Source organism: Martelella mediterranea (assembly GCF_004342225.1).
GTDB classification, from domain to species: Bacteria; Pseudomonadota; Alphaproteobacteria; order Rhizobiales; family Rhizobiaceae; genus Martelella; species Martelella mediterranea_B.
The window spans coordinates 57,672-115,342 of sequence record NZ_SMAR01000009.1 but is presented as its reverse complement, the minus strand read 5'-3'; the positions used below and the strand labels follow the sequence as shown (position 1 = coordinate 115,342).

Below are 57,671 nucleotides of genomic sequence, written 5' to 3'. Positions count from 1 at the left end.
AGCCGGCTTACCGGATTCTTTGGCCTGCTCAAGGAAAACAGCACGTTCGCGATCAGCAACAGCTGAGTCCACCTCTTCCGCGCGCACGGCCAGTGGGCTCGTTGCAGCAACGTGCATGGCAACCTGACGGCCAATGGCCTTCAGAGCTTCCTTGTCACCGTCCGATTCCAGAGCGACGAGAACACCCAGCTTGCCGAGACCTTCAGCAGCAGCGTTATGAATGTAGGATGCAACAACGCCGTTACCGACAGAAAGCTTGGCTGCGCGACGCAGCGTCATGTTTTCACCAATCGTGCCGATGGCATCCTTGATGCTGTCTTCAACGCTTTTTCCGGTCTTCGGATAGTTTGCAGCCGCGATTTTCTCGACCGATCCGTCTGTCGAAAGAGCAACTTCGGCAATACCGGAAACCAGCTCCTGGAACGCATCATTGCGGGCAACAAAGTCGGTTTCGGAGTTAACTTCAACGACAACAGCTTCATTGCCGGAGTCAGCAATGCCGATCAGGCCTTCAGCGGCTGTGCGGCCGGACTTCTTGTCGGCTTTAGCAATACCCTTGGCACGCAGCCAGTCGATTGCGGCTTCCATGTCGCCATCGGTCTCAGCCAGTGCCTTTTTGCAATCCATCATGCCTGCGCCGCTCATTTCGCGCAGTTCTTTAACCATTGCAGCCGTGATCGTGCTCATAACTTGCCTCTTATCCATTTTGATGGCGACGCCCGTCCCCGGTCGCGTCGGTTTGGGCAACAAACTGTACCCGTAAGTATGACAGAGTGATGAAAAAACCAACTGCCGCTAAAGCCGCGACACAGTCTACTTCATCTATCAATCCAAAAGAACAACCTCGCCTTTGCGACAGGTTGCCAAAGTGGAAGCGCGCTGAACGCGATTCCCAAAACTTGAATTCCCGAAAGTAAGAGCCAGACCAGGTCCAGCTCTTAAATCGCCAGCTTTACTCAGCCGGCTTGTCGGAGCTTGCTTCTTCAGCAGCAGGTGCTTCTTCATCAAGAGCCGGCTCAGCCGGGCTCTCGGAGATCGCACCAAGATCGATACCTGCAGCGCTCTGCTGACGTGCAATACCATCAATGGCAGCACGCGAAATCAGATCGCAGTAAAGTGCGATTGCGCGCGATGCATCGTCATTGCCGGGGATCGGATAATCGACTTCATCCGGATCGCAGTTCGAATCGACGATCGCAACGACCGGGATACCCAGACGGCGCGCTTCTTCGATTGCGATCTTTTCCTTGTTCGTGTCGATAATCACAATCAGGTCCGGAACGCCGCCCATATCGCGAATACCGCCGAGTGCACGGTGAAGCTTTTCACGTTCACGATCAAGGTTCAGGCGCTCTTTCTTGGTAAAGCCCTGCGCTTCATTGGCAAGGATTTCATCAAGCTTGCGAAGACGCTGGATCGAGTTCGAAATCGTACGCCAGTTGGTCAGCATACCGCCAAGCCAGCGCGCGTTAACGTAATACTGCGCCGAACGTTCAGCCGTATCGGCAACAATTTCAGAAGCCTGACGCTTCGTGCCAACCATCAGAACGCGACCATTGCGGGCAACAGTGTCGGAAACGACCTGCAGAGCGCGCTGCAGCATCGGAACAGTCTGAGCCAGATCAATGATGTGGATGTTGTTGCGGTCGCCAAAGATGTAAGGCTTCATCTTCGGGTTCCAGCGGTGGGTCTGGTGACCAAAATGCACGCCTGCTTCGAGCAGCTGGCGCATGGTAAAGTCGGGCAATGCCATGCCTTTTCTCCTTTTCCGGTTGAACCTCCGCAGACCGTAGAACAGGGACCCAAAGATACCTGACACCGGCGGAACGATCCGGATTTCTCCCGGAACACCCCAAAGTCTGCGTGTGGAATGCGGCGGCGATACCCTGTTTCAGCAGCAAATGCAAGCACCGTCGCGTCTAAACGCGAAAAAGCTCCGCTGAATAGCGCCCTAATTGGTGCAATCACTCACATTGAGAAAATCGAGTGTCTGTAGTGCCCCTGCAATCCGGAAATCACCAAAATCCATCAGAATGTCATGACTGACACCCTGCGAGGAAAGCGTCATTGACACCGAATAATCGGGAAGCTGGTCGCCCGCATGATCTCCAATGGGGTAATAGGCTGTCGTAATCGGCCAACGCGCTGCCCCAGGCTCAGATAAATCGTCTTCTGAGGCAAGCTCTTTTCCAATCACGGTCAGCGCCAACATCACGGAAGTGTCCGAGCCATCGAATGAATTGGCCTGATAGACGCGCTTCCCCGACTGCGCGGCAGCAATCACATGCGCCATATATTCAGTTGGAAACTCGGCATTTTGCAGCGCTAGCGCCTGCTCTTCAGAACCTGAATTATCAATCGTCAACGAGAGATCGCTGTCAGCGGTGCGCATGGCTTCACCCTGGGTTTCAGTCTGAAGCTCATAGTTTGAGAACAAAACATTTGAAAAAGAGAAACTTTCAGAGGATGGAGCCTCGAGCGTAGACGTTGTCTGGTCGGTTATGACGGAGCCATCCTCCTTACCGATATCGGTAACCATGCGCATCTCGGTTTCATACCCTGCGCATGCCCCTCCGGTGAACTCGTACACGAAACGCCCATCCAGCGATTCCACACCCGACTGCGCCGAAGCCCATTCAAGCGACAGGTCGTAAATAGCCCGGTGTGGCTTCAGTTTTTCCAGCACGGTACCAGACGCCAGTTCTGTAGCAGATACAGGCAAAACTGACGTCAGCAAAATAAGACTCGTCAACGTCGCCTTTCGCATGAACAACTCCCCCTTGGCATACGCGGCTGATGGTATAGAAAAGCCGGTGTTATGCCAATTCCATTCATCGACTTCTTTCCTGAGGATTTTTCATCATGTCTGCTGAAATAACCGCCCGCCTGGAAGCCCTTTCTATTACTCTGCCGGAAGCATCGGCTCCGGCTGCAAATTATGTGTCCTACACGATTTCCGGCAATCTGCTTTACATCTCCGGCCAGTTGCCAATGGAAGGCGGCAAGCTCATCGCGACCGGACATCTCGGCGACAGTGTTTCGCTTGAAGACGGCCAGAAGGCCGCGCGTGCTTGCGCCATCAATATCATTGCTCAGGCCAAAGCCGCTCTTGGCGGTGATCTCAGCCGAGTGCGCCAGGTCCTCAGAATCAATGGCTTTGTTTCTTCAACACCCGACTTCACAAATCAGCACCTTGTTATCAACGGAGCGTCCGATCTGCTGGCCGAAGTTTTCCAGGAAGCAGGCAAACACAGCCGCGCAGCCGTCGGCATGGCAGCCCTGCCAATGGGGGCAGCCGTTGAAATCGATGCCATTCTGGAGATCGCATAATGCCGGCACCAGCATGGCTGACAGCAACCCCGATTGCACACCGGGGCTTTCACGACCAGAATAAAATGGTCTGGGAAAATACGATCCCCGCCTTCGAACGGGCCATTGAAGCTGGCTTCGCGATAGAATGCGATGTTCGCCTTTCCAAAGATGGCGTTCCATTTGTATTTCACGACGACGATCTCAAGCGACTTTGTGGCCGTGACGGTGAAATAGAAACACTTTCTGCAGAAGAGATTGATACGATTACCGTGGGTGACAGCGGCGCAGTCATTCCGCGCTTTTCCGACGTCCTGAAGACCTGCAAGGGCATCGTTCCGCTGGTCGTCGAGCTTAAGCGCGGCGCTGAGCAGGATTCGCGCTTTGTCCCCACTGTCGCAGCCGCAGTTCGCGGCTATGAAGGACCGCTGGCGCTCATGAGCTTCGACGCCGAAATCATGCGGGATCTCACGCGCGAGAAACTTCCCTTCCCGCTTGGGCTGACAGCGCTTGGCGATCACGAAGAAGACTTCACGCGTCATCGCGACGCGCTTGCAGCCGGCCTTGATTTCATCTCATATTATTACGAACATCTTGATAATGATTTCATCGCCGGACTGCGCAAAGATGGCATAGCAATCATCACATGGACCGTTCGCGATCCTGATGCACGGGCAATCAGTGACCGGTATGGGGATCAGATGACATTCGAGGGCTTCGACCCCCGCCAATAGTGCGAGCATAATTTGAGCGATAATCTTCACATCCGCGTCGAAAACAGTTTTACCAGCATCGCCCCGGAAAACTGGGCGCGGCTTGTGCATGCGGGCGGATATAATCCGTTCCTGTCGCACGCTTATCTCTCTGCTCTTGAAGAATCAGGCTCAGCCACCGCCGAAACCGGATGGCTGGGCCACCACCTGCTGCTGGAAAACGATAGTGGCGACCTGATTGGCGCATTGCCATGTTACCTGAAGAATCACAGTCAGGGCGAATATGTCTTTGATTTCGGGTGGGCCGATGCCTTTGAACGCGCTGGTGGCCGCTATTACCCCAAGCTTCAGGCCTCCATCCCGTTCACTCCGGCAACAGGCCCGCACCTTCTTGTTGCAGAAGGTTATGACCGTGAAAGCGTCCAAAAGATTCTGGCAGATGGCCTTATCGCTGTGAACGACCAGCTCGGCGTCTCGTCTGCCCACGTAACCTTCGTTCCGGAAGATGAAGTAACGGTATTTTCCCGAGCCGGTTACCTACACCGGACAGATCAGCAGTTTCATTTCATCAATCACGGCTATGAGAGCCATGCCGCCTTTCTGGAAACGCTGGCCTCCAGAAAACGCAAAGCTCTGAAAAAAGAGCGCAGAACCGCGGTTGAAAACGGCATTGAGATCGACTGGCTGACAGGTTCTGACCTGACAGAGGATGTGTGGGACCAGTTCTTCGCATTTTATATGGACACCGGCTCACGCAAATGGGGGCGGCCCTATCTGACCCGAGCGTTCTACTCCCTGATCGGCGAACGTATGTCCGATGACATTCTGCTGGTTATGGCCAGCCGCGAAGGCCGGTATATCGCAGGTGCAATTAACTTTATCGGTCAGGATACGCTTTTCGGACGACACTGGGGGTGTATCGAAGACCATCGTTTTCTGCATTTCGAAGTCTGCTATCATCAGGCCATCGATTTCGCGATCGCGCGCGGCCTCAAGCGTGTGGAAGCAGGTGCGCAGGGTGAGCACAAGCTGGCACGCGGATATGTGCCGGTTACCACGCATTCAGCCCATTACATTGCGCATGAAGGCCTGCGAAATGCCGTTTCCGACTTCCTCGAAAACGAGCGCGAAGACGTCGAGTATATGAGTGGAATTCTGTCAGACCATACGCCTTTCAAGAAGGCATAAGTAAAATCATTTCAAAAGGATAAAATCTATGCCTGATGTCGTTTATGAAAACGATAATATCTTTGCAAAAATCCTTCGCGGAGAGATCCCTTCTGTCCGTGTTTATGAAGACGATGAGGTCGTCGCGATCATGGATGTGATGCCGCAGGCGCCGGGCCATGTTCTGGTTATTCCGCGCGCGCCGTCACGCAACCTGCTGGATGCTGACCCTGAAGTTCTGGCAAAGACGATGCCTGTCGTTCAGAAACTGGCGAAAGCCGTCAAAAGGGCTTTTGAAGCCGATGGCGTTTTCATCGCGCAGTTTAATGAGCCGGCCGCCGGACAAACCGTGTTCCATCTGCATTTCCACATTATTCCGCGCATGGATGGTGCCGACCTGAAGCGTCACTCTGACAGCATGGAAGACGCCGAAATTCTGCAGGCTCATGCTGATAGGATCAAAGCGGCGCTTTGAATGACTGTAAGCCAGCCGGGCCTTTTATCTTCCAAGAAGGCCTGGCTCCGGTAACTCCATGTCTGAAACGGGAACGAGTGGTACCCTACCAGCATTGAGGCCTGAAGCGCCACCCGAAAGATATGAAGGACCACCGGTTCATGCAGGCCATTCTTGCCGACTTTCATAATCAGACATCGCCCGACCACTGGGTTCTGTTCGCCCGCCTGATCGGGGCGTCTCTCTTCGGCGGTCTGATTGGCCTCGAACGCGAAATGCGCCATCACTCTGCCGGGTTACGCACGCATATCCTTGTCAGCCTCGCAGCAGCACTCTTCGTGATTGTCTCGACACAAGTGCCGGAGCTGATGCCTGATGACAGCAACGTATTACGGGTCGATCCAACACGTGTCATTCAGGCGATCACAGAGGGCGTTGCATTTCTCGCCGCAGGAATCGTTTTCTTTCAGAAAGGCACAGTCAAAGGTCTGACGACCGGGGCTGGCCTCTGGTTTTCCGGCGCAGTTGGCCTCACCATTGGACTTGGCCTTTGGAGCCTTGGGATATTCGGTTCTCTCCTTGGCCTTTTTGTTCTGTTTCTCTTGCAGAAGCTTGAAGCCAAAACGCGCATCAGTCCCCGCAACAAGTCGGGTGAAAAGCCGGATCAAAGTCCCGATGCAGAGTGACCCTCACGCGTTCAAGGTGATGATATCGACGGACGGACCAAGCGTCCGTTCAGCAATCTCCACCAGACTACGCTCATGGGTAAACAGGATCGTCTGGACCTCACTGAGGTTCACCAGCGCCTGAAGACCTGATTCACTGCGAGCGTCATCGAAAGTCTGAAAAATATCATCGACGATCAGCGGTGCAGGCTCGTTTCGGCTGGCATAATCCTGAATAAAGGCCAGCCTGAGCGCCAGATAGAGCTGATCGCGCGTGCCATCACTCAAACCATCGACTGGCACCTCATGACCGCTTTCCCGCTGAGCCGACAAGATCAAGGCATCGTCAGCGCCGTAATGCTGGACGAGGCCTGTAAAAGCGCCACGCGTCAGTGTTTTAAAATGTGCCGCTGCCGCTTCCAGAACAGGGTCCGCACGGCTCTGCCGGTATCGCTCAACCGCTGCTCCCAGAAGCCGGTCTGCCAGCCTCAGCGCCACCCAATCGCGCGCCAGTGCCTGAGCTTCTGTTTCAGCAGATTGCCGATCAAAAGCGGCCTTTTCAGCACTTTCACCGGTTTCCAGTGCCTCTTTCTTCTGACGGCACGCCATACGACGTTCCAGAAGCGTTTCCAGAACAGTTGCATCCTCACGTTCATCTGCTGAAAGAGCTTCGATTTCAAGCCGACAAGCCACCTGATCAAGCTCGCCTGCCATAGCTCTTACGCCGTCTTCATCAGCGCCATCACTGCTTTCTCTGAACCGCCTTCGAGATTCCTGCAGACTTTCCCGCAAATCCGACCGTGCCGAAAGGCGTTCAGGAAGGGTCTGCGCGTCGACACTCTCCGGCAACTTTTTGATTACTTCCGTAAAATCTATTTCAATATTTTCAATATCTTTTTTAGTTTTATTCAAGTCATGCTTCAGAACCGTTTCACGTTCTGTCAAGCCTTGCCTGCGGGTATAGCGCTCTGCATGCCTGGAGATTTCCCTCTCCAGCACTTCAAGTGCGTTCTCCGGCGCCTGTCCGGTCAGATCAGGGACAAGAGCCCCGACAAGCTCAGAAACGCTGGCTTCGAATGCCTCAATCAACGCTTCATCTGTTGAAATCGTCTGCCTCAACGTCTCGCGCTTCTGCACGAGGTCCGGCACTTTGCTCCAGGTCTCAAGCGCTGCTGCAATCGCTGCCAGAGCGGTTTCGCCGGAAAGCCCGGCCTGCTTCAGCCGGGATGCGAGACGAGCAGAGAAGGCTCTATTGTGTTCGCTCAGCCTTTCTATCGTCTTCTCGCAGCGTGAAACATTCTGTGCAGCAGCAGAAAGGCGTGCCTCCTGGTCACGTGCATTTTCCCAACGCTCTGAAAGACGGTCAATCTCAGCCTCAACAAAACGGGCCAGAGCCGCGACTGACATCGTCGGATCTGCCTGTACACCACCGGCTTCTGCGAGACTGAGAAGGCTCTTTTGCAGCGGAAGCCGTTTCTCGCTGAGCACGTCCAGCCGCTTCTTGCTCGCAACCAGATCAGAACGCCTTTCGATCAGGCTCTCAACGCTGCGTCGCCACTCGACCATCTCATCCGGTTCTGCGGGCTTGATCTCAACCTCGGCGAACAATGTCGAAAACGCAGTTTCAGCTTTGTTCAATTCCTCTTTCCGGATAGCAACCATGTTTTCAGCTTCCGCGCACTTCGCTTTAAGTGCTTCGAGGCGTGCCAGACTATCGGTCCGGCGTGCGACAGCTTCAGCTTCCGATAATGCACGATCACTCAGATCATCAGCTTTCGTGAGCGCACTGTGAAAGGCACGATCCCAGCGCTCGGGCCAGCCTTCCAACGGTTGCCCTAAATGGGCTTCAATGCTGGACCACAGAGAATCACGATGATGACGAACGGCCCGAATATCATCGCGGGTTGGAAGCGCTGCACCGTGATCGTCGTCTGCCAGCGCGTTCTCCAACGCCGTCAGATCGTCCTCATATTTCGCACGGGTCGTTTCGGCTTCCTGCAAACGTTGCAAGGCCGCTGAAATCACCTCATGCCCGCGTTTTATCTCCTCCAGCCCTGGGAGCGCGGCGAGCGAAAGGGAAAGCATGTCCCGAATTGGCGGGCGAAGCGCTGCAGCATCGTCGGCAAGCTGCCGCTCGGCGTGATCAATCTCTGCAAGAAGATGTTCTGCATCAGCCTGTGCCGTAATATCCGGACGCAATGCATCGAAACGACGACGAAGCGGCGATGGCTCAATCGGTCTTTCGCCCTTGATCTGCTGCTGCGCCCGTTCCAGTGTTTCCCGGCTTTCCAGCAGCGCTTCACCGGCGAGCTTTTCATCACGGCGAAGCTCGCGCCCCTCTTCCAACAACTCCTGAATAGATGCCCGTAACATTTTGTCCGGGCAGTATTTTTCGAGATCAACCACAGAATCGAACCCCAGTGATTGCGCCTCCACCTGCAGCGCCTGAGTTATCTCACCAAGACGCTTTTTCGACTCCGGCCCCCGTTCTCTGGCCTGCAGGTAAAGCGCTGTTTCCAGCCGCAACCGGGCGACATCGTCACGGCGCTTCAGCAGCATCTCATCGACATGAAGCGCGGCAATGCTCTCCTGCATCGAAGTCAGCTGCTTTTGTTTCTCTGCTTCACTGGCTCGCAACTCTTCGCGCTTCAGACGCAAAGCCTGCATGCGTTCTCCAATTGTGTCATCAAGCCCTTCAAGATCGGAAAAACGTTCAAGTGACAGCGCGTAATGGTCCATTTCTGTCAACAGACCGCGCAATTGCTGAAGCCGCTGAAGATCAGAAATGCGCATCTGGCGTTTTTTCTGGCGCTGCCGCAACGTCTCAAGCGCTTCTTTGATCTCCCGCTCTTCCTTGAGAAGGTTCTTCCAGTCGCTGGCATTCAGTTCATGCTGCCGCTCCGCCTTGCGTGCCGCTTCATGCCGGTCGATCACCTGATAAAAAGAACGGTTTTGCGACTTCCGTGGTGCATAGATCTGGTCGGCCTCGACGGAGAGCGCATCACCAACCGTCTTCAGCCCGGTCAGTCCCGAAGCGGCTGAGAACAGAAGCTGTCCGATTTCACCGCCATCGGCAAGCATGTCGTCAGCGCCCGACCGCAACCGTTCTGAATCAAGGCCGAAAACCCGCTCGAAGACCTGCCGCGTCAATCCACCGATAAACGGCGAAAGCGCATCATCGTTCAGCGGAACATCGCGCTTGGCCTCACCTGCAAGAAGCGTGTTCTTTCGACCTTTGCGCCGGATGAACGAAAGCCCGTCCCCATCGCGTCGCAAAATTTTCGCGCCGACACGCAGGTCCTTTGCCTCGTGCAGAAAATCAAACCGAACATCGCGATCAGGAAAACCGAATAACAGATCGGAAAACGCAGAAAGCGCTGAGGACTTTCCAGCCTCATTGGGCCCATAGATGATGTGCAGACCGGCAGTGGCATCAAATGAAATCGTCTTGTCTGAGAAATGACCGTAACGAATGAGGTCAAGTGAGGAAAAACGCATGATTTCAGGCCGCTCCATCCAGTCCAAGCCGCGTGCGGATGATGGCTTGTGCTTCTTCCAGCACCTCTTTTGCCGTTGCATCCAGCGGAGTCTCGTCTGCTGCAAGGCTTCCCGGCAGACGGCGGGCAATATCGGCAATCAGGGCTTCGGCATCTTCATGCGCTTCCGGTGTTTTGGCAATCTCATCGATTAACCGGGTGATATCCATCATTGCACCGTCGGCCTCTGGCGTTCTTTCTTCAATGGGCTCATGCAAATTGATCACCAGCTTCTCCAGCCAGATGTCGGCGTGAACCCGTTGCAAAGCCGCCTGAACATCATCGTGCCACTGCCTGCGGCTGGCGCGTATACGGCCGGCGGCCGGATGATTGCCCGAAAGCTGCACCCGCAGTGCAGTAACGCGCTGGCTGGCGGTCTCACAAAGCCGTCCCGCAGCCTCTTCAATTGATTGCAGAATATTGCTGTCTTGCATCGTTGGATTAACCACCACATCGACAGCTTCAAAGCGTGCGCAATCGACAATCAAACGTTCATATGAAATGCGCCCCTCATCCACAGTTACCAGAACAGCACCTTTCTCACCGGTCTCCCGGATATTACGGCCCTGCAGATTACCGGGATAAAGCGTCAGAGGTTCACGAAGAACCTCTTCAAAAGCATGCACATGACCCAGCGCCCAATAATCATACCCTCTTGAGCGCAGGTCGTCGGACGTGCATGGTGCATAGGGCGCGTGCGGCGGACGGCCGGACAGAGAGGTATGAAGGACGCCAATATTGAACCAACCCGCTTCAGCTGCCGGATATGATAGAGCCAGATTTTCGCTGACGGAACGTTCGGCAAAGCCCTGCCCGTGCAATGCGACTTTCAGCTTTTCGATCTGAAAGGTCTGAGGGCGCTTCGTTGAAAACTCATGAACACCCTCCGGCATCGCTATCGTACGCGCGACGATACTTTCCGCATCGTGATTGCCGCGAAGCAGATAGACCGGAATGCCAGCGCGCGTCAGCCGGGCGACCTCGCGGTTAAAGAACAACCCCACATGATTATCCCGCCAGGGACCGTCATAAACATCCCCCGCAATGATCATGAAATCGACGGCTTCATCCAACGCACGTTCAATAAGCGCCGAAAAGGCAGCTCTGCCGGCCGCAGCAAACCGCTCGGCAATCTGCGGATCCTTCAAAGCGAGGCCGCTCAAAGGCGATCCCAGATGCAGATCAGCAGCATGAATAAAGCGAAAGCCTGTCACAATTTCTGTTCCCGTGCTTTTCGTGTCCACCTTATAGCGCTAAAAGATGGACGTGTTTCACCGCAAGTCAAAAGCGTCATTCCGGCGCTTTATCCAACCCGCATTTGACCAAATGCAAACGATCATCGGAGGAGACGATGCACTATCACAATTTCGGCCGCACCGGGCGCCCGGTTTCCAATATCGGTTTCGGCGCGTGGCAGATCGGCGGTTCGTGGGGCTCTGTCAGCGAGGAAGACGGGCGTGCCGCTCTCAATGCCGCATTGGACTCCGGCATCAACTTTATCGATACAGCTGATGTCTACGGCGATGGAAGATCTGAAAAGATCATCGCTGACGTTCTGGCAAAACGCGGTGGTGAGAAGCCATTCGTTGCGACCAAAGCGGGCCGTCGCCTCGATCCGCATGTCGCCTCCGGCTACAATCTGGAGAATCTTGAGGGTTTCATCGACCGCAGTCTGAAAAACCTGAAGGTCGAGCGGCTTGATCTCTTGCAGCTTCACTGCCCGCCGACAGAAGCCTTTTATGATCCTGATGTTTTTGCTGCACTTGATACGATCAAGGCGAAAGGCAAAATCGCCGAATATGGCGTCAGTGTCGAAAAGGTCGAAGAAGCGCTGAAGGCTATTGAATATCCCGGCGTTGCAAGCGTTCAGATCATTTATAATATCTTTCGCCAGCGCCCGGCGTCCCTGTTTTTCGAACAGGCCAAGAAAAAGGATATTGCAGTGATCACGCGCGTGCCGCTCGCCAGTGGCCTTCTTTCAGGGAAGATCACGCGCGACACGGCATTTGCAGAGGACGATCACCGTAACTTCAACCGCAAAGGCGCTGCTTTCGATGTTGGCGAAACCTTCGCAGGCGTCCCGTTCGACATCGCTCTTGATGCCGTGGAAGAGGTTCGCAGATATGTGCCAGGTGGCGAAACCATGGCTGCTTTTGCCCTGCGCTGGATCCTGATGAACGAGGCCGTCACGGTGGCAATTCCAGGTGCACGGAACGCCAAACAGGCAAAGGCGAACGCCTCCGCCTCAGACCTCCCGGCAATCAGCAGTGATGTTATGGCAGCGATGCAGGAAATATATCAATCCCGCATCGCACCTCATGTTCATCAACGCTGGTGAACACGAGAGCATTTTCAATACACAAAAAAGGCCGGGAACAACCCCGGCCTTTCAGTCAAAAACAATCAGTCGCGTTTACTTCGATTTTGCGCGCTCGATGGCTTCAACGATCAGTTTCTTGGCTTCGTCTGAACCATGCCAGCCAAAAATCTTGACCCATTTGCCGGGCTCGAGATCCTTATAGTGCTCGAAAAAGTGCTCAATCTGCTTCAACTGGATTTCGGGTATATCGCTCGGCTCGTCGACTTTGTCGAAACGGGCACTGACTTCCTGCGATGGAACGGCGATGATCTTCTCATCCTTGCCGGAATTGTCTTCCATCATCATCACACCGATCGGGCGCACATTGATGACGCAACCCGGCATCAGCGGACGAAAATTGCAGATCAGCACATCGATTGGGTCGCCATCATCAGACAGCGTATGCGGAACGAAGCCGTAGTTACCCGGATACATCATCGGCGTATACAGGAACCGGTCAACGACCAGTACACCGGCATCTTTGTCCATTTCATATTTGATCGGCTGGCCACCGACAGGCACTTCAACGATGACGTTGATATCTTCCGGCGGATTGTTGCCGATGGAAATTGCTTCAATACGCATTTGGTCCTCCAAAGCAGGAAAAATATTCGGCCTTGGATAATCAAAATCACACCCCAAGGCAACCAGCCTATATGACATACAGCAATTTCGATATCAGTAGATGCTAGAAACACCCCCCACAGCATCGGCCCGAAAACCGGAATCGATTTTCGGAAAGCACGATGGGTAGATTCAATAGGTTGGATGTGAGCTTTGTGCATCCGAATGGATGCACGGCGCTTTAATCCCAGCAAAATGAGACCTTGCCAAGTGAGGTGTCACCAAACTGGCTTCTTGAGAACGCCAGTGGTTTGCCACCTAAGGCAGAAAAGAACATCTTCGCCTGCTGGAGATCGTCGAGCACCCAGCAGATCGTGCCTTTGCAACCGAGCGAAGCAAGAAGCCTGCGCGCTTCTGTGAAGAGATCCCGCCCAAACCCAAGACCCTGATATTCCGGCAAAAGATAGATTTCGTAAATCTCGCCTTCCGGCAGCAAGGCACGTGCACGGCTTAATCCAACCGTTGCATAGCCAACAAGCTTACCCTGCACTTCCAGCACCAGAACGGTTGCCTCGCTGCTCACGGCGCGTTGCCACCATGATACATTGCGTCGGGTCAGCATATCCTGCAGTGAACGGTGCGGAATGATGCCCGCATAAACCTGTTGCCATGCCTGCCAGTGGACAGTGGCGACGGATACTGCATCGGCCATTTCAGCAGGCCGGACATCGCTTGAAAGTATGCGCATCGTTCCAACCAGGTTTTTCCGTTCAACCCGGCTTTCAGAATACGCGAAATATGTCTGTTTGCCCACCACAAAACAGTTCAGGCAGCGAAAGCCGGGATCGGATATAACAGCTTTATATCGTCGTGCGGTTTCTGAAGCTGTCAATCGTCCGATCAATGATGTCGTCCGGAACCTGCTTATCTTCAAAGATTGTTGCAACGGGAAGTGTCTGACACTGCTCACGTAACCCAATCAAAGCCGGCTGCATGGCGCCTTGAAGACGCGCATAGTCTTTTGTCGTTGTAACCGGCACGAGTTCAAGTGATTGCGCTTCACGCAAAAGCGAAGCCGCCAGTTCCGGCGAAAATGCCTGATGATCGGAAAGAGCGTGTGTTTTGACGATATCCGCCCCACATGCGCGCAAGGTTTCAAAGAACTTTTCGGGATTGCCGATACCGGCGAATGCCAGAACGCGACGACCTGACAGATCAGCAAGGTTTCCGATGGCAGGAACAGTGTGCACGCGCGCCAAAGGAAGCTCATATTTTGCGGAAAACCAGTCAGCAAAACCGCATTCACCACTTTCACCATTCAGAATAACCATATCCGTTCTGACAATCTGGATTGCCATTGGTGCCCGCAAGGGACCGGCCGGAATGCACCTTCCATTTCCTAATCCGCGCCCAACATCGACGACAGAAATTGAAAAGTCCCAACCAAGCTTTCCGCTTTGAAGCCCGTCATCCATGATTATGAAATCGACTCCGATTTCCTTGAGCAGGCGCGCGGCATCTGCACGCGCTGGAGAGACAGCAACAGGCGCTGTTTCAGAAAGCATCAAGGCTTCATCTCCGACATCCAAAAATGTATGCCGCTCCTTTTCGACAAGCGTTGCCTGTCTGACCCGGCCACCAAATCCCCGCAAAACGAATCCAGGATTAAGGCCACGGGTTCTGGCATGACGGGCGAGACATTCTGCAAGCGGTGTTTTTCCGGTTCCACCGGCTGTAAAGTTGCCGATGCAGACCACTGGAAGGTCAACCCAGGCCTCAACATCACGGCGCATCTGTGCACCTGCAATAGCGCCATAAAGCCAGGATAGAGGCGCAAGTGATATTGCGGCCAGGCCACCTTTTTTCCACCAGAATGAAGGGGCCTTAGTCAGCATATGCTCTTGAGACTCTCAGAATGAAAAAGATGTTTCGCGCGTTTCAACGCGCAATTTTGCTGGCCTGTGCTTCGGGAACCCGTTTCAGCACGTCTGACGAATGATGCGATGGCTGCTTTACTGATTTCGACTTTGCGCAAAATCGCGCTTCGAGGATCAGTGGTGCGAGATATCTCTCTAGCCCCTTCATTGTGCGCGCAAGAGCGCCACGCATCTCCCGAACGGCCTCAAAACCAGCGGAAACCATTGTTTCACGGGCCTTCGCATCGCGCATCAGCAATTCAACCGATTGACGAAGCGCTTCAACGCTATCGACGGTTCTGACAGCACCACGCTGGCGGAGCTGTCGATAGGCTTCGCGGAAATTATCAACATTGCGGCCCGTCAGGACAGCTGCTCCGAGCATAGCGGGTTCAAGCGGGTTCTGGCCACCTCTGGCTGTCAAAGACCGCCCGACAAAGGCGATACGCGTCAACCGCAAATAAAGTCCCATATCCCCCATCGTATCACCGAGAAGAATATCCGTATCAGGCTCGAGCGGATCTCCGCACGACCGGCGCGCAACCTTCAGACCCTGCTCTTGAAGTTGCAATGCAATTGCTTCGGCACGATTGGGATGGCGGGGAACGATAATCGTCAATGGCCGGTTAAACCGCGCTTTCAAAGATAAGTGTACCTCGGCTGCAGCCTGCTCCTCACCTTCAAATGTAGAGATTGCCGCCCAGACCGGTCGACTTCCTATCGACTCCTGCAAAAGCCCAACCTCCCGCGGATCAGCCGGTGGCGCTTCGCGATCAACCTTGATGTTGCCGGAAACACCGACATTCAGCGCACCAAGATCACTGAAACGCTCGGCATCGAGGTCCGTCTGCGTCAAAATGCAGGCAAAGCGCGAAAACAAGCTGCGGGCGAGTCCACGCCGCATCATCCAGCGATCAAATGACCGGTCAGAAATGCGACCGTTGACAATGATATGCGCGACACGCCTGCGATTCAGCTCGGCAATGGTGACGGGCCAGACCTCGGTTTCAACATTCACCGCAAGGTCAGGCCGCCAGTGGTCGAGAAAGTTTCTGACAGAAGGCGTTGTATCGACCGGAACATACTGATGAATAACCCGGTCCCCAAACCGTTCGGCTGCCAGGCGCGCTGACGTCACAGTGCCGGTTGTGAGCAGAATGCTGATGCCATAACCGCGCACCATTTCGATCAACGGAGCAACGGCGAGGGTCTCCCCGACACTCGCCGCATGAATCCACACGAGTGGCCCGTCGGGACGCGCCACGGCCGCATGACCCAGGCGCTCGTTCAGTCTGGCACGATCTTCTTTGCCCTTGCGAACCCTGTAAAGCAGAGCCGGCCTGAGAAAGGGATAAAGCGCCATACCGGCGAACCGGTAACCTCTTTGAGCAATCCATGTCGAAACGTCGGGTTTCATGGGCCGTCCATATGATCTTGTATCAAATAACTTCCGAAAATCGCAACTCAAGCGCGATTCGAATCCGATACAATCGATAATAGCATGTTTATATGTAACGAAACAGGCAGAGCGGAAAGCGATACGCTAAAACGCTTTTGCCAAGCCATTTGTCAGCATTCGCCCGTTCAGCCGAAACAACCTTTGCAGGTATATCTGATCCATGCTTTCATCTGCCATAAAGGCGGCAAAAAAAAGGAAACGCCCATTCTCAGACCCGGATAATCAGCTCTCGGGATCGAGAAGACGGTGCAGGTGCACGATGAAGTAGCGCATATGCGCATTGTCAACGGTCTGCTGCGCTTTCGATTTCCAGGCCACATGCGCGGCTGCATAATTCGGATAAATCCCGACAATATCGAGCGCATCAAGATCGGAAAAACGCAAACCTTCAAGGTTTTCCAGCTCTCCACCGAACACGAGGTGAAGCAGTTGTTTATTTTCGACGGTTTCAGTCATCATGAGCCTCATTGACTGTTTTGATCGCTATTTTGAAAGCTTCGTGTCGCGGGTTTGATTGCGATTGTCAAGTTTGATGCCCTGCACCAAAATGCCGCAACAATGTCGCCACCAGCGTCTCATTTGCAGCGAACAAAACGCCTTGCGAAACGGACTCGCGATTATAACGCAGAGGCTGTCCTTTTTCATCGCAAAGGCGTGCACCGGCCCGCTCCAGAATGATGTCCGCCGCTGCCAGATCCCAATCGTGGGAATCCTGTCTGACCAATGTTGCATCAAGACGACCGTCCGCGACCATGGCGAGCCGGTAAGCCAGTGAAGGGATGTGATCGGCGGGTCTGATACGGCCAATAAACTCAGAAGCAAACTGACGGTTGAGGCTTGCCGGAAGGCAGATATCGACGACATCATTGTCGTTCAGCGCGTCTTTTTGCGTCGCAACAACAGGCACGCCATTTTTAATGGCCGGACCGTTTGCATGGGCAGAAAAAACTTCGCCAAGGGCCGGAGCAACCAGAACGCCGGCAACAGGCCTTCCGCGATAAACGACGGCAACGCTGACAGCCCAGTTCCGACGCCCTTTCAAAAATCCGCGCGTACCATCAATCGGATCGACGACGAAAACATGGTCGCATCCAAGGCGTGCAAGGTCGTCTTCACTCTCTTCCGAGAGCCAGCCATAATCCGGTCGTGCTTTTCGAAGAGTATCTTCAAGCACCTTGTTTGCGGCAAAATCGGCTGCACTGACGGGAGACTCACCACCATTTTTCCACCAGACTTCAGGGTCATGGCCAAAGAAGGATAATGCAATTGCCCCTGCCTCATGTGCCGCAGTTTCGATGAGGGCCAGGTCGGCCTCCACCTGCTTCACATGATCAGAGCCCGCGATCAAATCCGGGGACCTTTCATCGTCCTGCAAGGGTCAGCCCCTCAACCAGAATGCTTGGGCAGGCAATCGAGAAACGCCGGTCAATATCGCTGGCTGGTGTCATCGCCATAAACATGTCCTTCAGGTTTCCGGCGATGGTCACCTGCGATACCGGAAAAGCGATCTCGCCATTCTCGATCCAGAAGCCGCTGGCACCGCGCGAATATTCACCGGTGATCATGTTGACGCCCTGCCCTATCAGTTCCGTCACCAAAAGCCCGGTACCGATCCCGGCCATCAGTTCTTCCTGACTTTTGTCGCCCGGCTCCATGATCAGATTTGTCGGAGACGCTGAGAGCGAGTTTCCGGCGCGGCTTCCACGGCCATTGGTCTCAAGACCAAGTTCACGACCGAGCGCAGTTGACAAAAACCAGTGCTGAAGAACCCCATCTTCGACCATCGTGAGCCTGTCGCTTTTTACGCCCTCACCGTCAAACGGCTGGGAACCCGCACCTCGGAGAATTCCAGGATCGTCAGTGATGTTCAAACCAGAGGTGAGAATCTGCTTTCCCATCTTATCCCTGAGAAAGCTGGTTTTGCGCGCAACTGCGGAACCGGAAATTGCGCTGGCAAGATGTCCGATCAGGCTCGCCGCCAAACGTGATTCAAAAATCACCGCTGCACCGTGTCGGGTATCGATCTGGCGCGGCGCCAGACGGCGCACAGCCCGTTCACCAGCACGGCGGCCAATTTCTTCCGGCGCAAACAGATCTGCGTCAAATGCGCGCCCGTCGGAGTCATGGTCACGCTGCATCGCTGTGCCCTCGCCAGCGACAGCAGAGGCTGATATCGACGAAAATGAGCGCCGATAACCACCGGAAAAGCCATCCGAGGTCACAAGTGCAAATGAAACACGGCCATTGGCGGCTCCGGCGCCGGAACTTTTGCTTACACCGTCAACGGAAAGTGCAGCAGCTTCTGCTGCAAGTGCGCGCTCGGCCAGTTTTTCCGGGCTGACTTCCGTTTCATCGTAGAGTTCCAGATCGGGAACATCGCGTGCCAGACGTTCGGTATCTGCCAGGCTTGCATACGGATCAACCGGCGAGACGTTGGCCATGGCAATAGCCCGCTCAACGAGAGCGTCGATATCGTCATCAGTGTTGGTGGAAACGCTTGCAACTCGGTTTCCTGAGAATACCCGCAATGAAAAGCCCCGATTCTCCGAGGCCTGCGCATTTTCCCGCTGCCCATCCCGCACCGAAATCGATTGGGAAACACCTTCCGAAACAACAACATCGGCGGCATCCGCGCCCGCTTTTTTTGCCACTTCCACAATTCTGGAAGTGCGCTCCGTCAATTCACTGCTATCAATATATGAAGACATGGCTTGGCCTTTCTTTGCGCTTCCATTTATTGTTGACTTTGCAATGCATCAAGTGCCGTCTTTGCAGAAGGACAGCATTTCATCGATTCAGGGACCCGATTATGGCGACATCGCAGACATTGTTTACCGAAACCGTCTGGATGCTGGGGGCAGCCACCATCGCCGCCCCGATCTTTAAAAGACTCGGTCTCGGAACAGTGCTCGGCTACCTTGCAGGTGGTGTCATCATCGGACCGGTTCTGAAACTGATTACGAATGGTGAAGAAGTCCTGCACGTTGCAGAAATCGGTGTCGTCTTTCTTCTGTTCATGATCGGCCTCGAACTGAAGCCGGCACGCCTCTGGACCATGCGCAAGGATATTTTCGGTCTTGGTCTGGCGCAGGTGGTGCTGACTGGCGCAGTACTCGTGCCTCTGGCGATGGTCTGGGGTATCACAGACTGGCGTGCTGCGGTGATCGCCGGCTATGGTCTGGCGTTGTCATCAACTGCATTTGCCATGCAAATTCTCGATGACAGCAGCGACGTGAATACCCGCTATGGCCAGCGATCGTTCTCGATGCTTCTGTTCCAGGATATCGCAATCGTTCCACTTCTCGCGCTGGTCAGTATTCTTGGTGGCGGGGCGGAAGATGCAACCGCAACGGACATGCTGCTGAATGCAGGAATGGCGCTGGCAGTCATTGCACTGATGATCGCCGCCGGTCGTTATCTTCTGACTCCGATTTTCCAGATTATTGCAGCGACGGGCGCACGGGAAGTGATGATTGTCGCCACACTCTTTCTGGTTATCGGTGCGGCCATGGCCATGCAGCTCGTCGGCCTTTCCATGGCGATGGGTGCATTTCTGGCAGGTGTCATGCTGGCAGAGTCCACTTACCGGCATGAGCTTGAGGCCGATATCGAGCCGTTTCGTGGTGTCATGCTCTCGATATTCTTCATCGCAGTAGGTCTGTCGCTTGAACTCAACGTCATTTACAACAACCTGGCTCTGGTTCTGATCGCCGTCCCGGTCCTGATCGCAGTTAAGGCAGCCGTAATCTATGGGCTTTGCAGGCTCACAGGTTCACCGCACGAGGATGCGATCCGTATCGCGGCACTTTTGCCTCAAGGCGGTGAATTCGGCTTCGTCATGTTTTCAACAGCTGCGGCAGCAGGTCTTTTCTCGAATTCACTGGCCTCCATCCTCATTGCTGTTGTGACGCTTACCATGGTCGCAACACCGCTTTGCGTGCGCCTGGCAGAACGCCTCACATCGCGAAATACCGAGCGCCATGAAGAGCTTGAAGAAGACTTTGCCGGCGCCGGAGACGAAGTCCTGATGGTCGGCTTTTCCCGTTTCGGCCAGATTGCCGCGCAAATTCTTCTGGCAAGCGGGCGGGACGTTACGATTATCGATTATTCGGCCGAACGCATCCGGCAGGCGTCTGCTTTTGGGTTTCACATCTATTTCGGCGATGGCACGCGAAAAGAGGTACTCATCGCCGCTGGTATCGAGAAAGCAAAGGTCGTTGCGGTATGCACGCAGAAGCGTGAAATCACTGACAGGGTCATTGATGTGATACAGGAAAATTTTCCGCGCGCTCACATCTATGCGCGTTCCTATGATCGGGGACATACGCTTGCGTTAAGGCAGCGGGGCGTTGAATTTGAATTGCGCGAAACGCTGGAATCCGGCCTCGTCTTTGGTCGGGAGACACTGGTTGCGCTGGGCACAAGTGAAGATGAGGCGCAGGCCATTACCGATGATGTTCGCCGCCGGGACGCTCAGCGGCTCGAAATTCAGGCGGTCGAAGGCATTATGGCAGGTTCGGATATGCTTCATACGGCGCCGGTTCGACCTGAGCCTCTGATGAGGCCGAAGCGGCGCAATCCTGATCCGACAGTCAAAGTGACAGGCAAGGACCTGGCGTAAAAACTCTGCCCCTGCCCGCCTCACTCACGATTGTTTTGTATCGATCGAGGTTACAACCGAAAGCCCCGGAACCAGCCGGTTTATATCGTTTTGTCCGGGATCGATTGCGATGCGGACAGGAACCCGCTGTGCAACCTTGGTGAAGTTTCCTGTCGCATTATCAGGCTTGATGACGGAAAACTGAGAACCCGTGGCGGGCGAAAAATGCTCGATCTTTCCTGTAAACCTCTCACCATTCAGCGCATCCACCGTGAACGAGACCTTTTGGCCGACACGCATGCCCGGAAGCTGCGTTTCCTTATAGTTCGCGATCACCCAGACCTGATCCGGCACCAGCGCAACAAGCTGCGAGCCGGGAGAGACATACTGTCCGATGCGCACTTTCACCTGCCCAAGCGTTCCATCGCGCGGCGCTGTGATCGTTGTATTATCGAGGTTTATTTTGGCCTGTTCGCGCGCCGCCTCAACGGCAGAAACCTTGGCCTCAAGCGAACGGCGGTTGACGACCTTTGACTGAAGCCCTTCCTTCGCCACCTGCAAAGAGGCTTTTGCCTGATCAACGGAAGCCTTCGCCTGATCAAGCGTTGCCTTGGCCTGATCCACCTCACTTTGCGTAGCGATCTGTTTCTGCTTCAGCAGATTTTTGCGATCCCATTGAGCCTTTGCATTGGTCAGAGCAGCCTGAGCACTGGCGACCCCTGCTTTGGCAGAGGCAACCTGCGCTCTGGCCGAGGCCTGAGCCTGCAAGTTCGCATCAAGTGCGGCGTTTGCGGCGGCAAGATTAGCCTCGGCCTGCGCCAGTTTTCTGGCGTAGATCCTGTCGTCCAGCTTCACCAGAATGTCCCCTTGATGGACGGTTTGAAAATCGGAGACCGCAACCTCAGCGACCAAACCGGAAAGCTGCGGAGCAAGCTGCGTCACCTGCCCCTGAACATAAGCGTTGTCGGTTCTCTCGATGCTGCCGGCAAAGGGCGGCAGGTTCCACGCCATCAGCAGGACAAGAATACCGCCGATACCGATTGCAAGGGTCGCATAAGTGGCGAGAGAACGAATTATACGTGTCATTTTGTGCGTCCTCATTAAAGTCAGAACGAAGGCCCGGCACCGATCGCCGGTCCCGGCTGGTTTATTCAAATGGATCAGAAATCACGCAGGCAGCCCTTCCGCTGCAGCACGTTTGTTTTCCCAGGCTTCAAAGCAGACATCGAGCACGAGGATCACCAGAGCGACCGCTGCCAGAAGCGCGATGAACCGGAAAGCATCGTTATAGGCCAGCACATAGGCTTGCTGCGTGGCTTTCTTTGCCAGCAAAACAGCGCCTTCGGCCTGCCTGATGCCTGTATCTGAGATCGTGGAAGCGTAGGCGCTTGCCAGCTGGGAAATTCTTTGCGTGACAACTGGATTACCGCTTGTGAGGTCCTGTGCAATTGCTGCCGAATGGATCTGCTCGCGCCATGTAACGAAGCTGCCGAACATTGCCGAGCCCAGAATCCCGCCCACACGCTGTGTCGTCAGAAACACCGCAATAAAGCTGATAAGAAAGCTTGGCCCGCGCCGAAGCGCTGCGATGAAACCGACCATCATCGCAGGAGGCAGATAAAGCCCGGCAGCAAAGCTGAGCAGCATCTGGCTGACATACATCTGCCCGGGCCGAGTCAGGATGGTTGACTGGCTATCCATCCAGCTTCCGATGACGAGAAGGACCAAAGCAAAGCCGTGTAAAAGTGCCACCCTGCCAGGTTTCAGCAAAAAAGCACAGGTGGCGCCTGCTGCAATCGTTGACAGGATAATGACGACATAAAGCCCCTGAAGCTGACCATTGTTCAGCCCAAGCATCACAAAGAACGAGCGGACACCGCTTGATTGCTCGGAAAGCAGAATACGGAAGATCAGCAAAGCGCCGGTAAAGTGGATAATCTCCGCTGATGTCAGCCAGCGGATTTCGATCATCGGGTTATCTCTGTGAAGCTCGATGAGCACCATGACCATCAGCGCTGCAACACCGGCGACCAGCATCACGCCCAGCCATGGTTTCTCAGTCCACCAATAAACGCGGCCGACAGTCAGTGCTGTGGCCACGGCTCCCATTCCGATAAACAGGAAGCTGAAGGAAGTCAGATCCACCTTATTGATGACCTTTACCCGCTCGCCTGAAAGCAGAGGCAGCTTAAAGATCAGTGCAAGCGAGATCAGCGCAAGACCGATTTCGCACATATAGAGACCATGCCAGCCACCATGCTCCAGAAGAAAGGGCGCGGTCAGGCCTGCCAATGGTGTTGAAAGGCTGAGTACGGTCATCGCTGAGCAGATCCCGATGTTCAGCTTTTTCTCCCGCGGCAACCCTTCCATCATGTAGAGGATCCCAACTGAAGACATCGGTGCAGCTGCAACACCTGCGAAAAAGCGCAACACAAGCGCTGACTGAAAGCTGTCCACCCAGAGATGGCAGAAGTTGATCAGTACATAAACCACAATCGAGACCTCGGCAAAACGGCGAATACCGAATTGCTGTCGCATCTTGAAAAGGATGAGCGTCAATGTTGCGTTGGGCGCAAGGTATGCAGCCATCAACCAACTCGCCTCGGCTGTCGTTGCTTTCAGCGGGCCGGCAATCTGCTGGATTGTGACCGAGATGAACGACATCCCCACACCCTGCGTGATGCCAATCACTGTCGCGGCAAACATGTAGAGAAGAAGCTGTGGCAAAGGCTTCGGCGGTTGTGGCGGCGGCGCACCGGGATAGATCGGGCGTGCTGGCTGCTCGGCAGCGGCTGGTACTGGCTGTTCAGTGGCTGTCATTACCCACCTCACAATTTTCAAGCCGATCGATCATCGTATAAAACAAGGTCGTCGCGGTTTGGAGCGCCGCAAGATCTTCAGTACGAATAAGCTTTTCTGCAAATTCACCGCGAACGGACGAGACAAGCTCTTCGGCCAGACTCCTCCCCTTCGGCATCAACTGGATAAGATTGGCGCGCCTGTCTTGAGGATCGTCCACCCGCTCGACCAGCTCCAGCTCGGCCATTCTGTCGAGCATGCGCACAACCGTCGGCCTCTCCAGCTCAAGTTCATCTGCCAGCGTGCTCTGATTGATCCGCTCATGTTTCGCCAGAATAATCAGCACCCGCGCACGGGAATACGTCAGCCCCATCTCGGAGACGCGGGCATTATAAGCATTCCGCATTTTGCGACTGGCAACGCCGAGAGCTTCCAGAAAGACGGCATACTGCGACGTCAGCTGATCAGACATATCGATAGGCCCTTATTGATTACCAGACTACTCATTAGTGTGCTACCTATTTAATTAATCAATTGATTTATTTCAAGTGCGTTTCGGACGATCTTCGACGATAGACTCTCCGACCGATAAGATTGCGACCCCTGATCTTTGGTCGGAACTCGCTGTCAGAAATCACGCCCAACGCAATCGGATAAGTAATTTGCAACGCCGGATCCTCAGAAAATTTACCGTTTGATAAAATTTTTAAATCGCGTTAAAGTTTGCGGATAAAACCAAAAATGGGGAACATAGCGATGGATGACTTGAAACCTGCCCTTCGGGGCGGGCGTTTGACGCCTGACGACTATTCAAAGAACTTTTCCGATTTGCACCCGCCGCTGAACCGGCATGAAGCTGCCGTTGAAGCAGACCGATGCTACTTCTGCTACGATGCACCCTGCATGACAGCCTGTCCCACTGCCATCGATATTCCGCTCTTCATCCGCCAGATATCAACGGACAATGCGATCGGGGCCGCCAGGACAATCCTCGACCAGAACATTCTCGGTGGCATGTGCGCGCGCGTCTGTCCCACCGAAACGCTGTGCGAGGAAGCATGCGTTCGCAACACTGCCGAAGAAAAGCCGGTCGAAATCGGCCTTCTGCAACGCTACGCCACAGATAAAGCGATGGCTGAGGGCCAGCAATTCTATGAACGCAGCGACGACACCGGAAAGCGTGTTGCAATTGTCGGCGCAGGACCGGCCGGGCTCGCCTGTGCCCACCGCGTTGCCATGGCCGGACATGATGCTGTGATTCTGGAAGCCAGAGACAAGGCCGGCGGACTAAATGAATACGGTCTCGCCGCATACAAGACGACTGAAGATTTCGCACAGAAGGAAATTGCTTATCTGCTTGAAATCGGCGGCATTGAAATTCGCTGCAATCAGGCACTTGGACGTGATTTCACGCTCGAAGACCTGCGGCGCGACTACGATGCGGTTTTCATTGGTATCGGCCTCGGTGACGTAAACGCATTGCGGATCCCCGGTGAGGACCTGAAGGGCTGCGAGAATGCCGTCGATTTCATTGAAACGCTGCGACAGGCTGAAGATCTGGCCTCCGTCAAGGTAGGCTCCAGCGTCGTTGTTCTGGGTGGCGGCATGACGGCCATCGACGCTGCTGTGCAGGCAAAACTGCTTGGCGCTGAGGAAGTGACACTTTGCTATCGCCGCGGCGCAGACGCAATGGGCGCCTCAAAGTTCGAGCAGGAGCTTGCAGCCTCGAAAGGTGTCTTCATGCGTCATTACCTGGCTCCGAAGGAAATTCTCGGAGAAGACGGCGATGTTACGGGTGTGTTGTTCGAGCAGACCGAGATTGTCGACGGCAGGGTCAAGTTAACTGGTGAAACCGGCGTTATCGCCGCTGACCATGTTCTGAAAGCGATCGGTCAAAGCTTCGTGACAGAACATCTGAACAGCCTGAAATTTGAAGGCGGCCGCATCGCTGTTGATGCAGATGGACGCACCAGCCTTCCTGACGTCTGGGCCGGAGGCGATTGTATCAAACAAGGTGAAGACCTGACCGTGACATCGGTGGCGCAAGGCCGCGATGCTGCAATGGCCATCAACAAAGTGCTCGCTGGCGAAAATGCTGGCGTGAGCGCCGTCGCTTGAGTTCGGGAAGGAGATAAAACATGGCTGATCTTTCAAACAATTTCGTCGGCATCAAATCGCCAAATCCGTTCTGGCTCGCCTCAGCCCCACCGACTGATAAAGCTTATAACGTGGAACGTGCCTTCCGCGAAGGCTGGGGCGGTGTCGTATGGAAAACGCTCGGTGAAGAAGGCCCTCCGGTCGTGAATGTCAACGGCCCACGCTACGGCGCCATCTGGGGCGCGGATCGCCGTCTTCTTGGCCTGAATAATATCGAGTTGATTACTGATCGCGACCTTTACACCAACCTCCGTGAAATCAAGGAGGTCAAAAGCCGCTGGCCGGATCGCGCAATCGTCGTCTCAATCATGGTGCCCTGTGACGAGGAAAGCTGGAAAGCGATCCTGCCACTGGTGGAAGAAACCGGCGCGGATGGTATCGAGCTCAATTTCGGCTGCCCTCACGGAATGTCCGAGCGTGGCATGGGTGCCGCAGTCGGGCAGGTACCTGATTATGTCGAAATGGTTGTCCGCTGGTGTAAACAGTATTCGCGTATGCCCGTGATCACAAAGCTGACGCCAAACATCACCGATATCCGTCAGGCAGCGCGGGCGGCAAAACGTGGCGGAACTGATGCAGTTTCTCTGATCAACACGATCAATTCCATCGTCTCTGTCGATCTTGATGCCATGGCCCCCTCGCCAACCGTCGGCGGCAAAGGCACACATGGCGGCTATTGCGGCCCGGCGGTCAAGCCGATTGCCCTGCACATGGTCGCAGAGATTGCGCGAGCCCCGGAAACAGCAGGTTTACCGATCTCCGGTATCGGTGGCGTCACGACCTGGCGCGATGCAGCTGAATTCATGGCACTAGGCGCGGGCAATGTTCAGGTCTGCACTGCAGCGATGACCTATGGTTTCAAGATCGTGAAAGAGATGACCTCCGGCCTTTCAGCATGGATGGATGCCAAAGGCTATCGCAGCCTTGATGACATTTCCGGACGCGCTGTTCAAAACGTCACCGACTGGCAATATCTGAACCTCAATCACATCGCCAAAGCCCGGATCGATCAGGATGCCTGCATCAAATGCGGCCGCTGTCATATCGCCTGTGAAGATACATCGCATCAAGCGATTACCGCGATTGTTGACGGCGAGCGCCGCTTTGAAGTCAAGGAGGAAGACTGCGTGGGCTGCAATCTCTGCGTCAATGTCTGTCCTGTCGAAAACTGTATCGATATGGTTGCACTGGCTCCCGGCGAAACCGACAAACGCACAGGCAAGACCGTGACCGCCGATTACGCCAACTGGACAGAGCACCCCAATAATCCAATGGCGAACAGGGCAGCGGAATAAATTCTGCACCTTCATCAATAGCGAGTATGATTTGAAGATGACCGCCCCCGTCAACGGGAGCGGTTTTTATCGGTGTAGCCAAGGCGACGCAAATCAAGTTGCTTTTGTGAAATGAACCATCTATCTCCGGAATCCTCCCAAAGGCCCGCGTTAAATGTGACCAAAAGCAAGCGCGAGACCACCCCTTAAAATTGCACAAAAAGATAAATCCATTTTTAATTGAGAATCCATACGGCAGTTCAAAAAATCAAAAAAAATAAATATAAATTGTTGTTATATTTAAAAATAAATTAGAAACATAAAATAAAAAACAATATTCATTAGTTAAAACAATACATTTCGTGTTGAAATTGAAATGCATTCAATTATGAATGGTTACAGGCATTATCCTGATATAAACATACGGCGCCTAAAAGAGGTGAAATGGCAAGGGAAAGTGAAACACAAGCTTTCGCTAAAAAGCGGCGCATAACACTGGGAGATGTGTTGGCACTGCTGGCCACGCTTCTCGTGATTGCTTCCGTCTATGCCGCGAACCATCAGGTACGCTCCAATTACCTTGCAAATCTCAGGCTGCAGACTGCCGAAAGGCTTTCTTTGAAAGCAACGCGTCTGACAGGTGAAATTTCAAGCTTGGTGAGTCTTGTTGAAGGCCTTGGCGCAACAGTCGCACAGGAACCCGATATCAGCGCGCAAACTTTTAATGCCCGCGCCGACGATCTCTTGCGGCACACCGATATTGTTAAAAGCCTGGCACTTGCGCGCGATCTTAAAATCCAGATTGTCTACCCTTTGGAAAAGAATGAGGATGCGCTCGGCCTCAATTACAAAGACCACCCAAACCAGCTTACCGTCATCAAGAAGGCCCTGACCACCAAATCAGCCATGGTCGATGGCCCCATTGACCTTGTTCAAGGTGGTGCAGCCCTCCTCGTCTTCGTACCGCTCTACACTTCGGACACAGCGAATGCGTGGGGCCTGATGTCCGCCATCATTGACCTCGAAAGGCTCTTCTCTGAGAGCAACTGGATCGCTGATACGAGCGATCTCACAGTTGGCGTTGCGGTTCAAAACCCCGACGGAAGCCGCGGCAGAGCCGTTTACGGCAACCCTGATGCTTTTTCTGGCCTCCCGGTAGAGCAGACGATCAGCTTTGCTGAAACGCAATGGACAATCGCGGCACGGCCGGCCAGTGGATGGAAAGAACCTACTCGCCGCATTATCGAACGGAACGTCATCATCGACGGAACCGGGCTGATTATCATTCTTGCGATCTGGGGCATTGTCTTTCTGATGCGAGAACGCGGGCGGAACCTCGATGTTCTGAAAGATCGCGAAAAGAAGCTGAAAAGCCTCTCGGAAAGAATGCGCATTGCCTTGCAAGCGTCCAAAATCGGGGTATGGGAGTTCAACGTAGAAACCCACGATATGTTCTGGGATAACCGCATGCGTGAAATCTATGAAGTACCCGACGGTGCGGATCTTCCAGACCTTAATGAATGGGCCTCCCGCCTTCACCCCGAAGATCGTGAAAGGGAGATGGAAAATATCAGTAGATCCATCGAAGACAAAAAGGACTTTCAGTCTACGTTCCGGATTATCCGCGAAGACGGTTCCGTCCGTTTTATCCGGGTTCTGGGCAGCAGCTATTTCGAACCAAACCAGGGTCAGAACCTGATCGGTGTCAACGCTGACGTGACGCAGGATATGCAACTGCAGGAGGACCTGCGGCAGAGCAACATCGAGGCAAACAGGCGTAATCAGGCACTGCAGGATGCTCACAAACGGCTGAAACACACAGCCTTGCATGATACCCTGACAGGTATCCCCAACCGTAAATTTCTCGAAGATGCCTTCGTGACGGGCTTCGAGCCGTCATCGCTGGAGCCGCCTTATGCAGCGCTTCACATCGATCTCGACCGTTTCAAGGAAATCAACGATACACTGGGCCATGCCGGTGGTGACGCGATGCTGCGTCACGTTGCCCGGATGCTGACAAGCCTGTCGGTACCGGGCGATTTTATCGCGCGCGTTGGCGGTGACGAATTTGTCATTGTCACGCACTGGGACGGTAACGATGAAGAAATGTCGCGGCGTGCAAAAGCCATCATTACGGCGCTCAGCAAGCCATTTCATTATGCGTCTCACCAATGCCGCGTCTCCGCAAGTGTCGGTATCGCCTGGTCGGACGAAGTGTCTGCCTCTGCCATGCGTGATACACTTGTTAACGCCAGCATCGCGGTGGCAGAAGCCAAAAAGGCGGGAAGAGCCCGCTCAATTATCTTCAACGCCACGCTGAAAACCGCCGCAATCAATACAAAACGCCTTGCAGATGAGATCCTGGCAGGCCTCGAAAATGATGAGTTTTTCGCATTCTATCAGCCGCAGATCACGGCAAGAAGCCATCAACTGGCAGGTGTGGAAGCGCTTGTGCGCTGGAATCATCCAGAACACGGCATACTCTCTCCAGCTGCTTTCATCACAACAGCGGAAACCATTGGTGCAATCGCACGCATTGATTCAGCTGTTCTTAAACATGCCTCACGCCAGCATCAGATCTGGCGTGAGAACAATGTCAACGTTCCGCGCATAGCTGTGAACCTCTCAGCGCAGCGACTTTCCGATGAAACACTTATAAAAGCTATTCAAGAACATAAGTTCGAACCTGGCGTCCTTAGCTTCGAGTTTGTCGAATCGATCTCCTTCGATGAACCCGATGCAAAGATCGATGAAATTGCCGAACAGATACGCGCCATGGGTATTGATATCGAGATCGATGACTTCGGTACAGGTTATGCATCGATAACCAGCCTTTTATCGCTATCGCCCAAGCGGCTGAAGGTTGATCGCCAGCTTGTCCAACCTGTGACAACGGACCCGCGCCAGCGTCGGCTTGTCGGTTCAATCGTCGAGATTGGACGCTCGCTCGGCATTGAGATTATCGCGGAAGGTGTCGAAACCATTGAACAGGTTGAGATATTGGAAAGACTGGGCTGCGATATCTTTCAGGGCTACCTGTTTTCAAAACCGATGCCAGGCGATCAACTGGCGCAATTCGCACAGGAAAAGCCCTGGCTCAGGCTCTTTCAGGATCAGCTTCATTAAGTCCGCCTCGTGATCTGAACAGCAGATCCAGTCGATCTGTCCTATAACCGCTTCAACTCACCTGCTTTCATTGCTAAGCTCTTTCGTAAGCCAGACCTTCATGCTGAACCGACCTTTAAAATCCGGCATGAAAAGCGGCGTTCTGATCTCTCGCACACAAGCCAGATGAACGAGGCTGAAGTGGGCGCGACAACAAGGTGGGATGGCAGTGAGTTTTCATTCTGCCTTGTCCGCCACTTCATTGCCAAACAGGAAAAGGCGAATCCATGGCCGAAAGCATTGCACATTACATCGCCCGCTATCTCGGAGAAGCCGGGGTCAAGCGGATATGGGGCGTTACGGGTGACTCGCTCAACGGTTTAAGCGACAGCATCGGACGCCTGAAAACGCTTGAGTGGATGGGCACCCGGCACGAGGAAGCCGCCGCATTCGCCGCCGGTGCAGAAGCACATATGACGGGCGAGCTGGCGGTTTGCGCAGGCTCATGCGGCCCCGGCAACCTCCACCTGATCAATGGCCTTTATGATTGCAACCGCAACCATACGCCAGTACTCGCTATTGCGGCTCACATTCCCTCCTCCGAGATCGGATCCGGCTATTTTCAGGAAACACATCCGCAGGAACTGTTTCGCGAATGCAGTGTATATTGCGAGCTCATTTCAACGCCTGACCAAATGCCATATATTCTGGAAGTCGCGATGCGCACGGCAATCGCCAAGAAGGGTGTCGCCGTGATCGTCCTGCCCGGTGATATCGCGCTGAAGGCCATGCCGGAAGGCACCGGAATTCGCTGGAACACACCAAAACAGCCCGCCATCCTGCCGCCGGAAAGCGAAATCGATGCATTGGCTGAACTGCTGAATGCCAGCAGCAAGACGACACTTCTTTGCGGTGCGGGTTGCGCCATGGCACGCGATGACGTGCTTGAGCTCGCCGAGGCGCTGCAGTCTCCGATTGTTCATGCATTGCGTGGCAAAGAATTTCTCGACTACGATAATAAGTTCGATGTGGGCATGACCGGACTGATCGGTTTTTCTTCCGGCTATCATGCAATGGAAAATGCCGAGACATTACTCATTCTGGGATCAGGCTTCCCCTATCGGGCATTTTATCCCGAAGACGCCAAAATTGCGCAGGTCGATATGCGACCAGAAGCAATGGGCGCACATACGCAGGTTGATCTTGGTATATTGGGTGACGTCGGCACGACCATTCGCGCGCTGCTGCCAAAGCTTAAATCGGGCAAGAGCAGTCGTTTTCTGGAAGAAGCAGTCAAACACTTCGGCAAAGCACGCGAAGGCCTGGATGCTCTGGCGACAGAAAAAAGCGCATCCGGCCAGATCCACCCACAATATGTCGCGAAATTGCTCAGTGAGAAGGCGAGTGAAGACGCCGTATTCACCTGCGATGTGGGCACGCCAACAGTCTGGGCCGCCCGCTATCTGAAGATGAATGGCAAACGCAGACTTGTGGGCTCTTTTGCTCACGGCTCCATGGCCAATGCGCTTTCTCAGGCAATTGGCGTGCAGGCGCTCGACAAGGATCGGCAGGTCGTTGCCATGTGTGGCGATGGCGGTCTGTCGATGATGATGGGGGAGATTCTCTCCGTTACCCAGATGAAACTGCCGCTGAAGATTGTTGTCTTCCACAACCGTTCGCTGGGTTTCGTCGCAATGGAGATGAAAGCGGGTGGCTACATCTCTGATTCGACGAACCTGAGCAGCCCTGACTTTGCGAAAATCGCCGAAGCTGCGGGCATGAAAGGTATTCATGTGGAAGATGCCAAGGCATTGCCGGAAGCACTGGATGACGCCTTCAACACCCCCGGTCCGGTGCTGATCGATGTCATGACCGCGAAACAGGAACTGGCCATGCCGCCGCAAATCACGATGGAGCAGGCAAAGGGCTTCAGCCTTTACATGATGCGCGCCATCTTGAATGGTCGCGGCGACGAGCTTCTCGAGCTGACACGCACCAATCTTCGCTGAGCCATCAGCAAAACCAAAGACGAATATCAGGCGGGCGCCTTGTCCAGGAGGCGCCCGTTTTTCATCTCAGCTTTCAGGGAATTCAGGACGCCTGAAAAGCGACGATACAGCCGTCAATCCTGCACCGATAGCGCCAACCGTAAAGATGACCTGCAAGCCAGCGCTGGTGGTCGCTGCAAGCATCTGGTCCGATTTATCAAGCGGCTGAACGGTAATTTCCAGAAGGCCGATGATCCAGTGCGCTGCAGCACTTCCGGGAACCATGGGAATGCAGCCAGCCACAGCAATGGCATTTCCAACACGACGGACAGGAAACGGTGTATTGTAGGAAAGCTCAACCGCCAGCGCCACTGCAACAGCAGCAGCAAATGACGCAGCTTCGAGCGGCCAGCCACGCAACATGCAGTAGGTCCGAACGGCCAGCGCAAGCGCTCCGGCAAGCGCCGCCCAACCAAGATTGCGATAGCCAAAATTGAAAAGCACGCCGAACCCGGCGGCAGCCACAGCCCCGAAAAATGCGTGATGAAGAATGTTCGGGACGGGTTTTACCGCGTCGTGAAGGCCACCGCCAAGCGCGATATGGGCACCGCCAACACCCACGGTGATAAAAACCAGAATCATCGCGACAGTTACAAAGCGCGCACTGCCGAGCGTGGGAAATCCTTCCATGATATCTGTCTGCGCGTTCATGGATGGCACACCAGGAACCAGCATAAGCACGGCAGCGCTCATGGAGGTATCAATCATGCTGCTTCCGGCAAACATTGCACCAACACCGGAAAGAAAGGCAGCAGCGAACGCCACAAAGGCTGTTACGACAAAGGGATTGTAATGACGCTCCAGCATTTGCAGACGAACATACTGACCGATCATGCTGGCAAGCAGTGTTGTCACGAATGCAGGCGCATCCGCCCCTAAAAGCCTTCCAAAAGCAGCACAGGCCAGCCCCGCCGCAAAGACATTGAGCATTCTGTGATGTTTCTCCGTGGCAAGCTGCGCCTCTGAAAGCCGCCTGCGAAGTTCTTCAAGCGATAGGCCACCTTTGCCAGCCGCCGCACAGATCTCGCGAACCTTATGGTTTACCCGCATATTGACACCATGGTGGCCGACACTTGTCATATGCGTGCTTGTGACAACGTCATCACCGAGCGTCACGGAAATCGACGCAAAGCCAACGCGAATATCAACAGTGCGCGCGCCAAGTCCGCGCGCAACCCGCTCTATACCATCCCGCACAACGGCTGACTTTGCGCCTGTCTCCATCAGTATCCTGCCAGCGTCAAGCGCTGTAAGCGCTTGCATTTCCAGTAGTCTCTGCCGTGCGACAAGCCGTTCGGCAAAATGATTATCGTCATCCGGAAAACCGGCCTGATCAGAGGTCAGTTCAGTCAATGCTCTTATCTCGCTTTGGAAAACAATCGTGAGGTATCTTCGGGAAATGCCACCCGATTACAACGATAGTCTTATCACCTGTCATGACAATGCGCGAAATCAATCAGACACTTCGCACCAGACCCGGCCGAAAAAGGCTGACGACCATCGCTGGCGACTGTCATATTCAACCTTACCTTTGCAAAGCGCATCAGCGTTGCAGCCTTGCAAAAACGCACCCAAGGTTGCAGGAAACAGCAGATCAAAACCAGTAAAACGCCTCATATGACACTTTTATGACAGTAAAGTAATATTTTTGTAAAATAAAAAGACATAAAACCGAGAAATGTGAAATTTTTACAACACTGCTATTCTTGTATCACTTTCGTTGTTATAGGGAAAACCGTTTTCAACCAAACCTCAAAAGGGCTATCTGATGAAAATCGGAACTTTCTCCACGGGCGCTAAGGTTGCCGTCGTTGCTGCCGCTATGGCCGTTACCGGCACTGTTGCTCACGCACAGGATGTTAAGCTGACCGGTTCGGGCGCATCTTTCCCCTTCCCGCTCTACTCTGCTTGGTTCAAGGATTTCAGCGAAAAGTCTGGTATCCAGGTTAACTACCAGTCCAAGGGTTCCGGTGCGGGCATCGAAGACTTCACCAACCGCGTTGTAGACTTCGCTGCATCTGACGCTGCAATGGATGACGAAGAAATCGCCAAGATCGACGGCGGCGTTGTTCTTCTGCCGATGACAGCGGGTGAAGTTGTTCTCGCTTTCAATCTTGATGGCGTTACCGACCTGAAGCTGCCGCGCGACGTTTATCCGAAGATCTTCCTCGGTGAAATCACCAAGTGGAATGACGAAGAAATCGCTGCTGCCAACGAAGGCGTCGACCTGCCTGACGAAGACATTACTGTCGTCGTTCGCTCCGACTCCTCCGGCACGAGCTTCAACTTCACGAACCACCTCGCTGCTATCTCTGACGACTTCAAGAGCACTGTCGGCGCTGGCAAGACGGTTCCGTGGCCGAAGGCTTCGAACTTCATCGCTGCTCCGGGCAACCAGGGCATCACGGCTACGATCAAGCAGACTCCCGGCGCAATCGGCTACATCGAGTATGGTTACGCTCAGCAGACCAACACGCCTTACGCCATGCTGGAAAACCAGGCTGGCAACTACGTGAAGGCTGGTGCTGACGCTGGTAAGGCTGCGCTTGCTTCGGCTGAATTCGATTCACACAACCGTGCATTCATCACAGATCCGAAGGGCGAAAATGCCTACCCGATCTCCACCTTCACCTGGCTGCTCTTCTACAAGCAGGGCCAGGACGAAGCCACTGTTAAGGCTCTGAAGGAAATGATCAACTACGGCCTGACCACCGGCCAGACGATGTCCGACAAGCTGGGCTACATCCCGCTTCCGGAAAACGTCATCGAACTCGACAAGAAGTCGATGGAAGAAATCGGCGGCTAATCGCAGCCATTGTTAATTTCTGCCGGGGCGTAAACTTTTACGCCCCGGCTTTTCTGAATTGCCTGAATTTAACTGGCGTCCCGATCGCCAGTATTTTGACGAGATCGTGCAAAGCCGATCCGATCGCCGCTAGCAGGAGCCCTTGATGGCCGACAATCAGAAAACCGTTCTGCCGGATGGCAGCGTTTCAAGACCGCCAACCGCATTTGAATATGGTTATGACAAATCCTTCAGGTTTCTGACCTTTTTCGCCGGGCTTTTGACCGTCGCACTTCTCGTTTACATTTTCTGGAAGCTTGGTGGACAGGCCGCTCCGGCCATTCGTGAATATGGTCTGCAGTTTCTGACCACCGTAGACTGGAACCCGAACAAGAATGAATACGGCATTCTTGCCGAGATCTGGGGTACACTTTACTCCTCGCTTCTGGCTCTTCTTTTCGGCGGCACTCTTGGGGTCGCTGTCGCGATCTTTCTCACGCAGGGGTTCCTCAATGCCCGCCTTGCATGGGTCTTCCGGCTGATCGTCGAGATGCTCGCCGCCATTCCTTCCGTGGTTTACGGCCTTTGGGGTATCTATGTTCTGATCCCGGCAATCCGCCCCATCGCAGGCTGGCTGCACGATAACTTCTCGTTCATTCCGTTCTTCTCAACACCGCTTGCAGGTCCGGGCATGTTCCCGGCCATGATCGTTCTCTCCATCATGATCCTGCCGACAGTCGCGGCCATCTCTCAGGATGCCTTCAAGGCCATCCCGATGAAGGTACAGGAAGCCGCCTACGGCATGGGTACGACCAAGTGGGAAGCCATTCGCAAGGTCGTCCTGCCGACCGCATCCGGCGGCATTTTCGCATCCCTGGTTCTGGGTTTTGGTCGCGCGCTCGGTGAAACAATGGCGTTGGCCATGCTGATCGGTAACTCGCAGCAGGTTACGCTTTCGCTCTTCGCCCCGGCAACGACACTGGCATCGCTTCTGGCCTCCACATTTCCGGAAGCCGGCGCAAACCAGATCGGCCCTCTCATGTATGCCGCGATCGCGCTTCTGGTGATCACGATGACAGTCAATATCATCGGCACCATTATCATGAATTACACGTCTCGCCAGACCGTGACCTGAGGCCATAAAGGGTAAGCATCAAGATGAGTATGACGGATCAAACATCGATGAACCCCGAGGCAATCGCGCTCGGCGACACAAATCTGGATTTTTCGTTTGCTGAAAAGCGAACACTGATGAATTTTGTCCAGACAATTCTCCTCTGGATACTGGCTGGCATCGCAGCCATTCCGCTGATTTCGGTTCTTTATATGCTGATCAGCCGCGGTGGCGTTCGTCTCAGCACAGCGATTTTCACAGAGCTGCCGCCTGCTCCGTTTGAACAGGGTGGCGGCATTGGTAACGCCATCGTCGGCACGCTGGTTATGGTTGCAATCGGCGCACTGATCTCGATCCCGATCGGCGTTCTGGGCGGCATCTACACTGGTCTGATCAACCCCAACGGCCGGTTTTCCGCCGCTATACGTTTCGTCGGCAAGGTTCTGACCGGGTTCCCGTCCATTCTGTCCGGCGTGTTCGTTTATGCCTGGCTTGTTGTTGTCATGGGCACCTACTCCGCCATTGCCGGTGGCGTATCGCTGGCAATCCTGATGCTGCCGACCGTTCTGCTGACATCTGAACAGGCCTTCAGAATGGTGCCGCAGCGCATGAAAGATGCCGCCTACGGTATGGGCTGCAATTCTTCTCAAGTCGCAACTAAAATTGTTTTGCCGACAGCGCTTCCAGGTGTTATGACCGGTGTAATGCTTGCGGTGGCCGGAGCCTCGGGGGAATCTGCCCCGCTTCTGTTCACAGCGCTGTTTTCGAACTACTGGATCGGGAGTTTCACAGAACCGACTGCTTCGCTGTCGATTTTGATCTATAACTTCTCAGCAATGCCCTATGAAAACCAGATCGAGCTTGCCTGGACTGCCTCACTGGTGCTGGTGCTGATCGTTCTTGTGTTCAACATCCTGAGCCGTTCCTTCGGAACACGCCGCGTGTGATTATAAAAGGTCTGAAACAATGTCTGCTACCATGGAAATGAGTAACCTTCGGGACGCCAATGCGCAGGCTGAAAGCGGCGAAGTCGCGATCGGCGCAAAGATCGAGAAGATCTTTTACGGTGATTTCCTTGCTGTTCGCGACGCTGATGTCGACATCGAAAAGGGCAAGATCACTGGCTTTATCGGTCCGTCCGGTTGCGGCAAGTCGACGGTTCTGCGCAGCCTGAACCGTATGAACGATCTGATCCCGGTTTTCCGTCTGGAAGGTCACGTACACTTCCTGGGTCAGGATGTTTACGGCAAGAACGTTGATCCGGTTGTCGTCCGTCGCCACATCGGAATGGTGTTCCAGCAGCCCAACCCGTTTTCGATGAGCATTTTTGAAAATGTTGCTTTTGGTCTGCGTCTGAACGGTTTTAAGGGTGACCTTTCCGGTCGCGTTGAAAAGGCGCTGCGACGTGCTGCACTCTGGAACGAGGTCAAGGACAAACTGAAGCAGAATGGTCTGTCGCTTTCAGGTGGTCAGCAGCAACGTCTTTGCATCGCGCGCGCCATTGCCACAGAGCCGACCGTTCTCCTGATGGATGAGCCCTGCTCTGCGCTTGATCCGATCGCAACGCGCCAGATCGAAGAACTGATGCTGGAGCTCAAGAAAGATTACACGGTTGCCATCGTCACCCACAACATGCAGCAGGCAATCCGCGTCGCTGACAAGACGGCATTCTTCTCCGTCGACATGTCACAGGGCGGCCGCACCGGTTTCCTCGTAGAAGTTGGCGAGACCAAGCAGATCTTTGAAAATCCGAAAGAAACCCTGACCAAGGAATACCTTTCCGGCGAATTCAGCTGATCACACTACCCGGTATCATTCTCTTCGGGCGGCGCTATGTTTCATAGAGCCGCCTTTTGAATATCAGGCTTCGGTTTGCGCATTATTCACGTTGTCCTATAATGCCTGACAATGGTCAGAAACTGAAAGATGGCCTGTTTCAAACAGCTTAACGCGCATGAGATCGTCAAATTCGCGTTCACAGTTAAAGTTTATGTCTTGCTGACTTCATGCTTCTGACGTTGTTTTGACACCTGAAAGATGTCAGGGCTACGGTTACGAAAACTGCAGATTTCGGAACATTTGATTTTCCGGAGCCTGAAACCGATTCTGGAAACCATTTATGTTCAAACACAGCCTCGACCTTAAAAAGATCGAAGCCAAGCTGCGAGACACGCAGCGGCAGTTTGACCGCATCAATGCTATGCTGACGATGCGCCGTGACGGTATGCCTGACACGGTGATTGAACATATGATGGAAGGCTACGCTTATATCAACGGCCTCCTGAATGACGGCGTGGACCTGCTCCATATCGGAGAATTTCACCACCTCCTGGAACTTAACCACCTGGTTCTCTGTGGTTCTGATCCGAAAGCGCGTGCAGAATTTTCAAATCACATTCTGCGTACCGAAGAGCATTTTTATGACCGCCATTACGGTGACATTGGCGGACTGGTTGACTGGTATAATCGCCATTTGAAGAAGCCCGTGCGCAAGCGCGCAGCCGGTATCTATGTGCGTGTGCTCAGTCGTCCCCAGCTCTTTATCGAAGGCAATCACCGCACCGGTGCGCTCATTATGAGCTATATCCTTTGCCGCGAGGGAAAGCCGCCATTCGTCCTGACACCGGAAAACGCGGAAGCCTATTTTAACCCTTCAACGCTGGTGCGCGATTCCCATAAGTACTCAATGGACGAACTGATCAAAATCCCGAAACTTTCTCGTTATTTCGCAAACTTCCTGAAAGAAAATGAGGATGATGGCCTCGTTGCGAAGTCTGAAGAACTGGAGCAGGCCTGACCGGCTGATCAGGCTGCCCTCATTCTTCATCGCAATGCTCGCAACGACGTGTCGTACGTTCTTTAGCTTCGAGGCCGCGAAGAAACGGACTCCGCTTCTCTACCTGACGCTCTAACCAAGTTTCAAAACGACACGGCCACGAATTTTGCCTGCAAGAATGGCTTCAGCCGCCTTCGGCAGCCGGTCAAACCCGATCTCAATCGGCGCAATTATATCAATATGCTCCGGCTGAAGCGTTTTCTGCAGAAGCCGCCAGGCGGCCTCGCGACGTTTCTTCGGCGCCATAACGGAATCCACGCCAATCAGCGCAACGGAGCGGAGGATATGCGGCATCACACTTGCAGGAAGGTCATATCCACCGGCCAGCCCACAGGCTGTAACGGCCCCGCCATAGGCCGTCTGCGCGAGAACATTTGCCAGCGTCACAGACCCCACGGTATCAACCGCCCCGATCCAGCGTTCTGCTTGCAGCGGTTTACCCGGCTCGGACAGTTCCGCCCGGTCGATAAACGATGACGCCCCCAGCGAACGAAGGTAATCATGCGTCTGGGATCGCCCCGTCGAAGCCGTGACATCGAAACCGAGCGAGCTGAGCAACGAGACTGCAAATGATCCGACGCCACCGGCAGCGCCTGTGACAAGGACCTGCCCCTGATCTGAAGCCAGCCCACCCCACGAAATCAACTGATTGACGCACAAGGCCGCCGTGTAACCTGCTGTCCCGATGGCCATTGCCTGCTTTTGAGAAAAACCTTCCGGCTGGTGCATCAGCCATTCCGGTTTCAGACGCTGGAATGTGCTGTAGGCACCCCACTCCGTCTCAGACAGGCCATGCCCGTTCGCAATGACCTGGTCTCCGGGACTAAACGCCGGATCGTCGGATTCCACCACAGTGCCAGCAACGTCGATGCCAGGCACCATGGGAAAGCGTCGGGCGATTCGCCCTTTCCCGGTCACTGCCAATCCATCTTTGTAATTCAGAGATGAATAATCGACACGCACGAGCACTGGATAATCCGGCAGATCAGAGGGCGACAGCGTTTCAAGGCTTGCCCCCTTCTGCTCTTTATCCCGAATGATCATTGCCGGAAAGTTATCGGACATGACAGACTCCGTCTTGGTTTACTGTGGCAAACCTAACGCCGCCTGTCTGCAAAACGCAATCAGCCTGAACAAACAGGGCCTCAGATTGCAGCTTTTGCCACTGCAATCTGCGCCGCCAGTTTCGCGTTGTTCTTCACAAGCGCGATATTTGCGGTGAGGCTGCGACCTTCGGACAGCTCATTAATGCGTGCCAGCAGGAATGGCGTCAGCTCCTTACGGGTAACACTCTTTTCATCCGCTTCACGCACAGCATTTTCGATCGTTCCATCGATGAATTCATGCGTCAAAGCATCTGCTTCAGGCACAGGATTGGCCACCAGAACACCAGTTCCCGTCTCCAGTCGATCGTGCGCCAGAACCATTCCCGCCAGTTCCTCCGCGCTATCAAGGCGGTGGTCAGCCGGGTATCCGCTCGAACGGGTAAAGAATGCCGGAAAATCATCACTTTGATACGCGATGACCGGAACACGCTGGGTCTCCAGATACTCCAGCGTTTTCGGAATATCGAGAATCGACTTTACACCGGCACAAACGACAGTAACCGGTGTACGGCCCAGTTCGCTCAGATCTGCAGAAATATCGAACGTGTGCTCCGCACCGCGGTGAACGCCACCGACACCACCGGTCGCAAAGACAGAAATTCCGGCCAGCGCCGCAATTTTCATCGTCGCAGAAACCGTGGTTCCAGCTGTCTGACCTTTCACAATCGCAACGGCAAGGTCGCGGCCAGACGCCTTTACGATTCCATCCTCGACCTTGGCCAGGCGCTCAATCACATCACGATCGAGACCAGCATGCAGCCGACCTTCGATGACGGCAATCGTGGCCGGCACTGCGCCATTTTCCCGAACAACCTCCTCAACAGCAAGCGCGGTCTCCAGATTTGCAGGATAGGGCATACCGTGAGTGATAATCGTCGATTCCAGCGCGACGACCGGCTTTCCGGTTTCCAGCGCAGCCTTCACTTCCTTGCTCAGAATGACTTCAATCTCAGACAATTGTATCTCCATGGTTTAAATGCGGATCGAGCCTGTGCAGATTGGCTTCGACAAAATGGGTTGAAAGCTCCGGATGAACGCTGGCAGCGCTTTCGGTCGTCATGGAACCAATGAGCGCGCCCTTGCGCACGGCATCACAAAGCTCAGCGTTTTCAAGGTAATAAAACAGGGTTCCTGCAATCATGGCATCCCCGGCCCCGGTCATATCAACGGGATTGGCCTTCACGACAGGAATGAAGCATTCATCGGTTTGCGATGCCACCACAACACCATCTGTGCCGCAGGAAAGAATGACGGCACCTGCCCCGCATCCATGCAATTTCAAGGCCGCCTCACGCATCCCGTCGATGGTGCGTGAAAACGTCTTGCCCAGCAAAGTGCTTGCTTCATCCAGATTGAGAAACAGCAAATCGATACCATCAAGGTTTTGCGGCAACCGCGTCACCTTCGGTGTCGAAACAGCATCGACGGCAAGTTCAAACCGGCCAGCTTTGCTCTTCGAGATCAATGCAGACAGCGTTTCGGCAGGCAGATTACAATCAGCAAAAACAAGCCTGGCCGATGTTACCGAAGACCAGACATTCTCCATCAGTTCCGGTGTCAGCCGATCAAAAATCGCCATGTCAGCTATGCCGAAAGCAAGGTCGCCGGAAGGCTCCAATACCGCAGCATATTCGGCTGTGCGCTCCTGCGCCAGAGAGATCACGCTGGAGACGTCGACACCACGGTCGCGCATGTATCGCAACAGATCACGGCCACTCTCATCCGCTCCAACTGCTGAAATAAAGCCCGTGCTGGCACCAAGAAGGGCCAGATTCTCTGCCACATTGCGGGCCACGCCGCCGAAACTTCGCATGCCCTCAACCGGGTTGGAAGTGCCTGCGATCAGCGGCGAACGGGCAAGGTATTTACGATCAATAACGGCGCCGCCCAGCACCATCACCCGGTCTTCCCGCGGCAGCACATAGCCACGGCCAAGAATATAACCTTTTTCCGTCAGCTTCACGATATACGCTGCGATAGCAGACCTCGAAAGCCCCAGCTGATCCGCCATTTCCTGCTGACCAACAAACGGATTTTCACGGATCATGTTGAGAACCGAAGTTTCCGGACCACTCAATTCAGACATATTGCACTCCCGATGAGCCCGCATCATAACAAATGTTTTAAAAATAACAATTGTTACACAAATTGGAGTGTCCAATATCAAAGCCGGCGTCATGGACAGGAAACGCAAAAGAACCGGAGCTGGCAAAATTCAAACGGACAGGCTTGTCTTTTACTAAAGTTTCGCATCCGAATGCCTTTTTTCCCCGGCATCGCAATGCTATAGCGCTCCAGACTTCTTGAAAACGCAAGGTGCCGGAAACCGGCTCACTTCAGACGAGGATGGAAAATGACGAAGATCAAGGTGGCAAACCCGGTCGTCGATCTCGACGGCGACGAAATGACCCGCATCATCTGGCAGTTCATCAAGGAAAAGCTGATTTTTCCTTATCTCGATCTCCCGATCGAATACTATGACCTGTCGGTTCAGAACCGCGATGCTACCGATGATCAGGTGACCGTTGACGCTGCGAATGCCATCAAAAAGCACGGCGTTGGCATCAAATGCGCAACCATCACGCCGGATGAAGGCCGTGTTGAAGAATTCGGCCTGAAGAAAATGTGGCGTTCGCCCAATGGCACGATCCGCAACATTCTCGGTGGCGTGATCTTCCGCGAGCCGATTATCATGCAGAACGTTCCGCGCCTGGTTCCAGGCTGGACGCAGCCGATCATCGTTGGCCGTCATGCCTTCGGTGACCAGTATCGCGCGACCGACTTCAAGTTCCCGGGTAAGGGCAAGCTTTCGATCAAATTCGTCGGCGAAGACGGAACAGAAATCGAGCATGACGTTTACGACGCACCGTCTTCCGGTGTCGCGATGGCGATGTATAACCGTGACGACTCGATCCGTGATTTCGCGCGCGCTTCTTTCAACTACGCTCTGCAGCGTGGTGTTCCATGCTACCTGTCGACGAAGAACACAATCCTGAAGGTCTATGACGGACGCTTCAAGGATCTGTTCCAGGAAGTTTTCGACGCAGAATTCAAAGATCAGTTTGAAGCCAAGAAAATCTGGTACGAACACCGCCTGATCGACGATATGGTTGCCTCCGCCCTGAAGTGGTCCGGCGGCTACGTCTGGGCCTGCAAGAACTACGATGGCGACGTTCAGTCTGATATCGTTGCGCAGGGCTTTGGGTCGCTCGGCCTGATGACTTCGGTTCTGATGACACCGGACGGCAAGACGGTCGAGGCAGAGGCCGCGCACGGCACAGTGACGCGCCATTACCGGCAGCACCAAAAGGGTCAGGAAACCTCGACCAACTCGATCGCTTCGATCTTCGCATGGACACGCGGCCTGGCCCACCGTGCCAAGCTGGACGATAACAAGGAACTGGCAGAATTCGCAGACAAGCTGGAAACCGTTTGCATTGAGACCGTTGAATCCGGTCACATGACCAAGGATCTGGCGCTGCTGATCGGCCCCGATCAGCCATGGCTTTCGACCACGGCATTCCTCGATAAGATCGACGAAAATCTGCAGAAGGCAATGGCAGCCTGATTGATCTGAAAGATGCACTTCGAAAAACCCGGCCTCCCGCCGGGTTTTTTGTTGCTGCGACCGAAATCAGCTTCCAGCACAAGCAAAATGGCGCTAAAAGAACATATCAGGAACACACTTGAGGAGGAACACCCGTTGACCAAGATTGATTTCTACACCAACCCGCAATCACGTGGCCGCATCGTACGCTGGATGCTGGAGGAGACTGCCCTTCCCTACGAAACGCACATTCTGACCTATGATGGAACTATGAAGGACGCGGCGTACAGAGCCATCAATCCAATGGGCAAGGTTCCTGCAATCTCGCACAACGGCAAGATCGTCACCGAATGTGCTGCTATCTGCGCCTATCTTGCCGAGGTCATGCCCGATGCAGTTCTGGCACCGACCAGTGAGGAACGCGCCGACTATTATCGCTGGATGTTCTTTGCCGCCGGTCCGCTGGAATCTGCGGCAGTGAACCGGGCTCTTGGCTTCACCGTGCCCGAAGAACGCGAACGGATGGTGGGATACGGACACTTCAACCTGGTGCTGGATACACTAGAAAAGGCGCTTTCCGACAAGGACTACCTGACAGGATCACGCTTTACAGCCGCTGATGTTTATGTCGGCTCGCAGATCATCTGGGGGCTCCAGTTCGGAACTCTGGACGAGCGCCCGGGTTTCAAAGCTTATGCAGAGCGTCTGGCCGCTCGGCCTGCCTATGCCGAAGCCAACAGGCTTGATGACGAAGCTGCTGCCGCGATGTGAAATCTGAGCTTATTGCCCGGACTGTTTGCTTTTCATGCGCTCGCCGACGGTTTTCCGTCGGCTCCAGCGATCATGATACCAAAGCCACTGTTCGGGATATTCGCGAACCCAGCTTTCCACCTTGTCGTTCAACATCTGCGCCGTAGCGTTGACATCGACAGCACCGCTTTCATTTCGCGGAATCTCGACTTCCCGCTCAAGCACGAGCCTGAAGCGGTTATCCGGAAGCCGGATACAGCGCGCCGGAAAGATGGCGCAATCGAACTGGCGGGCAAGCTTGGCGAGCAGAGGGTTGGTTCTGACCTCCTGGCCGAAGAATTGCGTCGGCATCCCGCGCCTGAACTTCTGGTCGACCAGAACGCCCACGCCCTGCCCCTGTTCCAGCGCATGCGCGAGTGCAAAGGCCGAACCGGCGTGAGAGGGTACGAGCTTGCCCATACGTTTACGCCGGAAGCGAAACACCTTGTCCGCGATGTAAGGATTATTCGGCGGGCGAAACAGGACGCTGACATAAAGGCCGAATGATGCCGCAGCGACGGGAAGAAGCTCAAAGTTGGCAGTGTGTGCCGTAAACACAATAAAGGGCCGGTCAAGCGCCAGAAGTTCCTTGAACCGTTCAACACCTTCAACCTCAATACGTCCCGTATCCGGGTTTTCGGGGTCAAAATCGAACAGCTTGTCAAGAAAGACATATTCTGCAGCCAGCCGGCCGATATGACCCCAGCTGGCAATTGCAATCCGCTCAATCTCCGCCTCATCCTTTTCAGGATAAGCTTCACGCAAATTCTTGAGAATAAGCTTGTGGCGCCCGATTTTCGGCCCCAACCATCGCATTGCGCGATCGGCAAACCGAATGGATCCATCCGCCGGAAACAGCTTTAAAACCGAGAGCAGCGCGAAGATAAGCTGAGCGGCAGACCATTGCTGGAACTGCCGCGCTTTCAGTACAATGCGAGTAATAAGTGATTTCACAGATCGGGATCCACTTTCAGAAGGATCTTTCCGAATACCTGACGGGTTTCCATCCGGGAAAGCGCGGTATCGATCCCATCGAAATCCACAATCGTATCGATGACAGGATGAACGATACCCTGCGCCATCTTCTGCATGGCATCAGCCATGTTTTCCATTCGGCAACCGAAGGAGCCAAAGAACTTCAACTGCTGCTGAAACAACATCATGAGGTTAACGTTCGTAGAAACGCCAGACGTCGACCCGCAGGTCACAAGACGCCCGCCACGCTTCATGGAAAGCATGGAACCGGCCCAGGTTTCTGCGCCAACATGCTCAAACACAACGTCTACGCCCTTTTTCTTGGTAATCTTGCGCACCCTGCCCTCAAAACGGTCTTCGCGGTAGTTGATGACATGATCAGCGCCCAGAGCACGGGCTTTTTCCATTTTCTCGTCAGAGCCCACAGTTGTGATCACCATGCAGCCCATCTTCTTCGCCAGCTGGATGGCAGCCGAACCAATGCCTGAGCCACCGGCATGAACCAGAATCGTCTCGCCCGGCTGCAGCTTCGCGTTATCAAAAAGCATATGCTCAACAGTTCCGAATGTGACAGGCGCAAGAGCGGCACCAATGGCATCCACGCCGGGCGGCGCAACCACAAGCTGGCGCGCCGGAATATTAATGCGATCCTGCGCAAAACCATCAAGATGGAAACCATGTACACCGGAGACGTGTTCACACAGATTGTCCCGGCCTTCACGACAGGCCTTGCAGTGTCCGCAGACACGCGCACCATAGATCGAGACAAGCTGACCGGGCAGAACATTTGATACGCCGGGTCCAATCGCCTCAACGACGCCGGACGCTTCTGCACCAACAGTCAGCGGCAATTTGCGCTTGGCGAAAGCCATACCGCGCCAGCCCCAAACGTCGATATGATTGAGCGCAACAGCCTGAATCCGAAGCGTTACTTCGCCGGGTGCGGGCGCATCCGGTCCGTCGACCTCGCGAACCTCAATCTTTCGGTCATCTGTAAGCTGCAATGCACGCATTAGAAAATCCTCATCAGAAGCCCCGCAATCGCCAGGGACTGGCTGCACATCGGGGTCACCATGCACGGACCGGACAACACCGGACCTTTGCGGGTTTGAATAGACGGGGGATGCACGCATGGTCAATAGCGAAGCAGCGGCTCAACGCCGCTGCCCTCACCCATCTGAGATTAAATCAGGATCGGTATTCAGCCAGCCTCACGGGTCATCACCAGGCAGGCATTCTGGCCACCAAAGCCAAATGAACTGGAAAGAACTGAGGAAACAGCCTTTTCCCGTTTTGTATTTGGTACGACATCCAGTGTGATGGCAGGATCGGGGTTAACGTGATTGATCGTCGGCGGCAGCACACCCGCCTGCATTGTCTGAAGCGAGAAGACCGCCTCAACAGCACCGGCAGCCGTCAGCGTATGACCGATCATCGACTTATTGGAGGATAATGGAATAGACGGCAGAACATCTTCAAAGACGGCGTTCAGCGCCGCATACTCCATCTTGTCATTTTCCGGCGTCGAGGTGCCATGGGCATTGATGTAATCAATGCCGTCCGTTCCAAGGCCCGCATCTTCCAGCGCGGCGCGGATCGTTGCAATTGCGGGCCCGCCATCGGGAGATGAGCGCGTGCGATGGAAGTGGTCTGCCTTCTCGCCGCAGCCCTTCATGATGCCATATACCTTTGCGCCACGCGCTACGGCGGATTCCAGAGATTCCAGAATCAAAGTCGCAGCGCCTTCAGCGATGACAAAACCGTCACGGTCCTTGCTGAAGGGTTTTGAGGCCTTTTCCGGCGGATCATTCTGCGTGGAAAGTGCTGAAAGCAGCGAGAAACGAACAAGCGCTTCGGCGCCAACAGAACCATCGGTTGCGACTGTCATCGCCCGATCGGTGCGCCCCTGACGGATCGCCTCGACACCGAGCTGGATGGCGGTGGCACCGGAGGCACAGGCCGTCGACAGCGTTACCGGCAAGCCACGTGTACCAAATTTGTCAGCGATACGTTCGGAAATCGAACCAAACTGAACCGCCTCATAGAACTCAGCATCGGCCTGCTCACGCATTGCCGCAAGAAAACGAACATAGGCATCGTTTTCTTCCACCGGCGGTCCCGCCCGCTCAGCAAGGTCAAAACGCATTGACCATTCCGGCTCGACCGGCGGGGCGGCCAGAAACAGCGGCGCGTCAAAATCGCCAGATAGCCCGGCATGCGTCAAAGCTTCTTCAATCGTCGCCTCCGCAAACGCATAGGAACGTGCCACCGGATTGGGATCAGACGGAATAAAGTCAACCGTGCCGGCAATGCGGGTCGAGAGGTTATCGGTCGGAAAGCGGGTAACCGTGTGAATACCTGAAACACCGCTTGTGAGCTTGTTCCAGTTGTCTTCCAGACCGCGACCCAAAGAGGTCACCACGCCCATGCCGGTCACAGCAACAAGCGGACGTCCAAGATGATCCTTGTAGGCATTACTCATCCTGAAACCCTTTCTATTCGTCAGCAGACAGCACGGCAACACCCTCGCCACGCTGTAGCCCGACAGTTGTTACGGCTGCATGTTTCGCCGGCGTATCCATCGGCGCTTCGGATGGTCCGTTAAATGGTGGAGGCGCTTTGCGCTTGTCCAGCGACAGAGCGGCAAGCGCAATGCCCAGCGGGAAATTAGCCTCAACCGCATGTCCCGTCACGCCGGTGTAACCACGCAATGCCGCCCCCGGATAGGTCTTCTTCAGGAAAGCAGCCTCACGGCTTGTAATATCCGATGTCCCGGTTGCCCCTGAGAAAATCAGATCACCGGCATTCCCGGAAAAACCGGCATCACTGAACAAACGTTCGAAACGTGCTTCAAACTTACCAGCATCGCGTTTGCCGCGATCACCCTCGACACCGTCAAGAACAGCGTAAATATGCGCGCCGCGCGCTTCTGCAAATGCGCGAGATTCAAGCACCAGAAAAGTACCAGCCGTGCCAAGCACCATGCCGCCGTCATCTTCTGCAGGCCGGTCCCACAAAGGTTTCCACTCATCGCGTGTCAGGGCATGAATGGCTTCAAACATCAGCAGGATATCACGTCGCTCTGCGACAAAAGCCCCGCCCACAAGCATGTGAGTCGATTGCCCGGCCAGAACGCGGGCATAAGCCGTGGCCATCGCGGAAATGCCCGCGCCCTCCTCGCCCATAAAGGTTCTGGACGATCCGGTGACCTTGTGAACAATCGAGATATTGCCTGCAACCAGATTAGCAAGCTGCGCCAGAAAAAGCGTCGGTCTGAGTTCGGTCGTAAGCTTTTCATTCAGAAGCACTTCGCGGTCACTACGCTTAAGACCTTCGTTGACGATCATGGTGTCAACGGCGATATCGCGTTCACCGCCGCCTGCCGCCACAATCATGTCCATCGTGCTGCAATACGCTTCGTCGCCCTTGACCCCGGCATCGTCCAGCGCGAGACCAGCCGTGTATACGCCAAGCCTTTGCCAGTTTTCCATCTGCCGTTGGTCACCACGGCGCGGAATCTGGTCTTTCCAGTCGATCTCGGGTAGCGGGTGAACGGGGTAAGGAGCGCAGGTCTCCCGATCGACAGTGACTTCCGGCGCATTGTCTGCACCCAGCATGGCAACATGCGGTGCCTGACCGACACCAAGGCTGGTCACCAGTCCGATACCGGTTAATACGACATCATTGGCGGATTTCGTCATCTCAAGAACTTTCTGCGGCTTGACTGCGTTCGATGGCGGCAAACAGCCCCACATCCTCAGCACGTTTTTTCACCAGCGGCGCGAGCGCGTTATCATCGAAAGATACAGTCCTGAACTTCAGCTGCGCATCCGCAACAGGCTTTCCGGCGACGCGTATTTTAGCCTTGGTCACCGCGAAACCGGATCCTTCATGCTCGAGTTTCGCCTCGATCTCCAGCTCCGCTCCGGGCTCAACAAAGGTTCGCATCTTAGCGCTGTCGACCATCATCAGAAAGGGCATGGCCGAGCAATCGTTGACACCAAGAAGCAGCATACCGGAGGTCTGCGCCATGGTTTCAATCAGCAACACACCGGGAACCAGAGGCATACCGGGAAAATGACCTTCGAAAACCGGGCTTTCGGATGGCACCGTCGAACGGGCAACGATCGTACCGTTCGAAATATCCGCCGATTCGACGCGGTCCACCATCTGGAAATATTCCAACAACATATGCTCTGAGCGCCCTTCCCACGGAAAACCAGTCTAAAACGGGCAAAAGCCGCTCTGCTTTTGCAGATCGGCCTTATACTACGCCCGAAAATTCGCGTACAGATCAGGCCTCTTTGGCCGCACGCAGTGCGTCGATCTTGGCACAGAGGTTCTTCAGGATGAAGTATTCCTCGGCGTCGACCTTGCCTTCGTTAACGTCCTGCGTCCACTGCTCGAGCGGAATCTTGATTCCGAACTCTTTATCAATGGCGAATACGATATCGAGAAAATCAAGGCTGTCGATGCCAAGATCGTCGATGGTGTTGCTCTCCGGCGTAATCTGGTCGCGGTCGATTTCGCTTGTTTCCGCGATGATATCGGCAACTTTATCAAATGTAGCGCTCACGCCTATACCTCTTCATCTGTCAAATATGCCCTTCTCATAGGCAAAGAATATAAAAATGCCAATGGCTGCAACACTGTCGGCGGTGTTTTTTCGACAACATGCTCCATTTTCATACCGCCTGAGAATGGCGGCCCTGTCCGTTGCCTAGATAGGTATCAAAAACTGCAGCAACAGAGCGCGCAAAAGCAAAGGCCTCATTTTTCAAACGAAAACCGAATGTATCAAACTGGCAAATGTCCGGATTTTCGGCTGCAAAGGCGCGCGCCTCGGCAATCACTCCATCCGCATCACTTCCAAATCGGGCGCGCAGTTCACACGCTGAAAAACTATAAGAACACATGATGCGCTCAATCACAAAACCGCGCACCTGATCTTCCAGCGTCAGAGCGATTCCCCGGACAACAGCCAGCTTTCCGTTTTCCACTGTTCGCAGATATTCCCCTGTGGCTGGCATATTCTGCCAATAGCCCTGCGGCAGTTGACTGATGGACGAAGCGCCAAGACCGATCAGCCCATCGGCCGTATCATCGGTATAGCCCTGAAAGTTCCTGTGAAGCCTTCCGGCCTTATGCGCCAGCGAAAGTGTATCCTCTTCCAGCGCGAAGTGATCGATACCGATTGCCCTGTAACCAGCACGACAGAGTATTTCACCGGCCATCACCATTTGCTGATACCTCGCCTCAGCATCCGGCAAGGCCGCTTCAGGAATGAGTGTCTGATGCTTTTTCATCCACGGCACATGCGCATATCCAAAAAGCGCAATCCGATCCGGCTTCAGCGAAATAATCTGCTCCACGGTTTGTGCCAGCGTTGCCTCGGTCTGATAAGGCAGCCCGTAAAGCAGATCGCAATTGACCGAATGAACACCAAGCGCGCGCATCGCATCAATCACAGACCTGGTCTGTTCAAAACTTTGCAGCCGGTTAATCGTCTTTTGAACCCGTTCATCAAAATCCTGAACCCCAAGACTGACCCTGGTCACCCCGATTTCGGCAAGCGCTTTATAGCGCCTCTCTTCCAGATCGTTCGGGTCCATCTCGACACTGATTTCTGCGTCTTCGGCAAAATCGAAGCCGCAACGAAGCCAGGACATCAGCGCCCGCATATCATCCGGCTTCAGCATCGTAGGCGATCCACCGCCCCAGTGAACGGCACTGACACGAACACCCGCCGGAATCATCGCGGCAACACTTTCAATTTCCTGCCTCAATCCTTGTAGATAACGGGCGATGGGCTCATATTTAAGCGTATGCTTGGTGTGACAGGCACAAAACCAGCAAAGCCGGTCGCAATAAGGTATATGGACATAGAGTGACAGCTTCTGACCATCTGACAGCGATCCGATCCAGCGACTGGCGTCTTCTCCGGTAACACCGGCGTGAAAATGCGGGGCCGTCGGATAGCTGGTGTAACGCGGAACAGGACGTGCAAATCTGTTCAGCAACGGCTGCATTGACGTCATGACAATCTCCTTCCGACGTTGTGGTCAGACCTGCGATAGCGCTTTGGACGTCTTGCGGCTTTGACTTTAATCAATTATTGCAGTGCAATGACTATGGCCAACGCTGGAAACACTTGCATGTCGCGGAAGGGCTGTTTACTGGAATGACCGCAAACGACAAAGGACTGAGCAGGTCCACGATGGATAGAAAATTACAGGGACTTCCGGACGAGGATCCAATGCCGAAGGTATGCCGCGCATGTGAGGCACGGCACGGCGGCATCTGCTCTGTTCTGACAGGTTCCCAACTTGCCGAACTGAACAAACACTCCAACCGCAAGTCGATCGACGGTGGAACGGAGCTTGTTGGGCAGGGCGAAAACATTGGCACTTATTCGAATATCGTTCGTGGTGTGGTCAAACTCTCGAAGATGATGGCTGACGGCCGCCAGCAGATTGTCGGCCTTCAATTCGCACCTGATTTTCTCGGTCGCCCTTTTTCCCATGAAAGCTCTCTCACGGCTGAAGCCGCAACCAATACCGAAGTATGTGCATTTCCGAGAGCGGTTCTGGAACGCATGATCGCCGACACGCCGGAGCTAGAGCACCGTCTTTACGATCAGTCTTTGAAGGAACTGGACGAAGCACGCGACTGGATGCTGACGCTGGGGCGAAAGACCGCGCGTGAAAAAGTCGCCTCTTTCCTGCATCTGATCGCCACCCATGTCGATCCTGATGCTGGTGATGGCTGTGAATTCGAGCTTCCGCTTTCCCGTGCTGATATTGCAGACTTCCTCGGCCTCACGATTGAAACCGTAAGCCGTCAGATGACCAAGCTCAGGAAAGACAAGATCATCCTGGTTGAGAACAATCGCCATGTGATTGTACCGGATATCGAGAATCTGAATGAAGCGGCCGGCAACGATTAACGTCTTAGCTTCAGTTACCTCCAGCAATACTCTGATTTTAAATGGCTTTGCCCAAACTCGCAGACTGATTTCAAGGCGACGCAGACCTGCTCGCCCGTCCTTCATGACACAGGACCACTCGCTCAGCTGTCATCCGTCGCTCTGATCGCTCCACGGGATAAGAACGAGCTTTCCGTGCATAACATGGCGCTCGGTCGTTACATGATCGGCCAGATGCTTCACGTCTCCGGACGGTCCGCGCAGAATGCTCACCTCAAGACATCGTTCGTGATCAAGGTGGACATGGGTGCTGACCAGAGAAAGGTCGTGATCATGGTGGAACGTATTTGTCAGCCGCCGTGCCAGATCTCTGGCCTTGTGGTCATAGACATAGCTCAAAACGCCGATACTGTCTTCTGCCTCTCCGCCTTCAACAGCCACCTGCTGAAGGCCGGCACGCGCCAGATCGCGCATCGCCTCTGAACGGTTCTGGTAACCACGCTCGCTGACGGCCCGGTCGATCTGCTCCATCAGGTCGTCATCAAGTGTCACTGTAACGCGCTGCATATCCGCTCCTCTAAAGCCTGAAAACCGATATCCACAATGATGGACATCTCCAGCGCACGCAAACCGAAAAACGAAATATGCTCAACACGATCTGCGATACATTCTATAGCGCCGTGCATCTATTCAGATGCACAAAGAACGCTCAAACCTATTTCATCTACGCATCGTGCTTTCCGAAAATCGATTCCGATTTTCGAGCCGATGCTGTAGCAAAGCCCGGCCATCGCCGATCGCCAGAATTCCCGGTTTGAAACACCAGCCGGTTCGGCAAGTAGCATTCCAGGTCAGTGGCGAACCTCTCAGGCTGCGTGGAAAACAGACTTGCGGAACAAGTTAAGAACAGATATCTTCGTTCTGTATTTGTTTCCAGGATTCGGGGCTGCCACGATGCTGACGCGCAAACAACAGGAACTGCTGTTTTATATTCATGAACGGATGAAGGAAACGGGTGTGCCGCCCTCATTCGATGAGATGAAAGAGGCGCTGGATCTGGCTTCAAAGTCCGGTATTCACAGGCTCATTACGGCTTTGGAAGAACGAGGCTTCATTCGTCGCCTTCCAAACCGGGCACGGGCGCTGGAAATCCTGCGAATGCCGGAAAGCTACGTCAGCCAGCAACCACCGCCGCGCGGTTTTTCTCCAAGCGTGATCGAAGGCAGTCTTGGCAAAAAGGCAACTCCGGAAGCGCCTGTCGCAGAATCGGATTCCTCCACTGCGCATGTGCCCGTGATGGGACGCATCGCAGCCGGCGTTCCGATCTCAGCCATACAGGAAAACACACACTCCATGTCCGTGCCTGCGGAAATGCTTGGGAGTGGTGAGCACTATGCACTTGAGGTCCAGGGTGATTCGATGATCGATGCAGGTATCTTTGATGGAGATACTGTCATCATCCGCAACATTAACACCGCTGCGCCAGGGGACATCGTCGTTGCGCTCGTCAACGATGAGGAAGCCACGCTGAAGCGCTTCCGCCGCAAGGGTGCTTCCATTGCACTGGAAGCAGCAAACCCGGCCTATGAAACGCGCATTTTCTCATCCGATCAGGTTAAAGTTCAGGGCAAGCTCGTTGGCCTGATCCGCCGGTATCATTAGACACAGATTTTCTTGGGCAGCATGATGGGCTTTTCAAAGCGCTGTTTACGCCAGTCATAGAGCCTGTGTCGATTCCATGGGCGTCTCAGCGTCTGGAGAGACGGTGTTAACGTGATCGTTGCGCAGCCCGAGGGCTGCTTGCCACCTGTTTCATGTTCACCTGTTAGATCATCAGCGCGTGTGGCTGTCCTTAGCAAGCCCGTGGAATGTTCCGGTTCCAGAACAAGCGTTCCGGTTTGTCGTCTCATTGCGGGCGTTACCAGAAATGCCCCCGAGCGGCATTTTTGAAAGCCGGGACGGTAGCGACTGATAATGATGTTTGCCTGATCACAGGCTTTGCCTGTGAGTGCCGGAATATTCATCTGAACAATGGTCATGTGATCTGCAGGCAGCGTTGCCACGCACCATAAGTTGTCTTTCTGACAGTAAAATCGTCCTGGTTCCTCCTTCGAAGCAGAGATGGTTTTTGCGAGCATGTCTTCAGCCTGACTGACCTGATCGGGCTCAAGAGGCTTGAAACGCTGATCGGTTCTTATCGGCGCAACCTCAGGGTCAGGCGCTCTCATCACTTTCGGTGCTATTGTCTGCCTGATGGTCAATGCGGATATCCACTGGTCATAAATGAAAGCTGCAGGCCGCTTTTCGCTCACGAAGGCATCTTCTGCCTTCAGGATCGCAACAAGGCCGCCCTCCTCCGAGATAAGGAGCCGCGGATTCGTTGTTGCAGCCGATTGAGAAAGCAGGAGCCACAGAGAGGCTGCAATCGGAAACATCCCCAAAAGGCGAAGCCGCGTTTTTAGCAGAACCAGCGGCATAAAGCCCATGATAAATAACGGTAAAAACCATTCCGGCATCTGACCGGTGTCTATCGCACCTCCAAGACTATCGACCCAGAACGCCACCTTAAGCACCTGTTGAAGCCCCTCTCCCATAATCGCCAGAAAAGGCGTGTGCAGGTTGAGCGGCATCAGCAGCATTGCGGCAAGCCCGGCAGGCATGACAATGAAGGTGACAATTGGCATGGCAAGCAGATTGCCGAGAAGGCCATACCCTGCCATTCGATGAAAATGGTCCATCGCAAATGGTGCGGTTGCCAAACCACCAATCAGCGAAGTCAGAGCCACACCACCGATTGCCGCGACGATCAGCCGCGCTCCGCGCATTCTTGCAGTCAGAGGTTGTTCCGATCGGCTTTGGCGCGATTGCCAGACACCATATCCTGCAATCAGTGCAAGTGTCGCCGCAAATGACATTTGCATGCCCGGCCCGGCCGCTTCGGAGGGCGAAAACGACAGGATGATGAATGCCGCAACCGCGACGTTTCTCAGGCTGATGGCGGGCCGGTTCAACATGGCCGCGACCAACATAATAGCCAGCATCAGAAAAGCACGCTGCGCTGAAACCTGCATTCCGGAGATCAAAAGATAGAGAAAGGCGGTGCTGAGTGCAGTCGCCGCGGCCACCTTTTTCGTGGCGAACCCCTCCGACAACCCAGCCGACATGGCCATGAGAAAACGCAGCGCGGCAAAAAAAATGCCAGCGGCCAAAGCCATGTGCAGTCCGGAGATGGCGATTACGTGCGCCAGCCCCGCATTGCGCAGCGCTGCCAGTGTTCCGTCAGAAAGCCCGCGCCTCTGGCCTGTGATGATGGCATTCGCAAAAGCCCCCGTTTCACCGGACAGAACAGCCCGGATACGGGTTGCAATGGCGTCGCGTAGGCGCTCGACTGCAAGCTCCCCTCTGCGCAACAGGCCGATCTCCGGGCGTTGTCCTGCCGGTGCGTTCGTCTCCAGAATATCCGGTGCACCGTAGAAAAAGCCAACCGCCCCGATACCGTCAAAATAGGATAGAAGACCAAAGTCAACGAGCCCCGGTAATGCCGGCGCGGAGGGAGGAGAAAGACGTGCAAGGCCGCTGACCCCGGCTCCAATCGGTGCAGGGCTTTTGTTACCACGTGCGACGAGCGTTACTCTTTCGGGAGGTCTTCTTATGGTGGGGTCGTGCGTTTGCTGAACCGAGACGACATACCGCCAGCCACTGTCAGTCTTCTCCCGGCTTTCGACATAACCGGTGACATGCGTGGTAACGGCAGAGTCCAGCATGACTGTGCCGCGTCGCAATGTCTCGACCTGCGTCAGAAAAGCGCCGGTCAGCATCATTGCGAGAATACCCGCAATCATGAATGCCACGCGACCCTTATGCCTTAGCAACCAGGCCGCCAGGATTGCCAGGGCGGTATAAATTGTCAGCCCCCAGGCTGCAGGGGGCGTTGCAACCAGATGACGGCGCCGGCGGCGACGAAAAGCGGTGCGAACAGAAATATTCGTCCGTAGGATATTTCTTCATCAATCAGCTGCTGCAAATTGTCGCGGAAAGATGACGCACCAGCACCGCCAGAAGCCTGAGCGCCGACGGACTCTCCTTTGCGCTTTCTGACACGAAAGCGTCGCAGGGCAGAAACCTTTGCCGGGCCGGAATCAAGACCGGCAGCGTTCAAGTCCTTTCCATCGGACATCGCAACAACACCAGAATACAACTTTTGGTATCGTGAAACGATTAAATGTCAATTGCAACCGTGCTGTTTCTGACAATGAACAGAATTTGCTTTTCACGCACCTAAAAAACTTGCTAAACGCAGATATCCACGATCAACGTCAGTTCAGGCCAGCCACAGTTGCGGCTTGGCATTGGCGAGCCGATCTTATACCTAGTTGTTAAATTTCATCGATACTGATCAAGCGTCCAGCGCGTGAAGATTTGGAGGATAGCATGACTGAAACAGGAAAACTCAAGCTCGACGACAAGGATCTTGAGCTGAAGATCGAAGAAGGAACCTTCGGTCCCAAAGTCCTCGATATTGCCTCGCTGTACAAAGAATCCGGAATGTTCACTTACGATCCCGGTTTCACGTCCACTGCTTCGTGCAAATCGAAAATTACCTATATTGACGGCGATGCCGGCATTTTGTTGCACCGCGGCTATCCCATTGATGAACTCGCAGACAATGCCGACTTCCTGGAAGTCTGCTACCTGCTGCTTTTCGGTGAACTTCCCACCGCAACGCAGAAGGAAGATTTTGACTTCCGCGTAACCCATCACACGATGATCCATGAACAGCTGACGCGCCTGTTCACAGGCTTCCGTCGCGATGCTCATCCTATGGCCATCATCTGCGGCGCAGTTGGCGCGATGTCGGCATTTTACCACGACTCAATCGACATCACGGATCCCCATAAGCGCGAAATCGCCAGCGTTCGCATGATCGCAAAAATCCCGACCATTGCGGCGATGGCTTACAAATATCACGTCGGTGAGCCCTTTGTGTATCCGCGCAATGATCTCGGTTATGCAGCAAACTTCCTGCATATGTGCTTCGCCACACCTTGCGAAGAATACAAGGTGAACCCGATCCTTTCCCGCGCGCTGGATCGTATCTTCATTCTTCACGCTGACCATGAGCAGAATGCGTCCACTTCGACGGTCCGCCTTGCCGGTTCATCGGGTGCAAACCCGTTTGCCTGCATCGCAGCCGGCATTGCCTGCCTCTGGGGCCCGGCACATGGTGGTGCGAACGAAGCAGCGCTTAACATGCTGGAAGAAATCGGCTCGGTCGATCGCATTCCGGAATACATTGCCCGTGCGAAAGACCGTGATGATCCTTTCCGTCTGATGGGCTTTGGCCACCGCGTTTACAAAAACTACGATCCGCGTGCCAAAATCATGCAGAAGACCTGCCACGAAGTGCTCGGCGAGCTTGGCATCAAGGATGATCCGCTGCTCGACGTTGCTATGGAACTGGAAAAGATT

At 54.3% G+C, this 57,671-nt stretch carries 50 protein-coding genes (2 of these 50 cut by a window edge); 21 read left to right on the top strand and 29 right to left on the bottom strand.

Annotation, left to right across the window (positions count from 1 at the left end; all coding sequences use genetic code 11):
- The 3 genes from tsf to EDC90_RS08360 all read right to left on the bottom strand — a co-directional run.
- Positions 1 to 687, bottom strand: partial view of a translation elongation factor Ts gene (gene tsf / locus EDC90_RS08370; protein WP_132310451.1) — the 5' portion only. 240 nt of this gene lie to the left of the window's left edge; 687 of the gene's 927 nt are visible here — the first part of the coding sequence; the start codon lies at positions 685 to 687; the stop codon falls past the left edge of the window.
- A 265-nt stretch (positions 688 to 952) separates the two neighbouring features.
- Positions 953 to 1,753, bottom strand: a complete 801-nt coding sequence (gene rpsB / locus EDC90_RS08365; RefSeq protein WP_132310449.1) for a 30S ribosomal protein S2 — start codon at positions 1,751 to 1,753, stop codon at positions 953 to 955.
- Between the two features lie 198 nt (positions 1,754 to 1,951).
- Positions 1,952 to 2,767 (bottom strand): EipB family protein, encoded by an 816-nt coding sequence (locus EDC90_RS08360; protein ID WP_132310447.1) that lies wholly within the window; start codon positions 2,765 to 2,767, stop codon positions 1,952 to 1,954.
- Positions 2,768 to 2,862: 95 nt separating this feature from the next.
- Between EDC90_RS08360 and EDC90_RS08355 the strand changes: the two genes are divergently transcribed.
- From EDC90_RS08355 to EDC90_RS08335, 5 genes are all read left to right on the top strand, one after another.
- Positions 2,863 to 3,330 carry a RidA family protein gene (locus tag EDC90_RS08355; protein ID WP_132310445.1) on the top strand — a complete coding sequence of 156 codons (468 nt, stop codon included), beginning with the start codon at positions 2,863 to 2,865 and terminating at the stop codon, positions 3,328 to 3,330.
- Positions 3,330 to 4,043: a glycerophosphodiester phosphodiesterase family protein gene (locus EDC90_RS08350; RefSeq protein WP_132310443.1), complete on the top strand. Its 714-nt coding sequence runs from the start codon at positions 3,330 to 3,332 to the stop codon at positions 4,041 to 4,043. The genes EDC90_RS08355 and EDC90_RS08350 overlap by 1 nt, the downstream gene beginning before the upstream one ends.
- Positions 4,044 to 4,055: 12 nt before the next feature.
- A complete protein-coding gene (locus tag EDC90_RS08345; protein ID WP_132310441.1) occupies positions 4,056 to 5,210 on the top strand; it encodes a GNAT family N-acetyltransferase in 1,155 nt (384 codons plus the stop codon).
- A 28-nt stretch (positions 5,211 to 5,238) separates the two neighbouring features.
- Positions 5,239 to 5,664, top strand: a complete 426-nt coding sequence (locus EDC90_RS08340) for an HIT family protein (RefSeq protein ID WP_132310439.1) — start codon at positions 5,239 to 5,241, stop codon at positions 5,662 to 5,664.
- 140 nt (positions 5,665 to 5,804) lie between these two features.
- Positions 5,805 to 6,329: an MgtC/SapB family protein gene (locus tag EDC90_RS08335; RefSeq protein ID WP_132310437.1), complete on the top strand. Its 525-nt coding sequence runs from the start codon at positions 5,805 to 5,807 to the stop codon at positions 6,327 to 6,329.
- 3 nt (positions 6,330 to 6,332) lie between these two features.
- On the opposite strand, the gene EDC90_RS08330 is transcribed toward EDC90_RS08335, so the two are convergent.
- The gene (locus tag EDC90_RS08330; RefSeq protein WP_165972784.1) at positions 6,333 to 9,806 is read right to left on the bottom strand and encodes an ATP-binding protein; all 3,474 of its coding nucleotides are present in this window, start codon (positions 9,804 to 9,806) and stop codon (positions 6,333 to 6,335) included.
- A gap of 4 nt (positions 9,807 to 9,810) precedes the next feature.
- Positions 9,811 to 11,058: a metallophosphoesterase family protein gene (locus tag EDC90_RS08325; protein ID WP_132310433.1), complete on the bottom strand. Its 1,248-nt coding sequence runs from the start codon at positions 11,056 to 11,058 to the stop codon at positions 9,811 to 9,813.
- Between the two features lie 137 nt (positions 11,059 to 11,195).
- Between EDC90_RS08325 and EDC90_RS08320 the strand changes: the two genes are divergently transcribed.
- A complete protein-coding gene (locus EDC90_RS08320; RefSeq protein ID WP_132310431.1) occupies positions 11,196 to 12,182 on the top strand; it encodes an aldo/keto reductase in 987 nt (328 codons plus the stop codon).
- Between the two features lie 75 nt (positions 12,183 to 12,257).
- Here EDC90_RS08320 and ppa read toward each other — a convergent pair whose 3' ends face one another.
- The 7 genes from ppa to EDC90_RS08285 form a co-directional block, all read right to left on the bottom strand.
- A complete protein-coding gene (ppa, locus tag EDC90_RS08315) occupies positions 12,258 to 12,788 on the bottom strand; it encodes an inorganic diphosphatase (RefSeq protein WP_132310429.1) in 531 nt (176 codons plus the stop codon).
- 220 nt (positions 12,789 to 13,008) lie between these two features.
- Positions 13,009 to 13,515, bottom strand: a complete 507-nt coding sequence (locus tag EDC90_RS08310; RefSeq protein ID WP_132310427.1) for a GNAT family N-acetyltransferase — start codon at positions 13,513 to 13,515, stop codon at positions 13,009 to 13,011.
- A gap of 112 nt (positions 13,516 to 13,627) precedes the next feature.
- Positions 13,628 to 14,662 carry a tetraacyldisaccharide 4'-kinase gene (gene lpxK, locus EDC90_RS08305; RefSeq protein WP_132310425.1) on the bottom strand — a complete coding sequence of 345 codons (1,035 nt, stop codon included), beginning with the start codon at positions 14,660 to 14,662 and terminating at the stop codon, positions 13,628 to 13,630.
- Positions 14,663 to 14,705: 43 nt separating this feature from the next.
- A complete protein-coding gene (gene waaA / locus EDC90_RS08300) occupies positions 14,706 to 16,100 on the bottom strand; it encodes a lipid IV(A) 3-deoxy-D-manno-octulosonic acid transferase (RefSeq protein ID WP_132310423.1) in 1,395 nt (464 codons plus the stop codon).
- Positions 16,101 to 16,364: 264 nt separating this feature from the next.
- The gene (locus tag EDC90_RS08295; protein ID WP_132310421.1) at positions 16,365 to 16,598 is read right to left on the bottom strand and encodes a DUF4170 domain-containing protein; all 234 of its coding nucleotides are present in this window, start codon (positions 16,596 to 16,598) and stop codon (positions 16,365 to 16,367) included.
- A gap of 67 nt (positions 16,599 to 16,665) precedes the next feature.
- The gene (locus EDC90_RS08290) at positions 16,666 to 17,469 is read right to left on the bottom strand and encodes a 3'(2'),5'-bisphosphate nucleotidase CysQ (RefSeq protein ID WP_132310486.1); all 804 of its coding nucleotides are present in this window, start codon (positions 17,467 to 17,469) and stop codon (positions 16,666 to 16,668) included.
- Between the two features lie 34 nt (positions 17,470 to 17,503).
- Positions 17,504 to 18,850 carry a TldD/PmbA family protein gene (locus EDC90_RS08285; protein ID WP_132310419.1) on the bottom strand — a complete coding sequence of 449 codons (1,347 nt, stop codon included), beginning with the start codon at positions 18,848 to 18,850 and terminating at the stop codon, positions 17,504 to 17,506.
- A 101-nt stretch (positions 18,851 to 18,951) separates the two neighbouring features.
- On the opposite strand from EDC90_RS08285, the gene EDC90_RS08280 reads away from it, so the two are divergent.
- The gene (locus tag EDC90_RS08280) at positions 18,952 to 20,763 is read left to right on the top strand and encodes a monovalent cation:proton antiporter-2 (CPA2) family protein (protein WP_132310417.1); all 1,812 of its coding nucleotides are present in this window, start codon (positions 18,952 to 18,954) and stop codon (positions 20,761 to 20,763) included.
- A 24-nt stretch (positions 20,764 to 20,787) separates the two neighbouring features.
- Here EDC90_RS08280 and EDC90_RS08275 read toward each other — a convergent pair whose 3' ends face one another.
- The 3 genes from EDC90_RS08275 to EDC90_RS08265 all read right to left on the bottom strand — a co-directional run bounded on the left by EDC90_RS08275 (position 20,788) and on the right by EDC90_RS08265 (position 24,013).
- On the bottom strand, positions 20,788 to 21,828 hold the full coding sequence (locus tag EDC90_RS08275) for an HlyD family secretion protein (protein WP_132310415.1): 1,041 nt from the start codon (positions 21,826 to 21,828) through the stop codon (positions 20,788 to 20,790).
- A gap of 81 nt (positions 21,829 to 21,909) precedes the next feature.
- The gene (locus EDC90_RS08270; protein WP_132310413.1) at positions 21,910 to 23,562 is read right to left on the bottom strand and encodes an MFS transporter; all 1,653 of its coding nucleotides are present in this window, start codon (positions 23,560 to 23,562) and stop codon (positions 21,910 to 21,912) included.
- On the bottom strand, positions 23,549 to 24,013 hold the full coding sequence (locus EDC90_RS08265) for a MarR family winged helix-turn-helix transcriptional regulator (protein WP_132310411.1): 465 nt from the start codon (positions 24,011 to 24,013) through the stop codon (positions 23,549 to 23,551). Before EDC90_RS08265 ends, EDC90_RS08270 begins: the two co-directional genes overlap by 14 nt.
- Positions 24,014 to 24,297: 284 nt before the next feature.
- Between EDC90_RS08265 and EDC90_RS08260 the strand changes: the two genes are divergently transcribed.
- The 4 genes from EDC90_RS08260 to poxB all read left to right on the top strand — a co-directional run bounded on the left by EDC90_RS08260 (position 24,298) and on the right by poxB (position 32,086).
- Positions 24,298 to 25,659 (top strand): NAD(P)-dependent oxidoreductase, encoded by a 1,362-nt coding sequence (locus EDC90_RS08260; RefSeq protein WP_132310409.1) that lies wholly within the window; start codon positions 24,298 to 24,300, stop codon positions 25,657 to 25,659.
- Positions 25,660 to 25,679: 20 nt separating this feature from the next.
- Entirely contained in the window at positions 25,680 to 26,993 is a 1,314-nt protein-coding gene (gene preA / locus EDC90_RS08255; protein ID WP_132310407.1) for an NAD-dependent dihydropyrimidine dehydrogenase subunit PreA, read from the top strand.
- 486 nt (positions 26,994 to 27,479) lie between these two features.
- Positions 27,480 to 30,098 (top strand): bifunctional diguanylate cyclase/phosphodiesterase, encoded by a 2,619-nt coding sequence (locus EDC90_RS08250; RefSeq protein ID WP_165972783.1) that lies wholly within the window; start codon positions 27,480 to 27,482, stop codon positions 30,096 to 30,098.
- A gap of 266 nt (positions 30,099 to 30,364) precedes the next feature.
- Positions 30,365 to 32,086, top strand: coding sequence for a ubiquinone-dependent pyruvate dehydrogenase (gene poxB / locus EDC90_RS08245; RefSeq protein ID WP_132310404.1), 1,722 nt, complete (start codon positions 30,365 to 30,367; stop codon positions 32,084 to 32,086).
- 66 nt (positions 32,087 to 32,152) lie between these two features.
- Here the strand turns inward: poxB and EDC90_RS08240 are convergent, their stop codons facing one another.
- Positions 32,153 to 33,478: a threonine/serine exporter family protein gene (locus tag EDC90_RS08240; protein WP_132310402.1), complete on the bottom strand. Its 1,326-nt coding sequence runs from the start codon at positions 33,476 to 33,478 to the stop codon at positions 32,153 to 32,155.
- A 415-nt stretch (positions 33,479 to 33,893) separates the two neighbouring features.
- Between EDC90_RS08240 and pstS the strand changes: the two genes are divergently transcribed.
- The 5 genes from pstS (at position 33,894) to EDC90_RS08215 (ending at position 38,821) form a co-directional block, all read left to right on the top strand.
- Complete coding sequence (pstS, locus tag EDC90_RS08235) at positions 33,894 to 34,931, top strand: phosphate ABC transporter substrate-binding protein PstS (RefSeq protein WP_132310400.1); 1,038 nt, start codon at positions 33,894 to 33,896, stop codon at positions 34,929 to 34,931.
- 145 nt (positions 34,932 to 35,076) lie between these two features.
- The gene (gene pstC / locus EDC90_RS08230) at positions 35,077 to 36,045 is read left to right on the top strand and encodes a phosphate ABC transporter permease subunit PstC (RefSeq protein WP_132310398.1); all 969 of its coding nucleotides are present in this window, start codon (positions 35,077 to 35,079) and stop codon (positions 36,043 to 36,045) included.
- A 23-nt stretch (positions 36,046 to 36,068) separates the two neighbouring features.
- A complete protein-coding gene (gene pstA, locus EDC90_RS08225) occupies positions 36,069 to 36,971 on the top strand; it encodes a phosphate ABC transporter permease PstA (protein WP_132310396.1) in 903 nt (300 codons plus the stop codon).
- 19 nt (positions 36,972 to 36,990) lie between these two features.
- Entirely contained in the window at positions 36,991 to 37,821 is an 831-nt protein-coding gene (gene pstB / locus EDC90_RS08220; protein ID WP_132310394.1) for a phosphate ABC transporter ATP-binding protein PstB, read from the top strand.
- 322 nt (positions 37,822 to 38,143) lie between these two features.
- Complete coding sequence (locus tag EDC90_RS08215; protein WP_132310392.1) at positions 38,144 to 38,821, top strand: hypothetical protein; 678 nt, start codon at positions 38,144 to 38,146, stop codon at positions 38,819 to 38,821.
- A gap of 111 nt (positions 38,822 to 38,932) precedes the next feature.
- Here EDC90_RS08215 and EDC90_RS08210 read toward each other — a convergent pair whose 3' ends face one another.
- The 3 genes from EDC90_RS08210 to EDC90_RS08200 all read right to left on the bottom strand — a co-directional run bounded on the left by EDC90_RS08210 (position 38,933) and on the right by EDC90_RS08200 (position 42,052).
- Positions 38,933 to 39,925 (bottom strand): MDR family oxidoreductase, encoded by a 993-nt coding sequence (locus EDC90_RS08210; RefSeq protein ID WP_132310390.1) that lies wholly within the window; start codon positions 39,923 to 39,925, stop codon positions 38,933 to 38,935.
- Positions 39,926 to 40,005: 80 nt separating this feature from the next.
- Positions 40,006 to 40,935, bottom strand: coding sequence for a pseudouridine-5'-phosphate glycosidase (locus EDC90_RS08205; RefSeq protein WP_165972782.1), 930 nt, complete (start codon positions 40,933 to 40,935; stop codon positions 40,006 to 40,008).
- On the bottom strand, positions 40,916 to 42,052 hold the full coding sequence (locus EDC90_RS08200) for a carbohydrate kinase (RefSeq protein WP_132310386.1): 1,137 nt from the start codon (positions 42,050 to 42,052) through the stop codon (positions 40,916 to 40,918). The genes EDC90_RS08205 and EDC90_RS08200 overlap by 20 nt, the downstream gene beginning before the upstream one ends.
- Positions 42,053 to 42,319: 267 nt before the next feature.
- On the opposite strand from EDC90_RS08200, the gene EDC90_RS08195 reads away from it, so the two are divergent.
- Positions 42,320 to 43,534, top strand: a complete 1,215-nt coding sequence (locus EDC90_RS08195) for an NADP-dependent isocitrate dehydrogenase (protein ID WP_132310384.1) — start codon at positions 42,320 to 42,322, stop codon at positions 43,532 to 43,534.
- A gap of 135 nt (positions 43,535 to 43,669) precedes the next feature.
- Positions 43,670 to 44,284, top strand: a complete 615-nt coding sequence (locus EDC90_RS08190) for a glutathione S-transferase family protein (RefSeq protein WP_281015399.1) — start codon at positions 43,670 to 43,672, stop codon at positions 44,282 to 44,284.
- Positions 44,285 to 44,293: 9 nt separating this feature from the next.
- Here EDC90_RS08190 and EDC90_RS08185 read toward each other — a convergent pair whose 3' ends face one another.
- The 7 genes from EDC90_RS08185 to hemN form a co-directional block, all read right to left on the bottom strand.
- Positions 44,294 to 45,256 carry a lipid A biosynthesis lauroyl acyltransferase gene (locus EDC90_RS08185; RefSeq protein WP_132310380.1) on the bottom strand — a complete coding sequence of 321 codons (963 nt, stop codon included), beginning with the start codon at positions 45,254 to 45,256 and terminating at the stop codon, positions 44,294 to 44,296.
- Positions 45,253 to 46,290 carry a zinc-binding dehydrogenase gene (locus EDC90_RS08180; protein ID WP_132310378.1) on the bottom strand — a complete coding sequence of 346 codons (1,038 nt, stop codon included), beginning with the start codon at positions 46,288 to 46,290 and terminating at the stop codon, positions 45,253 to 45,255. The genes EDC90_RS08185 and EDC90_RS08180 overlap by 4 nt, the downstream gene beginning before the upstream one ends.
- 188 nt (positions 46,291 to 46,478) lie before the next feature.
- Positions 46,479 to 47,759 carry a beta-ketoacyl-ACP synthase gene (locus EDC90_RS08175; RefSeq protein ID WP_132310376.1) on the bottom strand — a complete coding sequence of 427 codons (1,281 nt, stop codon included), beginning with the start codon at positions 47,757 to 47,759 and terminating at the stop codon, positions 46,479 to 46,481.
- 13 nt (positions 47,760 to 47,772) lie between these two features.
- A complete protein-coding gene (locus EDC90_RS08170) occupies positions 47,773 to 48,978 on the bottom strand; it encodes a beta-ketoacyl-ACP synthase (protein ID WP_132310374.1) in 1,206 nt (401 codons plus the stop codon).
- Position 48,979: 1 nt separating this feature from the next.
- Positions 48,980 to 49,468, bottom strand: coding sequence for a 3-hydroxyacyl-ACP dehydratase FabZ family protein (locus EDC90_RS08165; RefSeq protein ID WP_132310372.1), 489 nt, complete (start codon positions 49,466 to 49,468; stop codon positions 48,980 to 48,982).
- A 103-nt stretch (positions 49,469 to 49,571) separates the two neighbouring features.
- Positions 49,572 to 49,853 carry an acyl carrier protein gene (locus tag EDC90_RS08160; protein ID WP_165972781.1) on the bottom strand — a complete coding sequence of 94 codons (282 nt, stop codon included), beginning with the start codon at positions 49,851 to 49,853 and terminating at the stop codon, positions 49,572 to 49,574.
- A 109-nt stretch (positions 49,854 to 49,962) separates the two neighbouring features.
- Positions 49,963 to 51,315 (bottom strand): oxygen-independent coproporphyrinogen III oxidase, encoded by a 1,353-nt coding sequence (gene hemN, locus EDC90_RS08155; protein WP_245510990.1) that lies wholly within the window; start codon positions 51,313 to 51,315, stop codon positions 49,963 to 49,965.
- Positions 51,316 to 51,494: 179 nt separating this feature from the next.
- Here hemN and EDC90_RS08150 point away from each other — a divergent pair, with 179 nt between their 5' ends.
- Positions 51,495 to 52,223, top strand: coding sequence for a Crp/Fnr family transcriptional regulator (locus EDC90_RS08150; protein WP_132310368.1), 729 nt, complete (start codon positions 51,495 to 51,497; stop codon positions 52,221 to 52,223).
- Positions 52,224 to 52,352: 129 nt separating this feature from the next.
- Here the strand turns inward: EDC90_RS08150 and nikR are convergent, their stop codons facing one another.
- Entirely contained in the window at positions 52,353 to 52,769 is a 417-nt protein-coding gene (nikR, locus tag EDC90_RS08145; protein WP_132310366.1) for a nickel-responsive transcriptional regulator NikR, read from the bottom strand.
- A 387-nt stretch (positions 52,770 to 53,156) separates the two neighbouring features.
- On the opposite strand from nikR, the gene lexA reads away from it, so the two are divergent.
- Positions 53,157 to 53,864 carry a transcriptional repressor LexA gene (gene lexA, locus EDC90_RS08140; protein WP_132310364.1) on the top strand — a complete coding sequence of 236 codons (708 nt, stop codon included), beginning with the start codon at positions 53,157 to 53,159 and terminating at the stop codon, positions 53,862 to 53,864.
- On the opposite strand, the gene EDC90_RS08135 is transcribed toward lexA, so the two are convergent.
- Both EDC90_RS08135 and EDC90_RS08130 read right to left on the bottom strand, forming a co-directional pair.
- The gene (locus tag EDC90_RS08135) at positions 53,861 to 56,074 is read right to left on the bottom strand and encodes a ComEC/Rec2 family competence protein (RefSeq protein ID WP_245510989.1); all 2,214 of its coding nucleotides are present in this window, start codon (positions 56,072 to 56,074) and stop codon (positions 53,861 to 53,863) included. The genes lexA and EDC90_RS08135 overlap by 4 nt on opposite strands.
- 35 nt (positions 56,075 to 56,109) lie before the next feature.
- Positions 56,110 to 56,379 carry a hypothetical protein gene (locus EDC90_RS08130; protein ID WP_132310360.1) on the bottom strand — a complete coding sequence of 90 codons (270 nt, stop codon included), beginning with the start codon at positions 56,377 to 56,379 and terminating at the stop codon, positions 56,110 to 56,112.
- Between the two features lie 254 nt (positions 56,380 to 56,633).
- On the opposite strand from EDC90_RS08130, the gene gltA reads away from it, so the two are divergent.
- Positions 56,634 to 57,671 carry the 5' portion of a citrate synthase gene (gene gltA, locus EDC90_RS08125; RefSeq protein ID WP_132310358.1) on the top strand. The gene runs 249 nt beyond the window's last position, so only the first 1,038 of its 1,287 coding nucleotides appear in the window; the start codon lies at positions 56,634 to 56,636; its stop codon lies off the right edge, out of view.

Excerpts from the sequence above, each read along its gene's own strand:
- rpsB (WP_132310449.1), bottom strand. The coding sequence starts at position 1,753 with ATGGCATTGCCCGACTTTACCATGCGCCAGCTGCTCGAAGCAGGCGTG.
- EDC90_RS08360 (WP_132310447.1), bottom strand. The coding sequence starts at position 2,767 with ATGCGAAAGGCGACGTTGACGAGTCTTATTTTGCTGACGTCAGTTTTG.
- EDC90_RS08355 (WP_132310445.1), top strand. The coding sequence starts at position 2,863 with ATGTCTGCTGAAATAACCGCCCGCCTGGAAGCCCTTTCTATTACTCTG.
- EDC90_RS08350 (WP_132310443.1), top strand. The coding sequence starts at position 3,330 with ATGCCGGCACCAGCATGGCTGACAGCAACCCCGATTGCACACCGGGGC.
- EDC90_RS08340 (WP_132310439.1), top strand. The coding sequence starts at position 5,239 with ATGCCTGATGTCGTTTATGAAAACGATAATATCTTTGCAAAAATCCTT.
- EDC90_RS08335 (WP_132310437.1), top strand. The coding sequence starts at position 5,805 with ATGCAGGCCATTCTTGCCGACTTTCATAATCAGACATCGCCCGACCAC.
- EDC90_RS08330 (WP_165972784.1), bottom strand. The coding sequence starts at position 9,806 with ATGCGTTTTTCCTCACTTGACCTCATTCGTTACGGTCATTTCTCAGAC.
- EDC90_RS08320 (WP_132310431.1), top strand. The coding sequence starts at position 11,196 with ATGCACTATCACAATTTCGGCCGCACCGGGCGCCCGGTTTCCAATATC.
- ppa (WP_132310429.1), bottom strand. The coding sequence starts at position 12,788 with ATGCGTATTGAAGCAATTTCCATCGGCAACAATCCGCCGGAAGATATC.
- EDC90_RS08310 (WP_132310427.1), bottom strand. The coding sequence starts at position 13,515 with ATGCGCATACTTTCAAGCGATGTCCGGCCTGCTGAAATGGCCGATGCA.
- lpxK (WP_132310425.1), bottom strand. The coding sequence starts at position 14,662 with ATGCTGACTAAGGCCCCTTCATTCTGGTGGAAAAAAGGTGGCCTGGCC.
- waaA (WP_132310423.1), bottom strand. The coding sequence starts at position 16,100 with ATGAAACCCGACGTTTCGACATGGATTGCTCAAAGAGGTTACCGGTTC.
- EDC90_RS08295 (WP_132310421.1), bottom strand. The coding sequence starts at position 16,598 with ATGACTGAAACCGTCGAAAATAAACAACTGCTTCACCTCGTGTTCGGT.
- EDC90_RS08285 (WP_132310419.1), bottom strand. The coding sequence starts at position 18,850 with ATGTCTTCATATATTGATAGCAGTGAATTGACGGAGCGCACTTCCAGA.
- EDC90_RS08280 (WP_132310417.1), top strand. The coding sequence starts at position 18,952 with ATGGCGACATCGCAGACATTGTTTACCGAAACCGTCTGGATGCTGGGG.
- EDC90_RS08275 (WP_132310415.1), bottom strand. The coding sequence starts at position 21,828 with ATGACACGTATAATTCGTTCTCTCGCCACTTATGCGACCCTTGCAATC.
- EDC90_RS08270 (WP_132310413.1), bottom strand. The coding sequence starts at position 23,562 with ATGACAGCCACTGAACAGCCAGTACCAGCCGCTGCCGAGCAGCCAGCA.
- EDC90_RS08265 (WP_132310411.1), bottom strand. The coding sequence starts at position 24,013 with ATGTCTGATCAGCTGACGTCGCAGTATGCCGTCTTTCTGGAAGCTCTC.
- EDC90_RS08260 (WP_132310409.1), top strand. The coding sequence starts at position 24,298 with ATGGATGACTTGAAACCTGCCCTTCGGGGCGGGCGTTTGACGCCTGAC.
- preA (WP_132310407.1), top strand. The coding sequence starts at position 25,680 with ATGGCTGATCTTTCAAACAATTTCGTCGGCATCAAATCGCCAAATCCG.
- poxB (WP_132310404.1), top strand. The coding sequence starts at position 30,365 with ATGGCCGAAAGCATTGCACATTACATCGCCCGCTATCTCGGAGAAGCC.
- pstS (WP_132310400.1), top strand. The coding sequence starts at position 33,894 with ATGAAAATCGGAACTTTCTCCACGGGCGCTAAGGTTGCCGTCGTTGCT.
- pstC (WP_132310398.1), top strand. The coding sequence starts at position 35,077 with ATGGCCGACAATCAGAAAACCGTTCTGCCGGATGGCAGCGTTTCAAGA.
- pstA (WP_132310396.1), top strand. The coding sequence starts at position 36,069 with ATGAGTATGACGGATCAAACATCGATGAACCCCGAGGCAATCGCGCTC.
- pstB (WP_132310394.1), top strand. The coding sequence starts at position 36,991 with ATGTCTGCTACCATGGAAATGAGTAACCTTCGGGACGCCAATGCGCAG.
- EDC90_RS08215 (WP_132310392.1), top strand. The coding sequence starts at position 38,144 with ATGTTCAAACACAGCCTCGACCTTAAAAAGATCGAAGCCAAGCTGCGA.
- EDC90_RS08210 (WP_132310390.1), bottom strand. The coding sequence starts at position 39,925 with ATGTCCGATAACTTTCCGGCAATGATCATTCGGGATAAAGAGCAGAAG.
- EDC90_RS08205 (WP_165972782.1), bottom strand. The coding sequence starts at position 40,935 with ATGGAGATACAATTGTCTGAGATTGAAGTCATTCTGAGCAAGGAAGTG.
- EDC90_RS08200 (WP_132310386.1), bottom strand. The coding sequence starts at position 42,052 with ATGTCTGAATTGAGTGGTCCGGAAACTTCGGTTCTCAACATGATCCGT.
- EDC90_RS08195 (WP_132310384.1), top strand. The coding sequence starts at position 42,320 with ATGACGAAGATCAAGGTGGCAAACCCGGTCGTCGATCTCGACGGCGAC.
- EDC90_RS08180 (WP_132310378.1), bottom strand. The coding sequence starts at position 46,290 with ATGCGTGCATTGCAGCTTACAGATGACCGAAAGATTGAGGTTCGCGAG.
- EDC90_RS08175 (WP_132310376.1), bottom strand. The coding sequence starts at position 47,759 with ATGAGTAATGCCTACAAGGATCATCTTGGACGTCCGCTTGTTGCTGTG.
- EDC90_RS08170 (WP_132310374.1), bottom strand. The coding sequence starts at position 48,978 with ATGACGAAATCCGCCAATGATGTCGTATTAACCGGTATCGGACTGGTG.
- EDC90_RS08165 (WP_132310372.1), bottom strand. The coding sequence starts at position 49,468 with ATGTTGTTGGAATATTTCCAGATGGTGGACCGCGTCGAATCGGCGGAT.
- hemN (WP_245510990.1), bottom strand. The coding sequence starts at position 51,315 with ATGACGTCAATGCAGCCGTTGCTGAACAGATTTGCACGTCCTGTTCCG.
- EDC90_RS08150 (WP_132310368.1), top strand. The coding sequence starts at position 51,495 with ATGGATAGAAAATTACAGGGACTTCCGGACGAGGATCCAATGCCGAAG.
- nikR (WP_132310366.1), bottom strand. The coding sequence starts at position 52,769 with ATGCAGCGCGTTACAGTGACACTTGATGACGACCTGATGGAGCAGATC.
- lexA (WP_132310364.1), top strand. The coding sequence starts at position 53,157 with ATGCTGACGCGCAAACAACAGGAACTGCTGTTTTATATTCATGAACGG.
- EDC90_RS08130 (WP_132310360.1), bottom strand. The coding sequence starts at position 56,379 with ATGTCCGATGGAAAGGACTTGAACGCTGCCGGTCTTGATTCCGGCCCG.